Here is a 57671-nt window from a genome sequence, read left to right as displayed (position 1 = left end):
GCGGCTCGGGCGGCGGCGCGACGGCGTCGGCGTGCAGGCGTTCGAGCTGCCGCTTGGCGATCTTGATGCGGCTCCCGGCGCCGTGGTCGCGGTTGCGGGCCCGGAAGGCCCCGGTGGACATGTTCGCCATCGGGAGCTTGCGCGGGATCGCGTCGGCGCGGCCCGCGTTGTGCTCGACGATGCCCTCCTGGCGGGCGACCTCGGCGGTCCACTGCTCGTAGGCGGCCTGCGCCTGCTGGCGCTCGACGGCTTTCGCGGTCAGGTAGCCCGCGTAGCCGTTGCCGTAGCGGCGGGCCTTGCGGGCCTCGACCTCGATCATCGTGGTGGTGACGGCCTCCAGGAACGCGCGGTCGTGGGTGACGGCCACGACCGTGCCGGGCCAGTCCCGCAGCTGGGCTTCGAGCCAGGCCACCGCCGCGTCGTCGAGGTCGTTCGAGGGCTCGTCGAGCAGGAGCAGCGCGGGCCGGGACGCGAGGGTCGCGGCGAGCATGAGCCTTGAGCGCTCCCCGCCGGAGAGGGTCCCGAGCGGGCGGTCCCGGTCGAGCCCGGGCAGGCCGAGCGCGGCCAGGGCCAGGTCGACGCGCAGGTCGGCGTCCCAGCCTTCGCGGGCCTCGAAGCGCGCGAGGAGGTCGGCGTAGGCGTCGGCGGCGGTCTCGTCTCCGTCGGCGAGGGCCTGCTCGGTGTCGCGCATCGCGGCCTCGATCTCGCGGAGGTCGGCCAGCGCGAGGTCGATCGCGTCGGCGGCGGTGCGGTGCTCGGGCAGGTCCAGCTGCTGCGGCAGGTAGCCGACGCCTCCCGGGGAGGTGACGGTGAGTTCGCCGTTGTCGGGCTCCTCGACTTTGGCGAGGAGCCGGAGCAGGGTGGACTTGCCGGAGCCGTTGTCGCCGACGACGCCGAGGCGCTCGCCGGGCTTGACGGCGAAGCCGACGCGGTCGAGGACGAGGTGGTCGGCATAGCGCTTGGTGACGTCTACAAGGGACAGATGTACGTGGCGGAGCACGGGCGCCTCCAGAAAGCAGTGGAAGGTGAAGGGAGCGGAGGCACGCGGAATCGAGCGGAGAACGCTTCGGGATTCGGTGATGCGTGCCGTGGCGGCCGTCGCGGAGCGGTGCTCGACGCGGGCGACCGGGCTGCTTCTAGAGGAAGTAAATCAACATCGCCGTGAAGTCTAGGCCGCTTCGGGAGCGGCTGTAAAGGGGCGCGCGGAAACCGGCGCGGTGAGCGTGCTCACCGCGCCGGTTCCTTCGCGCGTCTTAGGACTTGGAGACGAAGCGGTCCATCGCGTCGACGCCGAACTGGAGGCCCGAGAGCGGGACACGCTCGTCGATGCCGTGGAACAGCGCGGTGAAGTCGAGGTCGGCGGGGAGCTTCAGGGGCGCGAAGCCGAAGCAGCGGATGCCGAGGGTCGCGAAGGCCTTCGCGTCGGTGCCGCCGGAGAGCATGTACGGGACGGTGCGGGCGCCGGGGTCGGCGAGGCGGATCGCCTCGGCCATGGCGTCGACGAGCGCGCCGTCGAAGGAGGTCTCGTAGCCGGGCTGGCGGATCTCGTACTCGAAGTCGATGCCCGCGCCCGCGAGCTCCTTGAGGGTCGCTTCGAGCTCGTCGTTGCGGCCGGGCAGAGAGCGGCAGTCGATGACGGCCTCGGCGGTCGAGGGGATGACGTTGGTCTTGTACCCGGCGTTGAGGCGGGTCGGGTTCGCGGTGTTGCGGAGGGTCGCGCCGACGAGGCGGGCGATCGGGCCGAGCTTGGCGACGGCCTCGTCGGGGTTCGACGGGTCGAACTCGACGCCGGTGAGCTCGGAGACCGACTCCAGGAACTGGCGGACCGTGGGGGTCATCTCGACGGGGAAGTCGTGCTGGCCGATGTTGGCGACCGCGCGGGTGAGTCGGGTGACGGCGTTGTCGTCGTGGAGCATCGAGCCGTGGCCGGGGCGGCCGGTGGCGCGCAGGCGCAGCCAGTCGAGGCCCTTCTCGGCGGTCTGGACGACATAGACGCGCAGGTCGTTCGGGAGGGTCATGGAGAAGCCGCCGACCTCGCCGACCGCTTCGGTGACGCCTTCGAAGACCTCGGGGTGCCGCTCGACCATGAAGCGGGCGCCGTAGTCGGAGCCGGCCTCCTCGTCGGCGGTGAACAGGAGGACGAGGTCGCGCGGGGGGACCTTGCCGGTGCGCTTCCAGTCGCGGACGAGCGCGAGGAGCATCGCGTCGAAGTCCTTCATGTCGACCGCGCCGCGGCCGAACAGGTAGCCGTCCTTGATCTCGCCGCTGAAGGGGTGGACGCTCCACTCGCTGGCCTCGGCGGGGACGACGTCGAGGTGGCCGTGGAGGAGGAGGGCCCCGCGGGAGGGGTCGGCGCCGGGGAAGCGGCAGGCGACGGAGGCGCGGCCGGGGGCGGACTCGTAGATCTTCGGTTCGAGGCCGACTTCGGCGAGCTTCTCGGCCACGTACTCGGCCGCGGCGCGCTCCCCCTTCGCGGTCGCGTTGTCGCCGGTGTTCGTCGTGTCGATGCGGATCAGGTCGCGCGCGATGTCGACGACTTCGTCCTCGGGGCGGGGCGGGTTCGCGGTTTCAGCCATCTCTGAGTTCTATCAAGCCCGCGTAACGGTCCGCACTGTGCGGTGGCGGGAGTCGCAGTCGCCACTCCCGCCACCGGCGTGTCAGGCCGCGGCTTCGGCGAGGCGCCTGGCGCGGGCCTTCCTGCGGCGCTTGGCGACGATCGGGCCCGCGAGGCGCGGGGCGAGCGGGCCGATGGCGGCGAGGATGAGCACGTACGCGGCGGCGACCGAGCCCAGTTGGGAGTCGAGCCCGGCGGCGACGCCGAGCCCGGCGATGACGATCGAGAACTCGCCTCTCGGCAGCAGGACGAGCCCGGCTCTGAGCTTGCCCGTGAAGGCGGAGCCGCTTCGGCCCGCGGCCCACCACCCCGTGGCGAACTTCGTGGCGATGGTGACCACGGCGAGCAGGATCGCGACCGGCAGGACCGGCGGGAGCGCGGTCGGGTCGGTCTCCAGGCCGAAGTTGACGAAGAAGATCGCCGCGAACAGGTTCTTCAGCGGCTCCAGCGTCTCCTCGGCCTGGCGCGAGACCTCCCCGGAGAGGGCCATGCCGACGATGAACGCGCCGACTGCGGCCGACACGTGGACCTGCTCGGCGAGGCCCGCGATGACCAGGACGATGCCCATGACCTTGAGCAGCAGGATCTCGTCGTTCGGGGACTCCAGGAAGCGCGACAGCAGCCCGCCGAAGCGGGAGGCGACCACGAACGCCCCGGCGACCGCCAGCAGCGCGATCCCCAGGCCCGAGGCGGCCTGCGCGAACGCGAGGCCGGCCAGGAGGGTGGTGAGGATCGGCAGGTAGAGGGCCATGATCATGTCCTCGGCGACGAGCAGCGCGAGGATCGTGGGGGTCTCGCGGTTGCCGAGCCAGCCGAGGTCGGAGAGGACCTTCGCGATGATGCCCGAGGAGGACACGTACGTGACGCCGCCGAAGACGACGGCCGCGATCGGGCCCCAGCCGAGGATGAGCGCGCACGCGACGCCGGGGGCGGCGTTGAGCACGAGGTCGACCACGGCGCCGAGCCACGAGGTCTTCATCGTCCCGAGCAGTTCACGCGGGGTGTACTCCAGGCCCAGTGTGAACAGCAGGAGGACGACGCCGACCTCGGCGCCGACGTCGAGGAAGCCGGTGATCGCGTGCATCTCGTAGATGCCGCCGTGCCCGAAGGCGAGCCCGGCGATGAGGTAGAGCGGGATGGCGGAAATGCCGGCCTTGCCGGCGATGGCTCCGAGGAGTCCGAGGGCTCCTACGAGGAGGCCGAGTTCGAGGAGGAGCTCGACGGTTCCGTGCATTACTCGATCCCGCGCAGGATCTTGTCCACGCCTTCGACCGCCTCCTGCGTCCCGATGGTCACGAGCCGGTCCCCGACGTGGAGGACCGCCGAGGGCGGCGGGCCGGTCTCGACCCCGTCGGCGCGGACGATCGCGACGATCGAGGCGCCGGTGCGGGTGCGGGCGCGGGTGTCGCCGAGCGGGCGTTCGGCGTAGGGGCTGGTCGCGCCGACCTTCAGCTGCTGCGAGACGAGGTTGTCGATCTCGTGGTGCAGGCGGTTGAGCTTCTCGACGATGCGGGCGCCGCCGAGGAGCTCGCCGATCGCGGCCGACTCGTCGGCCGAGAACACGATGCAGTCGAGCATCGAGTCGGGGTCGTCGGGGTCGTAGATGATGAAGTCGCGGCGGCCTTCGCGATGGGCGACGATGCCGAGGCGGACATGCCGCTTCGTCTCGAATTCGAACCGCACTCCGATACCGGGCAGCTCGGTGCGCTCCACGTCCACTGTTGGTCACTCCTTTTGTGTCGGATACGCACCGAACCGTACATCACTCCTGCGCAGAAGGGTCCGGCCGTCCGAACGGGGCCCGGCGGCGGGCGCGGACCGGCTACAGACCGTCGAGGAGGCGTGCGGCGAGGTCGCGGCGGCCCTGGGCCGCGAGGAGGCCAGCGGGGGCCAGGCGGTAGTCGGCGTCCACGGTGAACCGGGCGTCCTTCGGCGGGCGCACGCCCCCGGAGGTGTCGCCGCCGACCGCCTCGCACAGCCACTCGGCCGCGCCGGGGTCGCGGCGCAGGATGCCGCCCGAGCCGACGACGAGGCCCACGGCCGCGAGGTCCTTGCCGCCGCGCAGCGGCTCGGTGGGGCCGCCGATCCGCTCGCCGCGGGCGTGGCGGCGGACCGCGACGCGCGCGGCGAGCGCGCTCAGCTCCCGGTCGAAGGCCCGCTCGCGGTCGGTCTCGGCGCGGAGCGCGGGGTCGGCGCCGCGCCTGCGGGCGGCGTCGGGGAGGTCCCAGTCGGTCGCCAGGTCCTCCTCGTCGGCGGCCTCGGCGATGCCGACGGCGGTGTGGCGGACCCCGAGGTCGCCTTCCACGGTCCTTGAGCGCCAGGCGGTCCCGGCGACCTCGGCGCGCGGGCCCTGGAGCTCGGCGTCGGGGGTGAGGACGGAGTACACGTCGGTGGTCGCGCCGCCGACGTCCACGACGAGGAGGTCGCCGGCGCGCTCGGCAAGGAGCTCCACACCGGTGAGCACCGCGTCGGGGGTGGCGGCCTTGACCATGTCGGTGAAGACGGCGCTGGCCGAGAGGTGCTTCCCGGCGATGACGTGGCGCAGGAACACCTCGCGGAGCGCGGTCCGGGCGGGCACCGGGTTGAGGGACCCGATGCGCGGCAGGACGTTCCCGACGGCCGTGACCGGGATGCCGGCGGCTTCAAGGAGCGCGGTCACGTCGGGGGCGGCGTTCGCGTTGCCCGCCAGGACGACCGGGACGGTGAGGCCGGAATAGGCGAGGTCGGCCGCATGGGCGCGGAGCGCGGTCTCGTCGCCGCCGTCGGTGCCGCCCGCGAGGAGGACCACGTCGGGGCGGGCGGCGCCGAGGGCCGCGAAGTCGGCCGCGGTGAGGTCCCCGGCGCGCACGTCGACCACGCGGGCGCCCGCGCTGAGACCGGCCCGGTAGGCCGCACGGGCGGTCACCAGGGGCTCGTTGCCGATGACGGCGAGGCGCAGGCCGCCGCCTGCCGAGGAGCACACGAGCGTGTCGATCACGTTGGCGCCCTTGGGGACCGCGGCGTCGACGGCGGCGCGCAGGCCGTCCATGACGTCGGTGCCGAGGGTCGTCGGGTGCGAGGCCGCGCCGAGGAGCGCGCCGGAGTCCGCGTCGACGGCGGCGGCCTTGGTGTAGGTCGAGCCGACGTCGGCGCAGACGATCACGGCGGTCACGGGCAGCACTCCTTAAGGGACAACGACCGTCCCCGTGGCGGTGGTGGCGACGATGGGTTCGGCCAGGGCCGTCGCGGCCGAGTCGCCGCGCTCGGGGTCGGCGCGGCAGACCACCTTGAGCGTGAACTCGACCGTGCGGCTGCGCCTCCCGGTGCGGACGACGACCGCGGTGGCCTCCACGACGTCCCCGGCCCGCACGGGCGCGAGGAACTGCACGTCGGCGTAGGACGCGAACAGGCCCTCGTCGCCGTCGGTGAGGATGCACAGCTCGGTGGCGACGTCGCCGAACATGCCGAGCCCGTACGCGCCGTCCACGAGGTTCCCGCCGTAGTGGGCGTGCGAGTAGGGGATGTAGCGGCGGTGGGTCACCTTGGTGCCGTTGTGGTCGGCGGTCATTCGGCTGGCTGCCTTTCGAAGACGAGTCGGTGGACGAGGTATGAGGCGACGTCGGAGGGCATGGTGCCCCGGGTGAAGATTCGGTCGACGCCGAGGTCGGCGGCGGCGGACTCGTCGAAGCGGGGGCCGCCGACGACCAGGAGGGGGCGCTTTCCCGGCGGGAGGGCCTCGCGGAACGCGGCCGACATCTCGCGGGTGTTGTGCAGGTGGGCGTCCTTCTGGGTGACGACCTGGCTGACCAGGACCGCGTCGGCGCCCTCGTCGACGGCGCGGTTCACCAGGTCGGGGACGGCGACCTGCGCGCCGAGGTTCACTACGCGCAGCTCGCGGTAGTACTCCAGGCCCTTCTCCCCCGCGACGCCCTTGATGTTCAGGATCGCGTCGATGCCCACGGTGTGCGCGTCGGTGCCGATGCAGGCGCCCACGACGGTGAGCTTGCGGCCGAGCTTCTCGCGGACGGCGTCGTTGACCTCCTTGGGGGTGAAGTGCGGGTAGTCGCGCTCGACGACCTTGACGTCGTCGAGGTTGACGAGGTGCGTGGTCGCGCCGTAGACGACGAAGAACGTGTAGTTCTCGCCGATGGGCTTGGCGTGCACGAGCATCGCGCCGTCGAGGCCCATCTTCGCGGCGAGCTGGAGCGCGGCGCCCTCGGCGCGCTTGTCGTGCGGGACGGGCAGGGTGAAGGACATCTGCACCATGCCGTCGCCGGTGGTGTCGCCGTAGGGGCGGACGATGCGGCTCATTCGGCGCCTCCGTCCAGGATCGATGCCGCGGGGTTCCAGTAGTCGTCGGCGCGCTTGGCGACGCCGTCGAGGCCGCGGCCGCCGTCGGCGGGGCGCTTCATGATGCCGAAGGTGCCGTCGGCGATGGCGTTGAGCAGGCCGTCGTCCACGATCTTCCCGAGGAGGTCCACAGCCTCGCCGAGGACGTGGTTCGCGCGGTTCGCGATGAATCCGTCGGCGGGCGGGTGGAAGTCCTCGGCGAGCCCGGCACAGGCGCTGAGGACGTAGCGCACGTTCTGGAGCGCGATGTCGCGGTCGGAGAGCCAGGGGGTGACCACGGCTTCGGTCATCATGCCCACCAGGAGGATCGACTGCCCGGTCATGACCCCCGCGAGGTTGAAGAACCCGTCGAGGAGGTTGCCGCGGAACACGTCGCCGGTCATGTGCTTCGTCGGCGGCATCCACTTCAGCGGCGCGTCTGGGAACAGCTGGCGGGCCAGGAGCGCGTGCGCGAGTTCGAGCCGGAACGACTCGGGCACTTCGGGGTTGATCTCGAAGGCGTGCCCGAGGCCGAGGAGCTCGTCGGGGAGCCCGGCCTCGTGCGCGAAGCGCTCGTTGAGGAGCTGCGAGACGGTGACGGTGTGCGCGGCCTCGACCGCGTCGGCCGTCGTCAGGTAGTTGTCCTCGCCGGTGTTGATGATGATCCCGGCGCGGGCGTGGACCTGGCGGCTGAAGCGCTGGTCCACGAAGGTGCGGATCGGGTTGATGTCGCGGAACAGGATGCCGTACATCGAGTCGTTCAGCATCATGTCGAGCCGGTGCATGCCCGCCAGCGCGGCGATCTCGGGCATGCAGAGCCCCGACGCGTAGTTGGTGAGGCGGATGTAGCGGCCGACCTCGCGGGAGGTCTCGTCGAGGGCGGCGCGCATGAGCCGGAAGTTCTCGCCGGTGGCGTAGGTCCCGGCGAAGCCCTCGCGGGTGGCGCCTTCGGGGACGTAGTCGAGGAGCGACTGGCCGGTGGAGCGGATGACGGCGATGACGTCGGCTCCGGCCTTGGCGGCGGCCTGGGCCTGCGGGATGTCCTCGTAGATGTCGCCGGTGGCGACGATGAGGTAGATCCAGGGGCGCTGGGGCGGGTCGCCGATCTCGCCGACGAGTCGGCTGCGGCGGGCGCGGGAGGCGTCGATGCGGTCGAAGCCCGTGCCGACGGCGGCGCTGGCGCGGTCGCGGGCGGCTCGGGCGGCTTGGTCTTGCGGGAGCTCGAAGCGGACGCCGTCGGCCGCGGCGGCGTGAGCGAGGCGTTCGAGGTCCGGGAAGTCCTTGAGGGCGTGGAAGACCGGGAGGGCGATGCCGTGCTCGATGCCCACTTGGTCCTGGACGGCGTCGGCGAGGCGGTTGACCCAGGGGATGCCGTCGGGGTCGGCGCCGGTGAGTCCGGCGAGGCGCAGGGTGGCGCGCTCGACGGAGACGGTGGTGTGGCTGCGGGCCAGGTCGACCACGGGCTGGGCGGCCTTGGCGGCCAGCGCGCGGGCGCGGGCGACGAGGCCGGCGTCGAGCGGCAGGAGCGGTCCGGTCATGTCAGTGCCGCCCGGCGACGCGGTCGTCGAAGAGCGCTCTGAGGCCCGGATGCTCGTCGAGGAGGTGGAGGGCGTAGTCGGCGTGGCCGGGGGTGTAGCCGTTGCCGATGAGCATCTCGACGTCGGCGGCGAGCCCTTCGGCTCCGAGGGCGGCCTGCGGGAAGGAGGTCGCCATGGAGAAGAAGACGACGGTGCCGCCGGTGGCGGTGGAGAGGATCGCGCCGTGCTCGCAGCCGGGCACGTCGACGCAGACGACGGTGACGTCGGCGCCGCGGCCGCGGAGGGCCTCGTTGACGGCGGCGGCGAGGCCGAGTGGGTCGGTGGCGTCGGCGACGGCGATCTGGTCGGCGATGCGGAGCTTCGCGACGCGGTCCGCTTCGTCCTCGTCGCGGACGACGGCGAGGACTTCGGCGGCGCGGGCGTCCTTGGCGGCGGCGAGGGAGAGGGACCCGGACTTCCCGGCGGCGCCGAGGACGGCGACCGTGGGCGCGGAGTGGTAGCGGCGGGAGACGACGCGGCGGACGAGGGCGGGGGCGCCGCAGACGTCGAAGACGGCGAGTGCGAGCTCCTCGGGGAGGTCGTCGGGGAGGGGGGCGGCGATGGAGCGGCCGAAGAGGATGGCGGTGCCGGCTGCGGGGACCTGCTCGGAGGTGCCGTCCCAGCGCTCCAAACCGTCGGTTATGCGCAGGGGCGTGAGGGTGAGGGAGACGAGGGTGGCGATCTTCTGGCCGGTCTTGAGGCCGAGCGGGGAGCGGGGGCCGACGGCGTCGACGGTGCCGATGAGCATGCCGCCGGAGCCGGTGACGGGGTTCTGCATCTTGCCGCGGGCCTCGATGATGGCGAGGACCTCGGCGCGGACGGCGTCGCCGTCGCCGCCGTGCTTGGTGCGGAGCTGCCGGTAGGAGGCGGCGTCGAGGTTGAGGCGCTCGACGCTGACGCGGACCTCGTCGTCGGCGATCTCGGGGTGGGGGTCGAGCCGGTCGGCCGCTTGTGGCAGTGCTCCGGCGGGGCTGACGACCCGGTGCGATCCGACCGGTGAGCCTGTCGACATCGTTGCCGCCCTTTCTCGTAACGGGAGTTGATCGAATCTCAATATGCGAGACCTAGCGAGCAACTGTAACGGAAGGTTATCCTCGTCACAAGGCGGTCTACCCCCGCCCGCGACGTTTCCCCGGGCCGAACATCCCGGGCATGGAGGTGAGAACGTGGCCGATCGACCATACGAGGCATCGAAGCCCGTCGTGATCGAACAGCCTTACCAGTACCGGCGCCGTGAGCTGGTCGAGCCCGACTGGACGCGGTTCCCCGGCTGGGCCGGGGTGACCGAGGCCGACTGGGCCTCGGCGCAGTGGCAGCGCGTCAACTGCGTGAAGAACGTGAAGCAGCTGCGGGCGGTCCTGGGCGACCGGCTGCACGACTCGTTCTACGAGGACCTGGAGTCGGACATCGCGCACTCGGCGACGATGTCGATGCTCCTGCCGCCGCAGATGCTCAACACGATGGTCCCGGCGGTCGAGGAGACCGCGCCGGGCTCGTGGACGGACGCGTTCTACGCCGACCCGGTGCGCCGGTACATGCTGCCGGTCGCCTCCGACCGGCGCTCGGACTGGCCCTCCCACCCATTCGCGGCGCGCGACTCGCTGCACGAGCACGACATGTGGGCCGTCGAGGGCCTCACGCACCGCTACCCCACCAAGGTCCTCGCCGAGCTCCTGTCGACGTGCCCGCAGTACTGCGGGCACTGCACCCGCATGGACCTGGTCGGCAACTCGACGCCGACGGTGGACAAGCGGCGGCTGTCGCTCAAGCCGGTGGACCGGCAGACGGCGATCCTCGACTACCTCCAGGCGCACCCGGGCGTGCGCGACGTGGTGGTCTCCGGCGGCGACGTGGCGAACCTGCCGTGGAAGCAGCTGGAGCGGTTCCTCGACCGGCTCCTCGACGTCGAGACGATCCGCGACATCCGCCTGGCGACGAAGGCGCTCATGGGCCTGCCGCAGCACTGGCTCCAGGACGAGGTCGTCGAGGGCATGGCCCGCGTCGCCAAGCGCGCGGCCGGGCAGGGCGTGAACCTGGCGATCCACACGCACGTCAACCACGTCAACTCGGTGACCCCGGCGGTGGCGCGCGCGGCGGCCGCGATGCTCGACGCGGGCGTGCGCGACGTGCGCAACCAGGGCGTGCTCATGCGCGGCGTCAACGACACCCAGGCGGACCTGCTCGACCTGTGCTTCGCGCTCCAGGGCGAGGCGAACATCCTGCCGTACTACTTCTACATGTGCGACATGATCCCGAACGCCGAGCACTGGCGGACCTCGGTCGCGCAGGCGCAGGACCTCCAGACCGCGATCATGGGGTACCTGCCGGGGTACGCGACGCCGCGGATCATCTGCGACGTGCCGATGGTCGGCAAGCGCTGGGTCCACCAGCTCTCCGAGTACGACCGGGAGCTGGGGATCTCGTACTGGACGAAGAACTACCGGACCTCGCTGGAGGCGAACGACCCCGACGCGCTCACGCGGCGGTACCCGTTCTACGACCCGATCGACACGCTCCCGAAGGCCGGGCAGCAGTGGTGGGCGAACATGCACGCCCCGCGCGAGGTGAAAGAGGCCGGGAACGCGGCCGCGGTGCGCTCGCGCCAGGCCGCGGCGCGCCAGGACGAGGCGGCGGAGGTCGGATGACCGGGACGCTCATCACGGTGGCGCCCACCGGGGCCGAGGTCGACAAGGCCGAGGTCCCGGTCCTGCCGGTCACGATCGACGAGCTCGTCGACACGGCCGTCAAGTGCGAGGCGGCGGGCGCGTCGATCGTCCACGTGCACTTGAGGGACGACGACGCGAAGCCGACGCTCGACCCGGTGCGCCTGCGCGATGCCGTTGCGGCCCTGCGGGACTCGACGGACCTCATCGTGCAGCTCTCGACGGGCGGGTCGGTGCGGGACGGCGAGGAGGCCCGCCTCGCGGTCCTCGACGCCGAACCGGACATGGCCTCGTGCACGATGGGCACCGTGAACTTCGGCGACGACGTGTTCACCAACCGCTGGGAGTTCGTGGTGCGCCTCCACGAGCGGATGCGGGAGCTGGCCGTCGTCCCCGAGTACGAGCTGTTCGACCTCGGGCACCTCGCGTCCCTGGAGCGGCTGCTCGACAAGCACGGCCTGCCGTTCGGCGACCACGTCCACGTGGACTTCGTCCTCGGCGTCCCCGGCGGCGCCGCGGGCGACGCCGCCACCGTGACCGCCTTCGCCGAGGGCGTGCGCCGGTATCTGCCGGAGGGGACCACGTTCTCCGCCACGGGGATCGGACGCACCACACTCCCGGTCATGTTCGCGTCCCTCGCCCACGGCGGGCACCTGCGCGTCGGCATGGAGGACACCACCTCGTTCACGCGGCGCCAGCCGGTGACCGGCAACGACCAGCTCGTCATGCGCGCCGCCGAGGCCGCCGCCCTGGCGCAGCGGCCCGCGATCACCACCGTGGAGGCCCGGAAGCTCCTGCGGATGCGCGACGCCGACTAACCGCGGATATCAAGGGCCCGAGCGGAAACCGCTCGGGCCCTTCACTGCGCCGGGCGGTCGCGGTAGAGGTCGCGGAGGAGGCAGATCTCGGCGCCGTGGGCCATCGTCTCGCGGTTGAGGTGGAGGACGAGGGCGCCGACCGGGTCGTCGGCGTAGCCGCCCGCTTTGGGGCCCAGGGGCGCGTCGAACTGGGCGGGCGTGAGGGCCGCGACGGCGTCGTGCCAGTGGGTGTAGGAGCGTTCGAGCACGGCTATGGCGTCGGCGGCCGTCGCGGGCAGCGGGTCGGGCCACAGGCGCTGGTCGAACATGTGGGCGTCCTCCAGGCCCTCGTGGGGGCCGAAGAAGGCGCGGGCGCGGATGCCGAGGACGTCGCGGCTGACATGGGTCATGCGCCAGGCGATCGTGGTGAACGGCGGCGGCTCGGGCGCCGGGAACGACTGCTCCATGCGCAGGACGCCGTCGGCGTCGGGGCGCAGGGACCAGCAGCCGTCGACCGGCTCCCAGAAGTACTCGTCGTCGGTGAGCCCCTCAAGGCGGGGCCGCAGGTGGAAGTCCCAGTAGAACTCCAGCTGCCCCAGGATCGCCGCATGCCAGTTCTCGCTCATGGGTCGACCCTAGGGCACGGGTCCGACGGTCGCGGCGGTTCAGTCGTGGGCCCAGCGGCGGCCGGCTCCGGCGATCGCGCCGCCGATGAGCAGGTAGACCAGGGCGGCGAGGCCGTAGTTGACGACGGCGCGCACCTTCGGGTCGTCGACAGTGAACATGTCGCGGAACAGCCAGGAGAACCAGTTCGCGAGGTCGGCGAAGAACGCGACCAGCGGGTTCCCGGCGTTCGCCTCCAGGAGCACGAACGCCAAGTGCAGCAGGATGATCAAGGCGATCAGGCCGAACACGATCGTGACGACGTGTGCGATGAGCGAGTTGTGGCGCGAGGCTACGTAAGGCATGACCTGTCCTTCCACAAAGTCACATCGGGGGTCGATGGTGGACCGTGGGTTCCCAGCGGCCTGCGCTTCCAAACTGGGCGGTACCGGGACGGTCCCGGCGTGCGGAATTGGACGAGCCGTGACAGCCGGTCGGCAGGTAAGCTTCGGTCCCATGCCCCCAGCACCGCCGCCGCAGACACCCCTGCGGCTCCTCCTCGCGCAGGCGCGGCCGAACCGGGCGCGCCTGCTCCTCGGGTTCCTGTTCTACGCGGGCGCGTCGTGCACGTCGATGCCGCAGCTGTGGATCGTCGGGAAGATCGTCGACGAGGGCCTCATCGCCCGCTCGGCGTCCGACTTCGCGATGTGGCTGGGGGCCGCCGCGGTCCTGGTCGTCGCCCAGCCCATCCTGTGGGCCAACGGGTTCCGGCAGTTCTCCGCCGTCGAGGCGCGGAACCAGCGGTCCCTGGTGCGGGCCCTGACCGACCGGCTGAACACCTCGGGGACGGCCGTGCGCGACCGCGTCTCGGCCGGGGAGCTGCTCAACCTGCCGAGCGAGGACGCGCGGCGCGCCGCCCGCGCGGTCAGCGACGCCGGGTTCTTCTTCAACACGCTCGTGATGTTCATCGTCGGGGCGGCGCTGGTGTGGTCGATCCACCCGCTCCTCGGCACCGTCCTCATCAGCGGCAGCGTCGTCACCGCGCTCATCGCCGGGCCGCTCCTCGGGCGGCTCCAGTCGCGCCAGTCGGACTACCGGGCCCGCATCGGCGACCTCTCCGCGCACGCCGCCGACATCGTCGGGGGCCTGCGGGTCCTGCGCGGCATCGGCGGCGACGTGCTGTTCGCGGCCCGGTACCGCGAGCGCTCGGACGACCTGCGCCGCAACGGGTACGAGGTCGCCGGGCCCAGCTCGTGGATCCACGCGCTGCGCCACTCCATGCCGATCGTGTTCGTCGCGGTCATCACCTGGGTCGGTGCGACCCTCGCCGCCGACGGCGCGATCAGCATCGGCGGCCTGGCCTCGGCGTTCAGCTTCGCGACAATCTTCATCGCCGTCTCCGGGAACTTCGTCGGCACCTCCCAGTACCTCGTCGCGGCCTGGGTCGCGGCCAAGCGGATCGTCCGCGTCCTGAACATCGAACCCGACCTCGCCGACACCGGGACCGCCCGGGACGGCGGCGGCGAGCTGCGCGACCCCGACTCCGGCCTGGCCGTGCCGGTCTCGGGCCTGACGGTGGTCGTCACCGCCGAGACCGCGCACGCCGCGGAGGCGTGCGAGCGGCTCGCCCGCTACCGCGACTCCGAGGCGACCTGGGGCGACGAGCCCGTCGAGTCGTACGCGCTCGCCGAGGTCCGCGCCCGGATCATGCTCCTCACCGACGAGGACCACCTGTTCACCGGGACGCTCGCGTCCACGATGCGCGTCCCCGAACCTCAAGCGCGGCAGGCGATCACGGCCGCGTGCGCCGACGACGTGGCCTCGCTCGGCATGGACCGCGCCGTCGAGGAGGGCGGCCGGAACCTCTCCGGCGGCCAGCGCCAGCGGCTGCGCCTCGCCAGAGCCCTTGCGGCCGAACCGGAGACGCTCCTGGCCGTCGAGCCGACGTCGGCGGTGGACGCCCACACCGAGTCGCTCATCGCCGCGCGCGTCGCCGCCGCCCGCGCCGGGCGGGCCACGCTCGTGGTCACCGCGTCGCCGCTGTGGCTCGCGCACGCCGACCTCGCGGTGTGGATGGTCGACGGCAAGGTCCACGCGACCGGCACGCACGCCGAGCTCCTCGCCGAGTCCGACTACCGCCGCCTCGCCTCCCACAGCGTCGACTGACGCGGCCCGATGGAGAACACATGAGCACCATGGCAACAGCCCCGGCGCAGGACCGCCTGCCGGTCGCCGGGCCCGCGGAGGTCCGCCGGGCCGTCGGGCGGCTCCTGGCCGCCGACAAGGGCCGGGCCTCGGCCGTCCTGCTGCTGTACCTGTTCGCGGCTGCGTTCAGCGTGTCCGTGCCGATCCTCCTCGGGAAGGTCGTCGACGGCATCGGCGCGGGCTGGAGCGGCGCGCAGGTGAACCTCGTGTGCGCGGTGATCCTCGCGTGCGTGTGCGTCCAGTTCGTGCTCAGCCGCCTCGGGCGCCTCTCGGGGTACCGGTTCGGCGAGCGGGCCGCCGCGCGGCTGCGCGAGTCGGTCGTGGAGCGGGTCCTCGGGCTGCCGCTCGTGCAGGTCGAGCGGGCCGGGCGCGGCGACCTGGGGACGCGGACCGCCTCCGACGTGAACGTCGTCGCGGACATGCTGCGCGACAACGGGCCGACCGTGGCGACTCTCGTCATCGAGGTGGTCGTGCTGTACGTCGCCACGTTCGTCGCCAGCCCGGTCCTGGGCCTGGTGGCGCTGGTGACGGTGCCGCCGCTGTACCTGGCCGCGCGGCGCTACCTGCGCCGGGCCGCGCCCGCGTTCCTGGAGCAGCGGGCCGCGATGAGTGAGGCCGCGGAGACGGTGAGCGCGTCGGGGGCGGGGGCCCGGACGGTGGAGTCCCTTGCGCTGCAAGAGGAGCGGCGGGCCCTCGGGTACGGCCGCGGGCAGGCGATGATGGACCGGATGCTGCGGGTCGTCAAGCTCCAGACGAGCTTCTTCACGCTCCTGCTCATGATCAACCGCGGCCAGCTGGTGCTGGTGACCCTCGCGGCCGGGATCTGGTACTTCCAGGGCGGGCTGACGCTCGGCACCGCGATCGCCGCGATCACGGTGACGGTGCGGATCGCCAACCCCACCAACGGGGTCATGACCCAGCTCGGCGAGTTCCAGCAGGGCGCGGCGGCGCTCGCGCGCATCGAGGGCGTCAACCTCGTGCCCGCCGAGCCGCGCGAGGCCCGGCCCTCGGGCGCGGACCTGCGGATGGACGACGTGACCTTCGGGTACGGCGACGGCCCCGACGTACTGCACGGCCTGAGCCTGCACCCCGCGCCGGGCGAGCGGCTCGTGGTCGTCGGGCCCTCGGGGGCCGGGAAGTCCACGATCGCGCGGCTCCTCGCGGGGATCGACAGGCCGCGAACCGGGACGGCGACGCTCGGCGGCGTCCCCGTGTACGACATCGGCGTGGAGGAGCTGCGGCGGCACGTGGTGCTCGTGACCCAGGAGCACTACGTGTTCACGGCCTCCTTGCGGGACAACCTGATCCTCGCCGCGCCGGAGGCGACGGACGACCGCCTGGAGGAGGCCCTGCGGCGCGTGGACGCCCGCTGGGCCCTCGACGAGGGCCTGGACACGATGCTCGGCCCCGAGCACCGCAAGCTCACTACGGCTGAGGCGCAGCAGATCGCGCTCGCGCGCGTCGTCATCGCCGACCCCGACATCGTGATCCTCGACGAGGCGACCGCCGGGATCGACCCCGCCAGCGCGGGCCGGGTCGAGGCGTCGCTGGCGGCGGCGCTCGCGGGCCGCACGGTCATCGCCATCGCGCACCAGCTCCAGGCCGCGCGCTCGGCCGACCGGATCGCGGTCGTCGAGGACGGCCGTATCGCCGAGGCCGGGACGCACGACGAGCTGCTGGCCGCGGGCGGGGTCTACGCGGGCCTCTGGCATGCGTGGCAGGGGGATTGAGCACAGGCCTTCACGCGAGGGCGGGCTCGGCGACCCAGCCGGCGACGAGGACGAGCCCGGTGGGCCGGTGCACGGCCATGTAGGCGAAGGGCCGGTCGAAGACCACATCGGCGCGGACGCGGCGGTGCTCGAAGACCGGCGCGAACCCGTAGCCCGCCATGGCCATGACGGTGACGGCCGCGGCTTCGAAGCCGGTGGGGCCGAAGCGGGCCGTGCACGACTGCCGGGCCTGGGAGACGAAGAGCCTCCGGGCGGCGAGCCGCTCGAAGCGGGCGCGTTCGCGGTCGGCGGCGAGCGTCAGGCCGAGGGCCTCGGCGTCGCCGGTCAAGTCGAGGTCGGCGGTGACGTCGAAGGCGACCGCGGTCGCACCGATCTCCGGGCCGGTCTGCGGGGAGGCCGCCATGTACTCGCTGACGCGGACGCCGATCGCCTGCTCCCCCACCGCGAGTGAAGTGGCCGAGCGGCCCCATGAGGGGTCGGCGGCGTCGAGGAGGGCGCTCATGACCTCGTGCGGGGCGAGGTCGTCGCGGCCGAGGCCCAGGAGCACGTCGATGTCGCCGTCGCCGCGGACGGTGAGCACCGTGGCGTCCTCGGCGACGCGCAGGACGTCCTCGCCGTAGGTGGCGCGGAGGATCCGGGGCCGCTCCAGGCCGGACCAGGGTCCGGTCGCGAAGGGCGCGTAGGAGGTCTCCTCGAACTCGACGGCCCATCCGGTGCGCACGAGGAGGGCGCTGGCGAGGAGCAGCTCGATCGGGTCGTCGGCGTCGAGGTCGACGGGCATGGCCTCGATGAGGCCGTCGGTGTTCGCGGCGGCCCAGGCGTCGAGGGCGGCCTTGTCGGCTGCGGCGTCGCCGGTGAGGGAGCCGATCGCCTCGACCGGGAGCTCTGCGGTCCAGTCGGGGTCGAGGACGACCTCCGGCCCGGCCCACACGCCGAGGGCGAGGTTGAGGCCGTCGGCGGCGCGGGCGCCGTCGAGGAGGCGCCGCGGCAGGGCCGCGGCGCGGGTCGCGTCGAGGCCGAGGGCGGCGAGGAGTTCGCTGTGCGTCTCGCCGACCGCGCCGTTCGCGAGCATCGCCAGGAGCGGCCAGATGCCGAGTCCTGAAGCGGCCGCGGGGATCTCGTCGCGGGAGGCGAGCCAGCGCCTGGTGAGGGCGTTCGCGGCGGCGACGTCGGCGGGGGTGAGGGCTTCGTGCAGTGCGGTGGTCATGCGGTCTCCGGTTCGGCGACCCATCCGGTGAAGAGGACGAGTCCGGTGGGGCGGTGGCGGACGAGGAAGGCGAAGGGCCGGTTGAAGTCGAGGCCGATGCGGACGTGGCGGTGGTCGCGGCGGGGCAGGCCCGCGGCGCGGGTCATCGCCATGGCGGTGACGGCGGCGGCTTCGAAGCCGGTGGCGCTGAAGACGGCCCGGCAGGTCTGGCGGGCCTGGCTGACGAAGGTGGGTTCGGCGGCGAGGCGGTCGAACTGCGCGCGGGCCTCGTCGGAGGCCAGGGTGAGGCCGAGCGGGCGGGCGGCGTCGAGGAGGTCGAGGTCGGAGGAGAGGTCGAAGCGGACGGTCCGGACGTCGACTTCGGGGCGGGTCTGCGGATAGGCGGCGCGGTGCTCGGTGACCTCGACGCCGATGGCGCGGTCGCCGACGGCGAGGGCGCTGGCGGGCCGGGTGTGCGAGGGGTCCTCGGCGGTGGCGAGCAGCGAGGCGACGACGAGGCCGGGGTCGCGTCCTTCGGGTCCGAGGCCGAGGATCACGTCGATATCGTCGTCGCCGGGGACGGTGAGCATCGAGAGGTGGTCGCCGACGCGCAGCAGGTCGGCGTCGAGGGTCGCGGAGAGGCCGCGGCACTGGCCGAGGCGGGCCCACGGTCCGGCCTTGAAGGAGCGGCGGGAGTCGGTGAAGGGCGTGGTCCAGGTGGTGCGTACTGAGAGCGCGCTCGCCAGGATGAGGTCGATGGGCTGCGAGAAGTCGAGCGGCATCCGGTCGATGAGGCCGCCGGTGCTGCGGGCGGCCCAGTCGTCCAGGGCGGCCTTGTCGGCGGCGGCGTCGCCGGTGAGGGAGCCGACGGCGTCCACGGGGAGGCCCGCGGTCCAGTCGGGGTCGAGGGTGACGCGGGCGCCGGCCCAGACGGCGAGGGCGAGGCGGATCGAGCCGGTGGAGCGCAATGCGTCAACGAGGGCCGCCGGGATCGCGGCGGCCCGTTCGGGGGTGAGTCCGGCGGCGGTGAGGAGTTCGCTGCGGGTGTCGCCGACGGCGCCGGTCGCGAGGACCGCGAGCAGCGGCCACACTCCGAACCCTGACATGACCGGGAGCGGCGCGCGGGCGTCGAGCCAGGCCCGGGTGAGCCGGTTGGCGGCTTCGACGTCGGCGTCGGTCAGTGCGCGCTGGATGGTGTCCTCGCTCGTGCCCATGGTGCGGAGCCTAACCCGGGACCGCCCGTCCGGAAAACCGGTTGCGGCATCGCAGGAGGGCGTTTAGCGTCGCCGGTGACAGATCCGTATCGATGCAGAGAGGGGTCCGACATGCGCCGGACTTCGGAGTTCACCCAGCGAATCCAGCCGAACTCTGCTCTGAGGACTGTCATTGTCATTTCTGAATCTGGGGATTCTCGCCCACGTCGACGCCGGTAAGACCAGCCTGACCGAGCGGCTGCTGTTCGACGCGGGGATCATCGACCGCGTCGGGAGCGTCGACTCCGGGAGCACGCAGACCGACTCGATGGAGCTGGAGCGCCGCCGCGGGATCACGATCCAGTCGGCCGTCGTCGCGTTCCGCTTGGGCGGCACCACCGTCAACCTCATCGACACGCCGGGGCACACGGACTTCATCGCCGAGGTGGAGCGCGCGCTGCGCGTGCTCGACGGCGCGGTCCTGGTGGTCTCCGCGGTCGAGGGCGTGCAGGCCCAGACGCGGGTCCTGTTCCGCACCTTGGAGCGGCTCGGCGTGCCGACGCTCCTGTTCGTCAACAAGGTCGACCGGCGCGGCGCCCGCGAGGCGGGTCTGCTCGACGACCTCGCCTCGATGCTCAGCCCGAACCTGCTGCCGATGGGCACGGTGGAGGCGATCGGCACCGGCGACGCGCGGGCCGTCCCGTTCGCGTTCACCGACCGCGCCTTCGCGGACCGGGCCGCGGACCTGCTGTCGGCGGGCTCCGACGAGTTCCTCGCCGCGTACCTCGACGACCCCGGGACGCTCGACTACGACGCGGAACTGGCCGCGCAGGTCCGCACGGGGCAGGTGCACCCGGTGTACTTCGGGTCGGCGGTGACCGGGACCGGGGCGGCCGCGCTGACCGAGGGCATCCGCCGCTACCTGCCCGTCCCGCAAGGGGATCCGGAGGCCGAGGCGGTCGGCACGGTGTTCAAGGTGGAGCACGTCGGCCAGAAGATCGCCTATGTGCGGATGCGCGCGGGCCGGATCGCGCCGCGCGACGCGCTGACGGCGTACCGGCGCGGCGAGTACGGGGCGGTCGAGGAGCACGAGGGCAAGGTGACCGCGGTCGAGGTCTTCGACCACGGCACGGCCACCGTCCCGGGCGAGGCCGGGCCCGGTTCGATCGCGAAGGTCAAGGGCCTGAGCGACATCCGCATCGGCGACGCGATCGGGTCGCCGGACGGCCTGGCGGGCGGGGGCCTGTTCACGCCGCCGACGCTGGAGACCGTGGTGCGCCCCGCCGACCCGAACGACCGCGTCCCGCTCAACCGGGCGCTGCTCAGCCTCGCCGAGCGCGACCCGCTCGTGGACCCGCACCTGGACGAGCTGTCCGAGGAGATGGCGGTGCGCCTGTACGGGGAGGTGCAGAAGGAGGTCGTGGCCTCGCTCCTCGACGAGGAGTTCGGCATCGGCGTCGAGTTCGAGGAGACCCGCGCGATCCACGTCGAGCGGCCCGTCAAGCCCGCGTCGGCCCTGCACGAGATGGGCCAGTGGGCGCAGACGACGAACGTCGCCACCGTGGGGCTGCGCCTGGAGCCGGGCGAGCCCGGCTCGGGCCTGCACTACGGGCTCGAAGTGGAGCGGGGCTCGCTGACGCGGGCGCTGCGCAACGCTGTGGAGGAGGGCGTGTTCGCGTACCTGCGGCGCGGCCTGTACGGCTGGGCGGTCACCGACTGCAAGGTGTGGCTGACCGCGACCGGCTACATCGGGCGCACGAGCACGGCCGCGCACTTCAGGGACACGACGATGTACCTGCTCGACGTGATGCTCCGCGAGTCGGGCACCGTCGTGTGCGAGCCGGTCAACCGCTTCCACGTGGAGTTCCCGGCGGGCACCGGCAACGCGGTCCTGAAGACGCTCGGGGAGGCCCGCGCGGACATCAAGGGCCAGTTCTCGACCGAGACGACCGGGTACGTGTCGGGGTTCCTGCCGACCGAGGCGGTCCACGGCGTGGAGCGGCGCCTCCCGGGCCTGACCGAGGGACTGGCGCTGTTCACCACCGAGTTCGAGGAGTACCGGCCGGTGTTCGGGCCGCCGCCGCGGCGCGGACAGCGGGCGTAGCGGGACGGGCGGCCCGGGGTTTCGACCCTGGGCCGCTTGTTCGATTTTCGGCGGATTTCGGGCTTTCGCCGTGGATGTCTTGACATGAAACAACAGTGTGACGTACGTTGCATGACAACGTAGTCAGCGCTGGTCAGGAGGTCGCCCCCATGCCCCTCACGACTCCCCCCGGCGGGACTCCGGCACGGCGCCGCCCGCCCGGCATGACCGACGTGGCGCGCCTGGCCGGGGTCTCGCAGAAGACCGTCTCCCGGGTGGTCAACAACGAGCGGTACGTCTCCGCCGAAGTCCGCGAGAAGGTCCGCAGCGCCGCGCGCGAACTGGGGTTCCGCCCGAACACGGCCGCTCGGGCGCTCATCACCGGCCGCTTCGGCCGCATCGGCGTCGTCGCCCTCGGCACCGCGCTGTGGGGCCCCGCGTCGCTGCAAGTCGCACTGGAGCGCGCCACCCGCGCGGCCGGGATCGCCGTCGTCGTCGCCCACACCGTCGAGGGCGAGCCGGACTCGGTCGGCGAGGCCGTCGAATGGCTCCTCGACCAGGGTGTGGACGCGATCATCATCGCCGACCCCGTCGACGAGGGCGTCGCGGTGCGCTCCGACCCGGCCGTGCCGCTCTACAGCCTCGGCCGCAGCGTGCCCGAGGCCGAGAACCTGCTCGCCGGGGCGTCGAACGCCGAGTCGATGCGCGAGGCCGTGGAGCACCTCCTCGACCTCGGGCACGAGCGCGTCTGGCACGTCGCCGGGCCCGCCACCTGGTACCCCGCGTGCGACCGCGTCGAAGGCTGGCGCGCCGCGCACGAGGCCCGCGGCATCGAGCCGCCGCCGCCAGTGGAGGGCGACTGGACGCCCGCGTCCGGGTACGCGGCGGGGCAGCGGATCCTCCGGGACCCGGCCGTGACGGCCGTGGCCTGCGCGAACGACGACATGGCGCTGGGGTTCATCCGCGCCTGCACCGAAGCGGGCCTCGCCGTCCCGGACCGCGTCAGCGTCACCGGGTTCGACGACATCCCCGCCGCCGCCTACTTCACTCCCCCGCTGACGACGGTCTGCCAGCGGTTCGAGGCCGACGTGATCCGCGGCCTCGGCATCCTCCTCCGGCGGCTCGGCGGCGCGCCCACCGGCGCGCCCGAGCCGCCTCCGCACACGGACACGCCCCGGCTCGTGGTCCGCCGATCCACCGCACCGCCCGCGAACCGGCGCAACGAAGCGCCAGGAAAGGACGCCCGATGACTCCCCGCTTCAGACGAAGGACGGGGCTCGCCGCCGCGGCCGCGAGCCCGTTCGCCTTCGCCGCCTGCGCCCGACAGCCCGTCGAGCCTCCCGAGCACGTCAGCCAGGCCCAGATCGACGACGCCATGCGCACCCCCACCGAACTGAACTTCTGGACGTGGGTGCCCGGCATCGAGAAGCAGGTCGCCCTCTTCGAGGAGGCCTACCCGGACATCAAGGTGAAGGTCACGAACGCGGCCCAGGGCGCGGGCCACTACGCGAAGATCCGCACCGCGCTGCGCGCCGGGCGCGGCGCCCCCGACGTCGCGCAGATCGAGTACGAGATGGTCCCGGCGTTCACCATCACGGACCACCTCCTGGACCTGCGGCCCTACGGCGCGGGGGAACTGGAGGACCAGTTCGTCGAGTGGGTGTGGGCGCAGGTCAGCGGCGCGAACGGCGAAGTCTGGGCGATCCCGCAGGACACCGGTCCCATGGGGATGCTCTACCGGGCCGACATCTTCGACGCGCACGGCATCGAGGTGCCTGCGACGTGGGAGGCGTTCGCCGACGCCGCCCGGACCCTCCACGAAGCCGACCCCGAGGTGTACCTGACGAACTTCCCGCCCAGCCAGGGCGCGTTCTTCTCCGGGGCCCTGTGGCAGGGCGGGGCCGACCCGTTCGCCGGGTCCGAGGGACCGGTCCTCAAAGTCGACGTCGTCTCCGAAGCGGCGCAGCGGGTCGCGGACTACTGGTCCACGCTCGCCGCCGACGGCGTCGTCTCCACCGACCCCGACTTCTCCGACCAGTGGTACCAGGCCGCGAACCGCGGCAAGTACGCCACATGGCTCACGGCCGCATGGGGACCGGTGTTCCTCCAGTCCACCGCCGCGTCCACCAGCGGCAAGTGGCGGGCCGCCCCGCTGCCCCAGTGGGAGTCCGGCGACGAGGTCGCCGGGAACTGGGGCGGGTCCACCAACGGGGTCTTCAACATCACCGAGCACCCGATCCAGGCCGCGGTGTTCGCGCAGTTCATCAACACCGACCCCGAGTGCACCAAGGCCATGGCGACCGAGCAGTTCCTGTTCCCGCCCACCAAGGCGCTCCTGGAGGACCCCGAGTTCACCGGCCTGGAACTGGAGTTCTACGGCGGCCAGAAGGTCAACGAGGTGTTCGCGCAGATCAGCGCCACGGTCTCCCCCGACTTCCAGTGGCCCCCGTTCAACGACCAGGTCCGCGCCGACTACGGCCCCACCGTCGGCTCGACCATCGCGGCGGGCGGCGACGCCGCCGCCGCGCTCGGCGACTGGCAGGACCGCATCGCCGAGTACGCCGAGTTCCAGGGCTTCACCGTCGAGGAGGGGTCATGAGCACCGACACCGCCGACAGCGCCCCAGCGGCGCCGATCACGCCCCGCAGCGGACGGACCGCCAAGCGCGGCAAGGGAGGCAAGGGCCCCCGCTACGCGAGGACCGGGTACCTGTTCGTCGCGCCGTTCATGATCGCGTTCACCGCGATGTTCCTCGTCCCGCTCGCCTACGCCGCCTGGTTCAGCTTCTTCAGGGAGCAGATGATCGGCGGCAACGTCTTCGTCGGCTTCGACAACTACACGCGGGCGTTCAGCGACCCGCAGCTCATGGCCGGGCTCGGCCGGGTCGCCCTGTTCTTCCTCATCCAGGTGCCGCTCATGATGGCCCTGGCGCTGTTCTTCGCGCTGGCCCTGGACTCGGCGCTGCTGCGCCTGGCGCGGACCGTGCGCCTGGCGATCTTCATGCCGTACGCGGTGCCGAGCGTCGTCGCCGCCCTCATGTGGGGCTTCCTGTACGGGCCGGACTTCGGGCCGATCGCGCAGCTCGCCGACAAGATCGGCGCGACCGCGCCGGACTTCCTCGGGAACCTCATGCTCGGCTCGATCGCGAACATCGTGACGTGGGAGTTCACCGGCTACAACATGATCCTGCTGTACGCGGCGCTGCGGGCGATCCCCACGGAGCTGTACGAGGCGGCCGCGGTCGACGGGGCCGGACCCTGGCGCACCGCGTGGTCGATCAAGATCCCGCTGCTGCGGCCCGCGCTCGTGCTGTGCATGGTCTTCTCGGTGATCGGCAGCTTCCAGCTGTTCAACGAGCCGAGCATCATGCGCACGCTGGCGCCGAACGTCATCGTCGCCGACTACACGCCCAACCTCTACGCGTACAACCTCGCGTTCGTCGGCCAGGAGTACAACTACGCGGCCGCCGTGTCCTTCGTGCTCGGCTTCGTCATCATGGCCGGCTCGTACCTCTTCATGCTCGCCACCAATCGCAGGAGCCGGTCATGAGCGCCACCCCCGTGAAGGCGCGCAAGGCGCGCCCGAAGCGCAGCACGATCCTCACGATCGGGATGCTCGCGGCCGCGGCCTACTTCCTGCTGCCGCTGTTCTGGCTGGTCGTCGCCTCCACGAAGACCACCGGGGACCTGTTCTCCACGTTCGGGCTCTGGTTCGCCGGGGAGAACAACCTGTTCACCAACATCGGCAACACGTTCACCGCCGACGACGGCGCGTTCGGGCAGTGGCTCGGCAACTCGCTGCTGTACGCGGTGGCCTCCGCGCTCGGCGGCACGTTCCTCGCCGCCCTCGGCGGCTACGGGTTCGCGAAGTACAGGTTCAAGGGCAACCGGGCCATGTTCATGGGCGTCCTCGGCGCCATGGCGGTGCCCTCGACGGCACTCGCGATCCCGACGTACCTGCTGTTCAGCCAGGCCGGCCTGACGGACACGCCGTGGGCGATCATCCTGCCGTCAATGGCGAGCCACCCGTTCGGGCTGTACTTCATGCGGATCTACGCCGACAGCGCCGTCCCCGACGAGCTCATCGAATCGGGCCGCATCGACGGCGCCGGCGACTTCCGGATCTTCTTCCAGGTCACCGGCCGCCTCCTGACGCCCGCCATCGCCACCATCATGCTGTTCATGCTGGTGCAGACCTGGAACAACTACTTCCTGCCGCTGATCATGCTCAACGATCCGGCGCTCTACCCCGTCACCGTGGGCCTCGCCAACTGGCAGGGCCAGGCCGCGTCCTCGGGCGGGGCCAGCGGCGACTACATACCGCTCGTGGTCACCGGGTCGCTCATCTCGATCTTCCCGCTGATCGTCGCCTTCCTGTTCCTCCAGCGCTACTGGACGACCGGCCTGGTCTCCGGCAGCGTCAAGCAGTGAGGCCGCGGGCCGGGCGCCGTCGCCGGACGGGCCCGGCCCGCTCCCACCCACCTGAGAAGGGAACCGAATGTCCAACTGGCCCAACCCGATCCTCTTCGGCGCGGCGTACTACTACGAGTACCAGCCCGCGGCCGCCGACGGCCTCGACTCCAAGACCGGCCTCGACCGGCTCGCCGCCGACCTCGACCTCATGGCCGAGGCCGGGTTCTCGGTGATCCGCGTCGGCGAGTCGGTGTGGAGCACTTGGGAACCCGAGAACGGGCGCTTCGACCTCGACTGGCTCGCACCGGTCCTCGACGGCGCGCTGGAGCACGGCATCGCCGTGGTCCTCGGTACGCCGACGTACGCGGTGCCGCCGTGGCTGGCGCGCCAGTACCCCGAGATCGCGGGCGAACACCGCACGGGCGAGCGGATCGGTTGGGGCGGCAGGCAGGAGGTGGACTACACGCACCCGGCGTTCCGGTTCCACGCCGAGCGCGTGATCCGCAAGATCCTGGCCCGCTACGCCGACCACCCGGCGGTCATCGGCTTCCAAGTCGACAACGAGCCCGGTCTCCAGCTGTTCCACAACCACGGGGTGTTCCAGCGGTTCACGGACTACCTGCGGTACAAGTACGGCGACGTGGAGACGCTCAACCGCGAATGGGGCCTCGTCTACTGGTCCCATCGGCTCTCGACCTGGGCCGACCTGTGGACGCCCGACGGGAACGCGCAGCCGCAGTACGAGCAGGCGTGGCGGCGGTTCCAAGCCGAGCAGACCACCGAGTTCATCGGCTGGCAGGCCGATATCGCACGCGAGTACGCGCGCGAGGACCAGTTCACGACCACGTGCATCTCGTACCCGCGCCCGGCGCTCGACGACCGCGCGCTGGCCGCGCGGCTCTCGATCACGGCGGGGAACCCTTACTACCGCATGCAGGACGCGTTCGCGCTGCCGCACGAGAGCAGCGGCGACGCCGCGAACTGGAACACGCGGGGCACGTGGGCGCTGTACCACTCGGCGGACCGGATGTACTCCTCGCGCCAGGAGCCGTTCCTGGTGACGGAGACGAACGCGCAGGCCATCGGCGGGCCCTGGGAGAACCTGCCCGCGTACGACGGGCAGTGGCGCCAGGCCGCGTGGGCGCTCGTCTCGCGAGGCGCGCGCATGATCGAGTACTGGCACTGGCACACCCTCCACTTCGGCACCGAGACCTACTGGGGCGGCATCCTCCCCCACAGCCAGGAGCCGGGCCGCACGTACCGCGAGCTCGCGCGCCTGGGCGCCGAGTTCCGCAAGGCGGGCGCGGCCCTCGACGGGCTCGTGCCGCACGCCGACGTGGCGGTGCTCTACTCCAAGGAGAGCGAATGGGCGCTGACGGCCCAGCCGCCGCTCCAGACCGCGGACGGCGGGCCGGACCGGCGGTCGTTCGAGTCGATCACGGGCCCGTTCTACAAGGGGGCGTTCGACGCCGGGCTCCAGGCGCGCATCGTCCACACCGAGCAGCTCGGCGAGCCGGGCGAGGCGGTCGCGCAGTTCCCGGTGCTCGTGGCGGCGGGGATCTACGCGGCCGACGACGACCTGCTGGACTGGCTGGACCGCTATGCGGCGGCGGGCGGGCACCTGGTGCTCGGCCCGCGCACCGGGTACGCCGACGAGGAGGCGCGGGCCCGCCTGGAAGTGAAGCCCGCGCGGCTCCACGAGGCGGCCGGGGTCTGGTACGAGGAGTTCGCGAACCTCCTCGGTGACGTCGAAGTCCGCGCGGCCGAGGGCTCGGGCCTGGAGCTGGGCGAGGGTGCGGCGGCACTGAAGTGGGCCGACGGCGCGTACCTGCGCGGCGCCGAGCCCCTCGCCGAGTACGTGCACCCGCACTTCGGCAAGTTCGCCGCGGCCACCACGCAGGACCACGGCCTCGGCCGGGTGACCTTCGTGGGGACGATCCCCAACGACGCCTTCGCGAAGTCCCTCTTCGAATGGCTCGCCCCGGCGGACCGCTGGCGCCCGTCCCACCCGAGCGTGACCGCGACCAGCGGCACGGCCGCCGACGGCCGCACGGTCCGCTTCCTCCACAACTGGTCCTGGAACGAAGTCGACATCGAACTCCCGGCGGCCGCGGCCGACGCCCTCGACGACACCGAGTACCAGGAGGGCGCCTCGATCCGCCTGGGCCCCTGGGACGTGAAGGTCCTCCGCGAAGCACGCTAAAGACCTGAAGCCCGTATAGCCATCCCTAGCCCCCACCCTCCCAGAGGGGACCGTAGCGCCCAGCATTGCCCGCGGGTCCGACAAGAATCGGGCCCGCGGGCGGGGTTGTCACTCGAAAGAGGGCGGTTCGCGAGGGACGGTCGCGAGCTGCGATCGCGCGCGCTGGCCGGGTCAGAGGTCGGCGAGGTCGAGGGCGGCGATCGTGGTCGGGTCGTTCATGATGGCGATCTCCGTGATGCGGCCGCCTTCGACCGTGCAGGCGAGGACCGCTCGGGGGGTGCCGCCGGGGGCCCACATCGCGCCGACGTAGCCGTCGACGAGGACGGGGATCGCGGCGCGGGCGTTGCCGTTGAAGATCTCGGCCACCTGCTTGGCGCCGATGACTTCGCGGGCGGCGAAGCCGGTGGCGACCGCGGCGGGGTCGGCGACGACTTTGATGCCGGGGTCGAGGACTTCGAGGAGGTCGTCGAAGCGGCCCTCGCGGGCTGCGGCGAGGAACGCTTCCACGACTGCGCGTTGGAGGGGCACGTCGGCAACGGGTGCGCCCCCGCGACCTTGCTTTTGAACGACGCGGCGGCGGGCACGGCTGGCGAGTTGGCGGGTGGCCTCCGGGGTGCGGTCGAGGACCGGGGCGATGCGGTCGAAGGGCACGTCGAAGAGGTCGTGAAGGACGAAGGCCACCCGCTCGGCCGGATTCAGGGAGTCGAGGACCACTTGGAGGGCGAGGCCGATCGAGTCGGCCATGACCGCCTGGGCCTCCGGGTCGGGGGCGGGGGCCTCGCCGGGGAAGGCCGCGGTGTCGTGGTCGCGGTCGAGCTCGTCCTCGCGGCGGGAGCGGCGCGAGCGCAGGAGGTTGAGGCAGACGCGGGAGGCGACCGTGGTGAGCCAGCCGCGGAGGTTCTCGACCTCGGCGGTGTCGGTGCGCGCGAAGCGCATCCAGGTCTCCTGGACGGCGTCGTCGGCCTCGCTCGCGCTGCCGAGCATGCGGAACGCGACCGCGCGCAGGTGGCCGCGGTGCTCCTCGAAGCGCTGCACCAGGACGTCGTCGCTCATGGGTCCTCCGTGAAAGTCGGTCAACTGTACTGACCCGCGGAGCCCGCCGGACGTGACATCAGCGGCCGGTGAACTTCTCCAGCACGACCGCCAGGCGCTCCTCCTGGTGCTCGGGGCGCAGGCGCCCGTCGCGGGCCAGCACGGCCAGTCCGTGGATCGCGGCCCAGCCGGCCTCGGTGACCGCCTCGGGGTCGTGGTCGCCCGCGAGCGGGGCGAAGACCGCGAAGAGCGGGGCGAACCCGGCCTTGAGGACCTCGGGCGCGTCGGGGCCGAACGGGAGGCCCTCGGCGAGGGTGAACGCGGCCTCGAAGACGGCCGGGTGCCCGGTCGCGAAGTCGAGGTAGGCCTGTGCGACGGCCGCGAGTTCGGCGCCCGGCTCGGCGCCCGCGCGGGCCGCTTCGAGGGCTTCGGCGAGTTCGCCGATGCCCTGGAGGGCGACGGCGTCGACGATCGCGCCGCGGCCCGCGAAGTGGGAGTACAGGACCGGCTGGCTGTACTCGATGCGCTCGGCGAGCCTGCGGACGGTGACCGCGGGCCACCCGTCGGCTTCGGCCATCTCGCGGGCGGCGTTGACGATGAGCGTTTCGCGCTGGGCGCGTTCGCGTTCGCGGCGCTGACTGGTGACCATGCGCAAAATTCTAGCACCGCTAGACATCCGAGCACAGCTATGCTAGCGTCGTTCATGTTCCTAGCGATGCTAGATTTCCTAGCCCATGACAAATAAGGGAGAACCCCCGTGAAAGCCCTCCGCATCACGGCCGACACCCTCACCGTGCTCAGCGTCCTGTTCGTCTTCTCCTTCGGCCTCCAGTACCTCCTCACCCCCGCCGCGGTCGCCCCGAGCATGGGCTTCGCCCACTGGCCGACCGGCGAGGCCGCCGACTTCCTCAGCGTCAAGGGCGCCCGCGACCTCGGCTCGGCCATCGTGCTCCTGGTGCTGCTGATCATCCGCGAGCGCCGCGCGCTCGGCTGGGCCCTGCTCGCCACGGCGCTCATCCCGATCGGCGACGGCTCGCTGATCCTGGCGCACGGCGGCAGCGCCGCCATGGCGTTCGGCGTCCACTACGCGACGGCCGCGGGCGTCATCGTCATCGGCCTGCTCCAGCTGAAGGTCGCGAAGCACCAGGCCGCCGAGCGCACGACCCTCGCGCACGCCGAAAAGTGATCCGAATTTCGCACCCTTGCGCGAAAAATTGAATATCCGTAGCGTCGCACGGGACCGCGCCGATCGATCCCAGGAGGACCCGATGTTCCTGCCGTACACCGGTTCAAGCGACAACTGCTACGCCAGCTCACTGTCGATGGCGCTCGGCCCGGACTCCCCCGGGGCGGGCGCCGTCGACGTGCTCACCGGGTCGCCGTTCGGGATGCAGCTCCACGCCGGCGCGACCCCGTTCTTCGACCCGGCGGGATGGGACTGCGAGATCGGGCTCGACGCCGCCCTCGCGGCGCTCGGCTGGACCTGCGTCTTCGAGGCGGGCGGGAGCGAGGAGGAGGCCGCCGAGCGGCTGCGGGCGGCGACCCCCGCGGCGCCGCTGGTAACGGGCCCGGTGGAAATGGGGCTGCTGACGCACGTGCGGGGACGCGGAAGCGCTTGGGGCGCCGACCATTACGTGACGGTCTTCGGGGTGGAGGACGGCCTGGTCCGGTTCCACGACCCGAAGGGGTACCCGTTCGCGAGCCTGCCGGTGGACCGGTTCATCGCGGCCTGGCGCACGGACTCGCTCCAGTACGGGGAGTCGTTCACATCGCGGCGGCAGTTCGAGCGGACTGCCGAGGTGCCTGCGGCGCAGGCGGTCCGGTCGCAGATCGGGGTGTTCGCAGGGTGGCTGCGCGGGGCGCACGGGCGCCCCGTGGAGAACGGGAACGTCGCGAACGCCGAAGCGGCCGAAGGACTCGCCGCGATGTGGGAGGCGGGGCTGAGCGATCGGACCCGTCAGGACCTGGACTTCATGGTGCCCGCGGGCGCGCGGCGGCTCAGCGATGCGGGGGCCTGCCTGGCGGCGGCAGGCGCTGACGAGGCATCAGCTATCGCCGCCAGGCAGGCCCGGCTGGTGGGCGGGCTCCAGTACGACCTCGCGGCCGGGCGGGCCGCGGAGGCGGCCGCCGCGCTGCGGGCGCTGGGCCCGCTGTACCTGGAGCTCGCGGAAGCGCTGGAGCGGGCCTAGGCGGCCGCTCCCACGGGTTCGGTCTCGGGACTGGGCAGGGTCCGCATGTTCCGCAAGGGCGAGAAGAACACCGGCAGGAACGCGAGGCAGATCCCGGCGGCCGCGATCCACAGCGTAGTGCGGGCGCCGAGGAGCTGGCCGAGCCCGCCGCCCACGAGGCCGCCGATCGCGTAGGCGCCGAAGACGACGAACCGCACGGTGGCGTTCATGCGGCCGAGCATGTTGTCGGGGGTCAGGCGCTGGCGGAAGCTCACCTGGGTGACGTTGTAGACGACGCCGCCGACGCCGACGAACGCCATCGCGAAGGCCCCCATCCAGATCCGCCAACCAGGTTCGGCGGCGGGGATGAGCAGGATCCACGGGGAGGTGACCGCGACCGAGACCCACACGGTGCGGCCCTCCCCCAGCCAGCGCGTGGCGGTGCCGACGGCGAACGCGCCGAAGACCCCGCCGACGCCGAAGAGGCCGAAGAAGAGGCCGATCTCGCCGGGGCTCATGCCGAGGTCGCGGGGCAGGAAGACGACGACCATCGCCATGAAGGCGCCCATCCAGAAGTTCCAGGTGCCGGTGCAGGCGATGATCGAGGCGAGGATGCGGTGGCGGAGGACGAACCTGAGGCCGTCCTTGATCTCGGCGGTGATGCGGGAGCCGTGGGCGACTTGGGGTTTGGGTTCGCGGCGGCGAATGCGCAGGAGCAGCAGGGCGGAGGCGCCCATGGCGGCGGCGTCGAAGGCCATGGCGACGGGGGCGGTGAGCCACTGGATGAGCTGTCCGGCGAGGACGGGGCCGCCGAGCTGGGCGGTGGCGCGGACGGTTTCGAGTTTGGCGTTGCCTTCGACGAGGTGCTCGCGGCCGACGAGGTGGGGCAGGTAGCTCTGGTAGGAGACGTCGAAGAAGACGGTGAAGACGCCGATGACGAGGGCGACGGCGTAGAGCTGCCAGATGGTGAGGGCGTCGGCCCACCAGGCGAGGGGGACGGTGAAGAGGACGGCGGCGCGCACGATGTCGCTGACGATGAGGACGCGGCGGCGGCGCATGCGGTCGACCCACGCGCCCGCGGGGAGTCCGATGAGGACGAAGGCGATCATCGTCATGGAGGAGAGGACGCCGACTTCGAGTTCGCTGACGTCGAGCGCGATGACGGCGGCGAGCGGGAGGGCGAGGGAGGTGATCTGGTAGCCGACCTGGGCGACGGTGGTGGAGAGGAAGAGGTCGCGGAAGTCGTGGTCGCGCAGGAGGCCGAGCCGGTCGCGCTTGGCGGGAGCGACCGCGTCGGGGTCGCCGAGGGAGATCATGCGATTGAGTATTCCCAATCGGTTGGGAATTGTCAATCAGTGAGGCCCCGGGCCTGCCCTAGGATGGGGTCGTGGCAGAACAGCGCAGATCAGAGGGCTTCAAGGACGACCGGCCGCTGGCGACGGAGGCCGAGGCGAAGGCGGTGGCCTCGGCGGTGCGCCTGCGGATCCTGCGGCTGTGCCTGGACCACGCGCTGACGAACAAGGAGATTGCGCAGCGGCTCGGCGCGAACCCGGCGACGGTGCTGCACCACGTGCGCAAGCTGGTGGAGACGGGGTTCCTCACGCCGCAGGAGGAGCGGATCGGGGCGCGGGGCGCGCGGGAGATCCCGTACCTGGCGACGCGCAAGTCGTGGGCGCTCCAGCTGGGCGAGGAGTTCAAGACCGACCTGTCGGTGGCGATGCTCGAAGCGTTCCGCACGGAGGTCGCGGAGCTCCCGGACCTGGGGCAGGTGAACGCGGGGCGGCTCGGGCTGCGGCTGAACGAGGCGCAGTATGCGGAGGTCAGCCGCCGGTTCAAGGTGCTGTTCGACGAGCTGGCGGTGCTGGAGCCGGGGCCGGGGGCGAAGCCGTATTCGGTGTTCATGGCGATCCACCCGGACTCGGGCCGGGAGTAACGCGAGGATCGTTCGATCCGCGGTCACCCCCGGTCTCAAGGGTGCCGCGGGGGTCCGACAGGTCCGGGGGGGCACTGAGGCGAGGAGTCCGGCGGGCGCCGGGCGAAAAGAGGCGGGACGGGGACCCCTCAGACCCCGCCCCGCCCTCCGAGGCGGTTGTGCCTGCCTCGTGTGTGTGGAAGAAAGCTTCTACTTCTGGTCGAGCAGCCGCTGGACCTTCGCGCGGACCTCGGGCGTGTCGAGCCCGCGGATGGTGAGGGTGGTGCGGCGGCGGAGCACGTCGTCGGGGGTCTCGGCCCACTCCATGTCGCGCGCGTAGACGACCTGCGCCCAGATCTCGGGGGCGTCCGGGTGGACGCGCTCGGCGAGCTCCGGGTGCTCCCCCGCGAGGCGGGCGATGTCGAAGGCTATGGAGCCGTAGTGGGTCGCGAGGTGCTTCGCGGTGTCCTCGCCGAGGTTCGGCAGCGGCGCGCCGCCGTCGGACAGGAGCCGGTGCTGCACGGCGTGCGGGTTGGAGATGCCCGGCAGCGGGAGGCGCCGCGGCAGGTTCTTCATGGGCTCCATCTCGGCGCCGAGCGTGTACCCGGGCATGTCGGCGAGCTTCTTCATCACGGTGCGTCCGATGTGGCGGAACGTGGTCCACTTGCCGCCCGCGACGGAGAGCATCCCGCCGCGGCCCTCGGTCACGACGGTCTCGCGCTTGGCCTTGGCGGTGCTGCCGGGGCCGCCGGGGAGGACCCGGAGCCCGGCGAACGTGTACGTGATGAGGTCGCGGTTCAGCTGGTTCGAGCGGACCGAGTGCCCGGCCTCGTCGAGGATCTGCCTGACGTCCTTCTCGTTGACGGCGACGTCGCCGGGGTCGCCCTCGTACTCCTCGTCGGTGGTGCCGAGCAGGAGCATGTCCTCCCACGGGAGCGCGAAGGTGATGCGGTACTTGTCGATCGGCGTCGCGAGCGCGGCCTTCCAGTGGGCGGTGCGCTTGAGGACGAGGTGGGCGCCCTTGGAGAGGCGGATCGACGGGTCGGACCCGGCGTCCTCCATGCGGCGCAGGTGGTCGACCCAGGGGCCGGTGGCGTTGAGGACGACGTGGGCGTTGACGCCGAACTCGGTGCCGTCCATGCGGTCGCGCAGGTCGGCGCCGGAGACGCGCCTGCGCTGGCCCTGCTTGCCGGTGAAGCGCAGGCCGGTCACCTCGGCGTGGTTGAGGACGACGGCCCCGGCGTCGGCGGCGGCGCGGACGGTCATGAGGGCCATGCGGGCGTCGTTCATCTGGCTGTCGCCGTAGACGGCGACGGCCTTGAGGTCGTCGGTGCGCAGCTCGGGCACGGCCATGCGGGCCTTGACCGGGTTGAGCAGGTGGCCGACGCCGTCGCCGAACGCGGAGAGCGCGGAGTACGCGAACACGCCCGCGCCCATCTTGGCGGCGCCGTGCGGGCCGCCCTTGTAGATCGGCAGGTAGAACGTGAGCGGCCGGGAGAGGTGCGGCGCCACCTGGCGGGTGACGGCGCGGCGCTCGAAGTGGTTCTCCGCGACGAGCTTGACCGCGCCGGTCTGGAGGTAGCGCAGTCCGCCGTGGAGGAGCTTGGAGGAGGCCGACGAGGTCGCCCCGGCGAAGTCGCCGGAGTCGACCAGGGCCACCCGCAGCCCCGACTGGGCGGCGTGCCAGGCGGTGGAGATGCCCAGGATGCCGCCGCCGATGACGAGCAGGTCGAACGTCTGGTTCGACAGGTTGTCGCGCTGCTCGGCCCGGTCCGCGCGCTCCGTGAAGCGTGCGACGGTCGGGTCCTCCCAGTTCGCGGGGAGGTGCTGCAAGGTGGTCATGGCCGCGCTCCTAATTGCACTGTTCTCAGTCTTCCAGCCAGCCCATGGTCCGCTCGACGGCCTTGAGCCAGTTCTTGTATTCGCGGTCCCGCACGTCCGGGTCCATGTCCGGGGTCCATTCGGCGGCGCGGCGCCAGTTGGCGCGGAGGTCGTCGGTGGTGTCCCAGAAGCCGACCGCGAGGCCGGCCGCGTAGGCGGCGCCGAGGCAGGTCGTCTCGGCGACCATGGGGCGCACGACGGGGGCGTCGAGCACGTCGGCGAGGAACTGCATGAGGAGGTTGTTGGAGGTCATGCCGCCGTCGACTTTGAGGGCCGAGAGCTCGACGCCGGAGTCCTTGGTCATGGCGTCGGTGATCTCGCGGGTCTGCCAGGCGGTGGCTTCGAGGACGGCGCGCGCGATGTGCGCCTTCGTGACGTACCTGGTGAGGCCCGCGATGACGCCGCGCGCGTCGGAGCGCCAGTAGGGCGCGAACAGGCCGGAGAAGGCGGGCACGAAGTACGCGCCGCCGTTGTCCTCGACCGAGGCGGCGAGCGTCTCGATCTCGGCGGCGGTCTTGATGAGGCCCATCTGGTCGCGCATCCACTGGACGAGCGAGCCGGTGACGGCGATGGAGCCTTCGAGGGCGTACACGGGGTCCTGGTCGCCGATGCGGTAGCCGACGGTGGTGAGCAGGCCCGACTCGGAGTGGATGAGCTTCTCGCCGGTGTTCATGAGCATGAACGTGCCGGTGCCGTACGTGGACTTGGCCTCGCCGACGGAGTAGCAGGTCTGCCCGAACAGGGCGGCCTGCTGGTCGCCGAGCGCGGAGGCGACGGGGACGCCGCCGAGGAGCTGCCCGAGGGTGCCGCCGGTGACCGTCCCGTAGGTCTCGGAGGAGGAGCGGATCTCGGGGAGCACCTGGAGGGGGACCCCCATCTCCGCCGCGATCTCCTCGTTCCAGCTGAGGTCCTCAAGGTTCATGAGGAGGGTGCGCGAGGCGTTGGTGACGTCGGTGACGTGCACGCCGCCGTCGACGCCGCCCGTGAGGTTCCAGATGACCCACGAGTCCATGGTGCCGAACAGGAGGTCGCCCGCTTCGGCCTTCTCGCGCAGGCCGGGGACGTTGTCGAGGAGCCACGCGATCTTGGGGCCCGCGAAGTACGCGGCGAGCGGCAGGCCGGTCTCGCGGCGCCAGCGGTCCTGGCCGACGTCGCCGCCGAGCTGCTTGCAGAGCTGGTCGGTGCGGGTGTCCTGCCAGACGATCGCATTGTGGACCGGCTGCCCGGTGTGCTTGTCCCACAGCATGGTCGTCTCGCGCTGGTTGGTGATGCCGATGGCGAGGATGTCGTCGCGGCGGGCGCCGGCCTTGACCATGGCCCCGGCGACCACTTCCTGGACGTTGCGCCAGATCTCGGCCGCGTCGTGCTCGACCCAGCCCGGCTTGGGGAGGATCTGCTCGTGCTCCTTCTGGTCGACGGCGACGATGCGCCCGTCGCGGTCGAAGACGATGCACCGGCTGGACGTGGTGCCCTGGTCGATGGCCGCGATGAACGGTCCGGTGTGCGAGTCGGTCATGGTGCGCTCCAAAACATCGTTGTCGAGGCGGAATAGGTCGATTGTGTCCCCATGGCTACGCGAAGGCAACGTTGTAGAGGAGGGCCGCGAGCGAGCCGCCGACGAGCGGGCCGATCACCGGGATCCACGAGTAGCCCCAGTCGGAGGAGCCCTTGCCCTTGAGCGGCAGGAGCGCGTGGACGATGCGGGGGCCGAGGTCGCGGGCCGGGTTGATGGCGTAGCCGGTGGGGCCACCGAGGGAGAGGCCGATGGAGACGACGACGAGGGCGGTGATGAGCACGCCGAGCGCGCCGAGGCCCTTGCCGGAGTCGTTGAGGCCCTGGGTGAGGATCGCGATGAGGAGCACGAAGGTGCCGATGATCTCGGTGAGGAGGTTGAGGACCGGGTTGCGGACCTCCGGGCCGGTGGAGAAGATGCCGAGGACCGGGCCGGCCTTGGCGTCGCCCGCGGTCTCGGGCGGCTCGGGCTGGCTCGCGAGGTCGGCCATGTGGGCCTGGAACTGACCGTAGTAGGCGACCCAGGCGAGGGCCGCGCCGAGCATGGCGCCGACCATCTGGGAGACGATGTAGAGGGGGACCTGGCTCCACTCGGTGCCGCCGGTGATCGCGAGGCCGATGGTGACCGCGGGGTTCAGGTGGGCGCCCGAGACCCCGGCGGAGACGTACGCGCCGGTGAGCACGGCGAAACCCCAGCCGAAGGCGATGGCGAGCCACCCGGCGTTCTGGGCCTTGGACTTCTTCAGGGTGACGGCGGCGCACACGCCGGCGCCGAGCAGGATCAGCAGGGCCGTGCCGACGACCTCGCCGGTGATGATGTCTGTGTTGGACACTTGGAACTCCTTTGTCCGTGCCCGAGTGCGGAGCCGGGGGCGCCGTCCTCGTTGGAAGGGCTTTGTTCACGTCAGTGGCGCGAGTGACCGCTGAAGCCGTTTAGCGTTCGACAATGCCGACCGACGTACGCAAAGTGTTCTCCTTGGTTACCCGCGCGTCAATAGGTATGTGACCACGACCACACTCCCTCCTGAGAACCATGGAAAACTCCTGCAAGACAGGCATACCAGGACCACAAAGGGACCGCAGGAAAGTGGAGAAAAAGGGCAGAGCGCTAGAAGGGCTTGGCGCCGAGGTCGCGCGAGACCGAGCGCGCGGTGTCGCGGACGGCCGCGACGAGCTCCGGACGCAGCTCCCCGTCCCTGCACACGCGCTCGACGGCGCCGGTAATGCCGACCGCGCCCACCGGGAGCCGGTGCCGGTCGAGGATCGGCGCGGCCACCGAGGCCACGCCCTCCCAGGTCTCCTCCAGGTCGGTGGCGTACCCCTGGGCGCGGGTCGCTTCGAGGACCTTCTCGATGTCGGGCAGCTCGGTCACCGTCGCGGCCGTGAACGGCTCGCGCTTGGCGTCGACGAGCTCGGCGTGCGCCACCGGGTCGAGGGCCGTGAGCACCTTGCCGAGGGCCGTGGAGTGCATCGGCTGCATCGCGCCGACCTCCAGGACCTGGCGGCTGTCGTCGGGCCGGAACACGTGGTGGACGATGAGCACGCCGTGCTGGTGGACCACCCCGAGGTACACCGCCTCGCCGCCCGAGCGGGCCAGGTCGTCGGTCCACACCAGGGCGCGGGCGCGCAGCTCGTGGACGTCGAGGTACGTGGTGCCCAGGCGCAGGAGCTCGGCGCCCAGCTGGTAGCGGCCCGAGTCGGGGTCCTGCTCCACGAAGCCCTCGTGCTGGAGGGTGCGCAGGATGCCGTGCGCGGTGGCCTTCGCCAGGCCCAGCGCCGAGGCGATGTCGGACAGGCCGAGGCGGCGCTCGCCGCCCGCGAGCAGGCGCAGCATCGCCGCCGCGCGCTCCAGCGACTGGATGTGCTTGGCCATCCCCCGCCTCCGTTCCGGTCCCGTCCGCCCGCGGCTCCGAGAAACGGCCGCGTTCGACAATGCTAAACACTATCGGCCCTTGCCGACCAGATCGGGACCGACACCGCCCGCAGAGTGAACGCAAAGGGACGGCGGCGGGCCTTCCGGACCCGCCGCCGCCTGAGGAGGAACGCTAGGGGGCGCTAATAGCCGTACCTGCTCTTCAGGTGGCGCCACCAGTCGCGGAGCATCCACTCGTCGAACTGGGTGATCGTGGTCGAGGAGCCCGCCTTCATGATGAAGCAGCACTGGCCCGTCGGCGTCCAGTCGTAGAAGTCGTCGAGGCCGAACGTATGGCCGAGCTCGTGCAGGTAGATGTGGATCTGCGCCGAGTTCAGCGCGCCCACGAAGTACTCCTGGCCCATGCGCTGGCCCCAGTCGCCGCCCGCGCCGCCGCCCATGCCTTGCGTGAGCCACAGGCTCTGGTCGTAGTGGCGCGCCGCGCCGCCCGGGCACTGGGAGTAGTTGCCGTCCTGGTGGAAGAAACGGCCGCACTCCTCGGCGCACTGCGGGGCGTCCTCGCGGATGTCCCCGATGTAGACGTCGACCGAGTTGTCGCTCCACTGGAGGAGGCTGCGGTCCCTTGCGGCCCAGCCGACCACGTTGACGTCGATCTCGTCGAAGGGCCATTCGTTCCAGCCGGCCATCTGGTCGAACCAGCGGTTGTACTGGTCCTGGAGCTTCGCGGCGATCTGGTCGCGGGTCTGGGCCGTCACCGGGTTCTGCGAGTCCCAGCGGACGCAGTAGTTGATGGTGCCGCCGGTCGCCATGACCTGGTCCCAGCCGAAGTTGCGGAAGTTCAGGTCGTACGTGTCCTCGACGTGGGCCCAGACCTCGTTCAAAGGCTGGACCAGGTTCGCGGGCGGGTTCCACTCGTCCTGGCCGGTGCCGCCGGTCGGCCCCTCAGTCGGCGCGGTGGTCGTCGGCGGGGCCGAGGTCGGCACCGCGTCGCCGGTGCACTGGACCCCGTTGAGCGTGAACGAGGTCGGCGTCGCGTTGCTGCTGCCCGAGGTGGTGCCGGAGAAGCCGAAGCTCACCGACGCGCTCGGGGCGAGCCGCTTGTTGTAGTCGACGGCGACGGCCGTGACGTGCGCCCCGGACTGGGTCGCGGTGGTGTTCCAGGCGTTGGTGACCTTCTGGCCGTTCGCGAAGTCCCATTCGAGCTTCCACGGCTCGACCGCGGCGGCGCCGAGGTTCGCGACCTCGACGTCGGCGTTGAAGCCGCCCGGCCACTGGGCCGTGACCTGGTATTCCACGGCGCAGCCGTTCGTCTGCGCCGACGCGGGGTGCATCGCGAAGGTGGCGAGGCTGGCGGCGGTCGCCACGGCGGCGACGCCGGCCAGGACCATGCCCAGTCTTCGCCTGCGGTGCTCGGGGAGTGCCGGTCCCATGTTCAGTTCCCGTCTGTGAGGGCGGCCGGGCCGTTCCCGGCGCGGTGCACTCAGGGTAGAGCGGTAACACGGAGGACACAATGCACCGGAGGCCGATAAATCGAAAACTTTCGATACCGTAGGTTCGGGGTCGAGACGACTGCGACCCCAGGAGGTTCCCGTTGAGCAAGACACCAGTGAGCTTCGCGGTGCACGACGCCCGGTTCAACGTCGGCGGCGACGACTACCTGGAGTGCCTGTTCTCGGGCGGCCGGTGGACCGAGGGCCCCGTCTACGTCCCCTCCGGCAAGTACCTGCTGTTCAGCGACATCCCGAACGACCGGCTCATGCGCTGGGACGAGACCGACGGCTCGGTGAGCGTCTTCCGCTCCCCCGCGGGCTACACCAACGGGCACACCCTCGACCGGCAGGGCCGCCTCGTCTCCTGCGAGCAGGGCGAGCGCCGCATCACGCGGACGGAGTTCGACGGCTCGGTCACGGTCCTCGCCGACCGCTGGGAGGGCCGGAGGTTCAACAGCCCCAACGATGTGGTAGTGGATTCGGCCGGGGCCGTGTGGTTCACGGACCCGCCGTACGGGATCACCAGCGACTACGAGGGCCACCGGTCCGACCCGGAGATCGACGGGTGCCACGTGTACCGCCTCGACCCGGGCACGGGCGCGGTGCGCCGCGTAGCGGACGACTTCCAGCGGCCCAACGGGCTCGCGTTCTCTCCCGACGAGCGGACCCTCTACATCGCCGACACCGCGGGCGGGCACATCAGGTCCTTCGCGGTCGAGGACGGGAAGTTGGTCGGCGGCGCGGTGTTCGCCGAGTCCCCCGGCGGGCGCTTCGACGGCCTCCGCGTCGACGTCGAGGGCCGCGTGTGGGCCGCCGCCGCGGGCGTCCACTGCTTCGACCCCGACGGGAGCCACCTGGCGACCCTCCAGGTGCCCCAGCCCGCCGTGTCCAACCTGGTCTTCGGCGGGCCGAAGCGCAACCGGCTCTTCATCACCGCCACCGACTCGGTGTACTCGATCATGCTGAACACGAACGGGGCCTGGCGGCTCTAGCCGATGGCATGGGCCATCGCCACGACGATGGGCCCCAGGAGCGGCAGGACGACGTTCGAGAAGGCGTAGACGATCGTGTAGGCCATGAGCGGCGTCGCGTTGCCCGCGGCGCCCTGCACGGCGGTGACGCCGGGCGTGGAGCACTGCTGGCCGGTGACGGCGCCGAGCGTCAGCGGCGCCGGGAGCTTCATGACCTTCCAGGCCACGAACAGCGAGATGAACGCCGGGATGGCGGTCATCGCGACGCCCGCGATCGGCAGGCCGACCCCGAACTCCTCGACCAGCTCCACGGCCTGCGGGCCCGAGGACAGGCCGACCGCGCAGATGAACGTGGCGAGGCCGAGCGTCTTGATGACGTCGGCCGCGCCCGAGTCGTACTGCCCGAACGTGGGCCGCTTCGAGCGGATCCAGCCGAACAGGAGGCCCGCGAGGAGGCAGCCGCCGCCGGTGCCGAGCGTCAGCGGGATCGTCCCCACCGTCCACACGAGCATGCCGATGAGGAAGCCCAGGACCACGCCGATCGCGATGAACACCATGTCGAAGGTGACCTTCGGGTCGATCCGGAAGCCGATCATCGGGACCGCCCGCTGCATGTCCCGCGCGGCGCCCGCCAGGCGCAGCGTGTCGCCGCGCTGGATGAGCGTCTTGGGCTGGACGGGCAGCTCGTGGTCCCCGCGGATGATCTTCTGGAGGAACACGCCCTGGCGCTCGGTCTCGAAGTCCCTGCGGATCTCGCCGAGCGTGGACGCCTTGTAGCCCTTGCGGGTCACGACGACGTCGGCGAGGTCGAGGCTCATGCCCATCGACTCGTCGAGGTTCACTTCGGTGCCGACGTGGGCGGCGGCGCCCACGAGCGCTTCGCGGCGGCCCACCAGGAGGACCTTGTCGCCCTCGGCGAGCCGGGTGCCCGGCTCGACCTTGACGGCGGCCCCCTGCCGGAAGACCTCCTCGACGGTGGCCTCGCCGAGGTCCGATTGGAGCTCGGCCACGGTGCGCCCGGCGGCCGCGGTCACCCGGTACTCGCGGCCGACGATCGGCGGGGCCGCGGGTGTCGCGGTCGCGTCGTCCTCGGCGCCGCCGAGCCTGGCCCACAGCTTCGCGGCCTCCTCGCGCAGGTTCACGCGCATGATGAGCGGGAAGAACTGGCTCGACAGGAGCACGATCGTGATGAGGCCGCAGATGTAGGAGATCGAGTAGGCGGTGCCGACGTTCGCCTGGAGCGTCGCGATCTCCGTGTCGGACAGGTCGAGGCGACCGATCGCGTCGGTCGCCGTGCCGACCGCGGCCGACTCGGTGGCGCCGCCCGCGAGCAGGCCCGCGGCGGTGCCGACGTCGAGGTTCATGATGAGCACCGCGGCGGCCGTGATCGCCAGGACCGAGACCACCTCGATGCCGGTGAACGTGGCGTACCGCAGGCTCTTGCGGTTGAGGCTGGCGAAGAACGTCGGCCCCGAGATGTAGCCGAGCGTGAAGATGAACAGCGCGAACGCGATCTGCTTCACCTGGTCGTTCAGCTCGATGTCGGCGACCATCCCGAGGAAGATCGCCACGATCAGCGTGCCCGCGACGCCGCCGAGCGAGATCTTCCAGATCTTCACCCGGCCGACCGCGAACCCGATCGCGAGGCACGCGAACAGCGCGATCTCGGGGGTCGACTCCAGTGTCGACTTGATCCAGTCCATCGCCCCTCCCCCTTACCTGCGGCTGTTCTGGAACGCCTCGTGGTACTCGTCGCCGATGCGGCGCAGGGCCGCGCCGATGCGCTGGTACGCGTCCATGCGGAGGTTCGCCATCGAGACGCGGACCGACCACTCGGGGCCGTCGAAGCCGCCGCCGTTGAGCAGGACGACCGATTCCTCCTGCGCGAGGCGGAATATCGGGTCCACCGGCTCGTAGTTGGCCTGCATCCAGTCGGCGAACTCCGGGCCCCAGTTCCGCTCGGCCCAGCTGAGGAGGTCGAGCTCCACGTAGTAGTGCGCGGCCTCCGGGTCGTCCGGGTAGGGCACGTCGAGGCCCTCCACGAGCTGCTTCAGGCGCCGGGCGATGACGGCCTGGCAGTCCTTCTTGTACTGGTTCTCGGCGTCGGTGAGGCAGTGGAGCGAGAACAGGGCCATCTGGACCTGCTGCGGGGTCGAGAGCCCTGCGGTGTGGTTGAGCGCCACGTCGCGGGAGTCGGCCACGATGCGGTCGATGAACTTGAGCTTCTCCGGTTCGAGCGTGATCGACGCGTACCGCTCGCGCAGCGCCGCGGTGCGGGTCTCTTCGAGCGCGGCGATGCGCTGGTCGAAGACGTTGTCCTTCGCGATGGCGATGACGCCGAGGCGCCAGCCGGTGCAGCCGAAGTACTTCGAGAACGAGTAGACGCCGATGGTGTTGGCCGCCTGGCTCGACATGAGCGAGGTGAACCCGTCGGTGAACGTGCCGTAGACGTCGTCGGTGATGATCGTCAGGCCCGGGTTGTGGTTCGCGACGATGTCGCGGATGCGCTCCAGCGTGGCCTCGGCGAGCTTCACCGACGGCGGATTCGACGGGTTGACCAGGAACAGCGCCTTGATCGACGGGTCCTTGAGCTTGTCGATCTCGGCGTCCGGGTACTGCCAGGTGTGGATGCCCTCCTCGCTGGTGGTCGACGCCTCCAGCGAGACGATGTCGAACGCGTACCGGTCGAGCAGCGGGATCTCCAGGTACGGCGTGAAGATCGGGACCATGAGCGCGATCCGGTCGCCGCGGTGGAGCAGGCCGTTGACCTGCGCCGAGTCGAACAGGTAGCACATCGCGGCGGTGCCGCCCTCCACGGCGTACAGGTCCCAGCCGCCCTTGGGGGCGCCGCCCATCTCGGCGTCGAGGTAGGCGTGGACCACTTTCTCTGCGTGGACGAGCATCCGGTCGGGGACCGGGTAGTGGTCGCCGATGATCGCGTCGGCGAGCTCGCCGACCCAGTCGTCGGCGTCGAAGCCGAGCGCGTCGGTGCCGTACGCGACGTAGCGGCCGAGGGCCTCGGCGCCGGGCGCGGAGGCGTTGGCCTTGAGGTAGTCGCCGAGGCGCGCGGCGATGCCGTCGGACTGCGGCATGCCGCCGAAGGACGCGAACTCGTCCCAGTCGCGGCGGGTCTCGGTGACCGCGAACTGCCCCAGCAGGAAGAACGCGTCGCGGGGCGCCGTCGCCGTCCAGTTGGGGTTGCCGCGGCCGGCGTTGACCATCGCGAGGGCGTTGGCCTTCTCGTTCTCCCCGGCCAGCTCGATGAGCCGGTTCTTCAGCTCGAAGGGGCTGAGCCCTTCGAGGCGGCGTTCTTCGTCGCGGTCGACCGTGGTCATGGCGTTCCCTTTCGAGTGTGCGGTCAGGCGAGGACGGCCACGATGACCGCGCCCCAGATCGTCAGCAGGACGTTGCCGATGGCGTAGGGGATCGTGTAGCCGAGGACGGGGACCTGGCTCTTCGCGGTGTCGGTGATCGCGCCGATCGAGGCGGTCGTGGTGTTCGCGCCCGCGGTGATGCCGAGGTTGACCGGGACGGGGATCTTGAACAGCCACTTGCCGAGGAACATGGTCACGAGCATCGGCAGGAGCGTGACGACGAGCCCGGCGAACACGAGGCTGAGGCCCTCCGATTTGACGCCGGAGACGAAGTCGGGGCCGGCCATGATGCCGACGATGCCCACGAACATGCACAGGCCGCCGGTCGAGAGCATCCAGTTCGCGGCGGGCGGGAACTGCCCGAACGTGGGCGACTTGGCGCGCAGCCAGCCGAACACGAGGCCCATGATGAGCGCGCCGCCGGAGGTCGTCAGGCCGATGTCGGCGCCCGCCACCGCGATCGTGGGGACGCCGATGAGCGCGCCGAGGACGATGCCGATGCCCACGTAGGACATGTCCGTGGCGTCCGAGGCCCGGTTGGGGTAGCCGAGGTCGCCGACGACGGCCTCGACCTCCTCCTTGCCGCCCTGGACGGTGATCTCGTCGCCGCCGTGGATGACCGTGTCGTCGCTCCAGGGGATCTCCTGGCCGCCGCGGACCACCTTGGTGACGAACAGGCGCGGGGCGTGCTCGGCGAAGGCCGGGCCGATCTTCTGCCCCGCGAGCTTCTTGCTGGTGATGACGATCGCGAGCGTCTCCACCTGGTAGTCGAGCAGCTCCTCGTCGTCGACCTCCTCGCCCCACTGGTCGACGCTGAGCGCGACGAGGTCGGGGCGGCGGGCCGCGAGCGTCACCACGTCCCCGGCTTCGATGACGGTGGCGGGCCTGACCTTCTGGACGGTGGTGCCGCGGCGCAGGTCGTGGAACATGATGCGGTGGCCCAGGTCCTCGGCGCGGCGTTCGAGGTCGCCGACGGTGCGGCCCACGACCGAGCCGCCAGTGACGCGGTAGGAGCGGCGGACCACCGAGTAGTAGGCCGGGCCGATGCCCGGTTCCTTCGCGACGCCGAGCCGCTTCTCCATCTCGTGGGCGTCGGCGGCGAGGTCCTTGGAGCCGAGCATGCGCGGGGCGAGCGTCGAGAGGAAGAACGCCGCCGCGGCGGTGCCGAACAGGTAGCAGACCGCGTAGCCGACGGCGACCTGCGACTCCATCTCCTTGACGTCGTCGGCGCTGAGGCCCGGGAGCGCGCTGATCGCGGAGTCGGCGACGCCGATGACCGCGGACTGGGTGAGGCCGCCCGCGAGGAGCCCGGCGCCCCAGCCGGGGCCGTAGCCGAGGGCCTTGGCGAGGACGATGACGATGCCCAGGCCCACGACGCAGTTGATCACCGCGAGGAGCACCTGCTTGAGGCCGTCGCCTTTGAGGCCCGCGAAGAACTGGGGGCCGACGTTGTAGCCGAGGGCGAACAGGAAGGCCACGAACGCGACGGTCTTGACGAGGTCGGGGATGTCGATGCCGGAGAAGACGATGCCGACGAGGACGCCCGCGAGGAGCGTCCCGGTGACCGGCCCGAGGGCGATGCCCTTGATCTTCAGCTTGCCGACGAAGAACCCGAGGCCCAGCGCGAGGAAGATCGAGATCTCGGGGTGCGCGACGATCGAGTCCTCAAGCCAGTTCCACACCGTGACCCCCGCAACACCGACAGTAGTCAGCCGAATGTACTGGAAACGCGCCGTCCACTCGGGTGGTTCGCGGGAGTTCGCGTTCGCCCCATGTTGCAGCAATGAAAACTTTCTTCACATCGTTGACAAGTCAAGAAGAGTTCCGTCATGCTGTCCGATACCCTGAGGGCCCGCAGGGCACCGCGTCCGCGGGAGAGCCCCAGGCGCCCGGAACCGAATGCGAGGACCTGCACCCCATGAATCCCCATGCCCTGACGCGGCGGCTCCTGGCCGCCGCGGCCGCGCTCCTGATGTCGGCCGGAGCGCTGGCCGTCGCCGCGCCCGGCGCGGCGGCCCAAGAGGAGGACAAGGACACCCTGCTCATCGCCACGAACCAGGAGGTCGACACCTTCAACCCGTTCAAGCGGCGGTTCGTCATCACGTACGAGACGAGCATGATGACGTACGAGACGCTCGTGCGCATCGGCGCGGACTACGAGCCCGAGCCGGGCCTGGCGACCGAGTGGGAGGAGTCCGAGGACGGTCTCACCTGGACGTTCACGATCCGCGACGGCGCGACCTGGTCGGACGGCGAGCCGCTGACGGCCGAGGACGTGGCGTACACGTACGGCCTGCTCATCGAGAACCAGGCGATCCACGACTGGAACATCGACTTCGCGGGGAACCTCGTCTCCGCGGAGGCCACCGACGAGACGACGTTCGTGCTCACCCTCGCCGAGCCGTCCCCGTGGGACGTGCTCACGCGCGAGGTCTACATCGTCCCCGAGCACGTCTGGTCGACGTACGCCGACCCGTCGGCCGACGACGCGAACCAGCTCCCGCTGGTGGGCTCGGGCCCGTTCCAGGTGACCGAGTACCAGACCGACGAGTTCATCCGCCTGGAGGCCAACGAGTCCTACTGGGAGGGCGCGCCCGGCTTCGACGAGGTCGTCTACGACTACTACACCGAGACCGACGCGGCCGTGGCCGCGCTGGAGGCCGGCGAGGTCGACATCGTGGGCAACGGGATGGGCGGCCTGAACCCGGCCCAGACCGAGGCGCTCGCGTCGCAGGACCACGTCACCGTCAACGACGTGGAGGGCCGCCGGTACGTCTCGCTGACCCTGAACTACAACTCGGTGACCCAGGACGGCACCGAGTTCGGCGACGGGCATCCCGCGCTCAAGGACCCGGTCGTGCGGCAGGCGCTGCACATGGCGCTCGACAAGCAGGCGCTCGTGGACACCGTGCTCGACGGCTCGGGGACCCCGGCGGTCGGGATCATCCCGGCGATCTTCGAGCAGTACCACTGGGACGGCGGCGACCAGCTCGTCGAGTTCGACATCGAGGGCGCGAACGCCCTGCTCGACGAGGCGGGCTACGTGCGCGGCGACGACGGGATCCGGACCATGCCGGAGACCGGGCAGCCGCTGAGCTTCCGGTTCTACCAGCACGCCGACAACACCGCGTACGCCACGATCGCGCAGTTCGCGACCGAGTGGTGGGCCGAGATCGGCATCGAGGTCGTGCCCGAGGCGATCGAGCAGTCCGCGCTGAACGACCTGGCCTACCTGGGCGAGTTCGACATCGCGTTCTCCGGCTGGGGCGTGGGCCCCAACCCGACCGAGCAGCTGGGCATGCACACGTGCGCGGTCCTGCCGACGCTCACCGACGGCACCGAGCGCTCCAGCGAGAACAACTACTGCAACCCGGAGTTCGACGCGCTCCACGAGCAGCAGAAGGTCGAGTCCGACCCGGACGCGCGCGCCGAGCTCGTCAAGCAGCAGCAGGCGCTCATGTACGCGGACACGCCCGTGATCTACCTGTACTACCAGAACGTCATGGAGGCGTACAACCACGACCGGATCACCGGCATGACGACGCAGCCCTCGGAGGGCGGCATGGTCACCGGCCAGCAGGGCTTCACGTGGTCGTACTACACGGCGCAGCCGGCGGGGGCGACCGAGGAGTCGGGCGTCCCGGTGTGGGTGTGGATCACCGTCGGCGCGGCGGTGGTCGTGGTCGTGGCGGGCGGCATCTGGTTCGCGATGCGGCGCAAGAGCACCGCGGACGAGCGCGAATGACCGAAGTGCCACCTCCCGCGGGCGGGGCTGCGGCCCCGCCCGCGGGGCGGCGCGCGCGGCGCACGTCCTCGGGCTTCGGGCGCTACCTGCTCAAGCACGTCGGCGGCGCGGCCGTGTCGCTCCTGCTCGTGCTGTTCTCGTCGTTCTTCATCTTCCGGCTCATCGGCGGCGACCCGATCGACCAGCTCACCCGCGAGCGGCCGGTCTCCCCCGAGCAGCGGGCCGCGATGCGCGCCGAGATGGGCCTCGACCAGCCCATGGTGAAGCAGTTCTGGGACTACATCACCGGGACGCTCACGATGGACCTGGGCGACTCGTTCCAGTACCGGCGCCCGATCTTCGACCTCATCGTCGAGCGGCTCCCGGCCACGCTCCTGCTCTCGGGCACCGGCATGGTGCTCGCGGTGGTCCTGGGGCTGTGGATCGGGACGCGCTCGGGCTGGCGGCAGGGCAGCCGGTACGACCGCGCCCACGTCGGGACCGGGCTGCTGCTGTACTCGGCGCCCACGTTCTGGCTCGGCATGATCGTGATCCTGGTCTTCGCCAGGTACATGGGGCTGTTCCCGGTCAACGGGATGCGCTCGCCGAGCACGCCGCCGGACTTCTGGTCGCAGGCGCTCGACATCGGGCACCACCTGGTGCTGCCGGTCCTCACGTACACGGCCGTGGTCTACGCCGGGTACCTCATGATCATGCGCTCCTCCATCTTGGACGAGATCGGCTCGGACTACCTCACCACCGCGCGGGCCAAGGGCCTGCGCGACGACGAGGTGCGCGACAGGCACGCCGTGCCGAACGCGCTGCTGCCGACGGTGACGCTCGTGTTCCTCGCGATCGGCGGGGTCGTCAACGGCTCCATCGTCACCGAGGCGGTCTTCTCCTGGCCGGGGCTCGGAAGCCTGTTCGTGCAGGCGATCTTCTACCCCGACCGGCCCGTGCTGCAAGCGCTGTTCGTGCTGTTCTCGGCCTCGACCATCCTCGCGGTGCTCGCCGCCGAGATCCTCTACTGGTTCATCGACCCACGGATTCGGAAGTCATGACGGCATCCACCACCACCTCCCCGCGGGCCCTCGCATGGGCCCGGCGGCGGCAGTCCTTCGCGCGGTCGTGGGCCGCGTACCGGGCCCAGCGGACCGGCATGGTCGGCCTGGTCCTCCTGGGCGCCATCGTGGTCCTCGCGCTCGCCGCACCGGTCCTCATCGACGAGTCCGCGCTCAGCGTCACGCAGGCCACCGGCGGGCGCATGGAGCCCCCGAGCGCGGAGTTCCCGCTCGGCACCGACGAAGTGGGCCGCTCGGTCCTCGCGCTCACGCTGTGGGGCTCGCGGCTGTCGCTCCTCATCGGACTCACCGCGACGGTGGTCGCGATCCTCATCGGCACCGCCGTCGGCGTCACCAGCGGCCACATCGGCGGCGCCTACGGCTGGTTCGCGCTGCGGATCTCCGACTGGTTCATGGTGCTCCCCAGCCTCGTCGTCGCCATCGCGCTCCTCGCGGTCCTGGGCCGCAGCATGGGGACCACGATCCTCGTCATCGCGCTCGTCTCCTGGTCCGGTACGACGAGGCTCGTGCGGGCCCAGACGCTCACCGTCCAGGCCCGGCCGTACCTGGAGCGCGCCAGGGCGCTCGGCGCCGGGCACTGGCACCAGATGACGAAACACATCTTGCCGAATGTGCTGCCGCTCGTGCTCGCCAGCGCGACGCTGCTGGTGCCCTCGGCGATCCTCATGGAGTCCTCGCTCGCGTGGCTCGGCCTGGGCGACCCGAACGTGGTGTCGTGGGGCTCGATCCTCAACCGCGCCAGCGACAACGGGGCGGTGTCGGCGCACGCGTGGTGGTACCTGCTGCCGCCGGGCCTGGCGATCCTGCTGGTGGTGCTCGCGTTCATGATGTGCGGGCGGGCCCTTGAGGCTGTGTTCAACCCGAGGCTGCGAGGGGAGCAGGGATGACGCTCTTGGAGTTCCGGGACGTGCACGTCACGTACACCGGGTCGCGCGGCCGGGTCCCGGCCGTGCGCGGCGTGGACTTGGCGCTGGAGGCCGGGCAGGTGCTCGGGGTCGCGGGCGAGTCGGGGTGCGGGAAGTCGACGCTGGCGATGGCGGTGCTGCGGCTGCTGCCGAAGTCCGCGGAGGTGTCCGGGGAGATCCTGCTCGACGGGGAGGACCTGCTCACGATGGGGTGGGGCCGGCTGCGGGCGGTGCGGTGGACGGGCGCGTCGATCGTGTTCCAGGGGGCGATGCACTCGCTGAACGCGGTGCAGCGGATCGGGCGGCAGGTGGCCGAGCCGATGCTGGTGCACGACAAGGACTTGAGCGCGGCGAAGGCCGCGAAGCGGACGGAGGCGCTGCTGGAGCGCGTCGGCCTGCCGCCGTCGCGGGCGCGGAGCTTCCCGCACGAGCTGTCGGGCGGCCAGCGGCAGCGGGTGATGATCGCGATGGCGCTGGCGTGCGACCCGGATCTGATCATCGCCGACGAGGCGACGACGGCGCTCGACGTGATGGTGCAGGCGCAGGTGCTGCAATTGATCTCGGGCCTGGTGAAGGAGCGCGGGGTGGGGCTGGTGATGATCTCCCACGACCTGTCGGTGCTCTCCGCGACGTGCGACACGGCCGCGGTGATGTACGCGGGCAAGGTGGTCGAGCAGGGTCCGGCGCACGAGGTGTTCGCGCGGGCGCGGCATCCGTACTCGGCGGCGCTGGGCGCGGCGTTCCCGGTGATCGGGGACCCGGCGTCGCGGCGCAATCCGGGCGGGCTGGCGGGCGATCCGCCGGACCCGGGGCGGCTGCCGGAGGGCTGCTCGTTCCGGCCGCGGTGCGCGGTGGCGGTGGAGCGGTGCGGCGAGGCGTCGCCGGAGCTGCTGGAAGTGGAGGGCGCGCGGTGGTCCGCGTGCTTCGTGGCGCAGGAGGGGGAGCCCGTTGTCCTCGGATAAGGTGCTGACGGCGCGGGGCCTGCGGGTCGAGTTCGGGCTGCCGGGCGGGCGGGTCGCGCGCGCGGTGGACGGCGTGGACCTTGATGTGGCGCCGGGTGAGATCGTGGCGCTGGCGGGCGAGTCCGGCTGCGGGAAGACCACATTGGCGCGCACGCTCCTGGGTCTGGAGCGTGCCACGGGGGGTGAAGTCGCCTTCGGCAATGTGCCGCTGGGGCGGTCGACGAAGGCGCTGAAGGCGTACCGGCGGCAGGTGCAGCTGGTGCTCCAGGACCCGTCGGGGGCGCTGAACCCGCGGCACACGGTGTACGACGCCGTGGCGGAGGGCCTGCGCATCCACGGGATCACCGATGACGAGCCGGGCCGGGTGGCCGAGGCGCTGTCGCGGGCGGGCCTGCGGCCGCCGGAGCGGTTCTTCCTGGCGTACCCGCACGAGCTGTCGGGCGGGCAGCGCCAGCGCGTGGTGATCGCGGGGGCGCTGGTGCTGGAGCCGAGCATCCTGGTGGCGGACGAGCCGGTGGCGTCGCTGGACGCGTCGGTGCGCGGGGAGATCCTGTCGCTCCTGCTGCGACTCAAGGAGGACGCGGGGCTCGGGGCGCTGGTGATCACGCACGACCTGGGTCTGGCGTGGAGCATCGCGGACCGGATCGCGATCATGTACCTGGGGCGGATCGTGGAGCAGGGGCCGGTGGAGCAGGTGCTCACCGAGCCGCGGCACCCGTACACGCGGGCATTGGTGTCGGTGCTGCCGGACTCCCCTGTGGCGGAGCCGGTGGTGCTGGCGGGCGAGCTGCCGGACGCGTCGCGGATTCCGGGCGGGTGCCGGTTCCGGCCGCGGTGCCAGGAGGTGGCGGCGGGGAACGCGCTGAAGGTCCTGGATCAGTGCGAGGGCGTGGACCCGGCGGTGCTGGGGCCGGACGCGGAGCCGCATCTCGTTGCGTGCCACCTCGACCGGGCGCTGCGCGACCCTGCGAGGATGTCGGTGTGAAGATCCTCATCAGCGCCGACATGGAGGGCGCCACGGGCGTGACGTGCCCGGAGGACGTGCTGCCGGGCGGGCCGGGCTGGGAGCGGATGCGGCCGGTGTTCACCGGGGACGTGAACGCGGCGGTGCGGGGCCTGTTCATGAGCGGCGCGGACGCCGTGGTGGTGAACGAGGCGCACTGGTCGATGCGGAACCTGCTGCTGGAGCGCCTCGATGCGCGGGCGACGATGATCACGGGGCGGCACAAGGACCTCTCGATGATGGAGGGCGTGCAGCACGGGGACGTGGACGGCGTGGTGTTCCTCGGGTACCACGCAGGCGCGGGCGCCGAAGGGGTGCTCGCGCACACGTACCTGGCGAACACGGTGACGGGCGTGTGGCTCGACGGGGTGCGCGCGAGCGAGGGGCGTCTGAACGCGGCCGTTGCGGCCGAGTTCGGGGTGCCGGTGATCATGGTGATCGGCGACGACAAGGCCGTGGAGGACGCGGAGGGCTATGCGCCCGAGGCGGTCGGCGTGGCGGTGAAGGAGTGCGTGTCGCGGTACGCGGCGCGGTGCGACCCGCCTGAGGTGACCGCCGAGGCGATCAGTGCCGGGGCGGCCGCGGCGGCGGCGCTGGCGGTCCGGCACGAGCCCGTGGTGGGTCCGCACCGGGTGGAGGTCGAGTTCGACGCCGACCACCTGGCGCGGGCGGCGACCGTGATCCCGGGCGTGGCAGTGTGCGGGGAGCGGCGGATCGGGTACGAGTCGGCGACGATGTACGAGGCGATCCGCTGCTTCAAGGCGGTCACGACCCTGGCGAGCGCGGCGATGGAGGAGCAGTATGGCTGATGCGCAGGCGCTGGAGGAGGTCGTCGCGTTCACGCGGGACCTGATCCGGTTCGACACGACGAACCTGGGCGGCGGGGACGGGAACGAGCGGGCGGCGGCGGAGTTCGCGGCCGAGCGGCTCGCCGAAGCGGGCCTAGAGCCGGTGATCCTGGAGAAGGCCCCGAACCGGTCCAATGTGGTTGCGCGCCTGGAGGGGACGGATCCGCAAGCCCCGGCGCTGCTCGTGCACGGCCACCTGGACGTGGTGCCCGCGGCGGCCGCGGACTGGTCGGTGGACCCGTTCGGCGGGGAGATCGATGCGGACGGGATGCTCTGGGGCCGCGGGGCGATCGACATGAAAAGTATGGATGCGATGATGCTCGCGGCCGTGCGGTCGTGGGCGCGCGAAGGCCTGCGGCCGCGGCGGTCGATCGTGTTCGCGTTCGTCGCCGACGAGGAGGCCGAGGCGGACTACGGGTCCCGGTACCTCGCCGAGGAGCACGCTGAGAAGTTCGAGGGCTGCACCGAGGGGATCTCGGAGTCCGGCGGGTTCACGTTCCACAGCAATGGAATGCGGATCTACCCGATCGCGGCGGGCGAGCGCGGCACGGCCTGGCTGGAACTGACGGCCCGCGGCCGGGCCGGGCACGGATCGAAGCGCAACCCCGACAACGCGGTGAGCAAGCTGGCGGCGGCGGTCGCGCGGATCGGCGCGCACGAATGGCCGCTGCGGGTCACGCCCGTGGTGGAGGCCGCGGTCGCCGAGCTCGCGGCGCTGCACGGCGTCGCGCCTGACTACGAGGACCTGAGCGGGCTCGGCCCGGCCGCGCAGCTCGTGGAGTCGACGCTGCGCAACAGCGCGAACCCGACGGTCCTCGAAGCGGGCTACAAGGTCAACGTGATCCCCGAGCACGCGCGCGCCGAAGTGGACGGCCGGGTGGTGCCTGGCGGCGAGGCCGAGTTCGAGGCGACGATGGACGGGCTGTGCGGCCCGGACGTGCAGTGGCGGTACGCGCACCGGTCCCGGTCGCTCGCCGCGCCCGTGGACTCGCCGGTCTTCGCGGCGATGCGGGCCGCGATCCTCAAGCACGACCCCGAGGGCCACCCGGTGCCGTTCTGCATGTCGGGCGGGACGGACGCGAAGGAGTTCTCGCGGCTGGGGATCACCGGCTACGGGTTCTCGCCGCTGGCGCTGCCGCCCGAGTTCGGGTACGGGACACTGGCGCACGGCGTGGACGAGCGCGTCCCCGTGGAGGGGCTGCGGTTCGGCCTGCGGGTCCTGGACGACTTCCTGCTGAACGCTTAGGAGACGGATGTGAAGCGAGCCCCTTACGGCGCTTGGGAGTCCCCGATCGGCACCGCGCTGGTCGCCGAGTCCGACGGGCGACCGGGCTTCCTCGGCGCGGTCGGGGACGAGCTGTGGTGGACCGAGCCGCGGCCCGACGAGGGCGGCAGGCGCGCGCTCATGCGCCGCACCGCCGACGGGGCCGTGGAGTCGGTCCTGCCCGCGCCGTGGAACGCGCGCAACCGGGTCCACGAGTACGGGGGCCGCCCGTGGGCGGGCGCGATCGGCGAGGACGGCAGCCCCGTCATCGTGTTCACCAACTACGAGGACCAGCGGCTGTACGTATTCGAACCGGACCGGTGGCGCGACCCGCTGCCGGTCAGCCCGGCCCCGGCGTTCCCCGGCGCGCTGCGCTGGTCGGAGCCCGTGGTGGACCTGGAGCGGTACGAGGCGTGGGCGGTCCTGGAGGAGCACACCGGGCCCGGCCCCACGGACGTGCGCCGCGTCATCGCCAGCGTGGACCTGACGAGGTACGGGGACGACGCGCGGGTGCGGGAGCTGACCGACGACTCGTACCGGTTCCTCGCCGGCCCGCGGGTGAGCCCCTCGGGGTCGGCGCTCGCGTGGATCGCCTGGAACCACCCGCACATGCCCTGGGACGAGACCGAACTGCGCGTCGCCGAGATCGTCGGCGAGGACGACCCGGTGCTGTCCGGGGTGCGCACCGTGGCCGGGGGCGACGGGGAGTCGATCGCACAGGTCGAGTGGTCCCGGGACGAGACGCTCGTGTTCGCCGGGGACAGGACGGGCTGGTGGAACCTCCACTGGGTCGACCCGCACACCGGGGAGCGCGGCCCGGTCCACGAGGCCGAGTCCGAGTTCGCCGGGCCCCTGTGGACGCCCGGGTCGACGTGGTTCCAGATCCTCGCCAGCGGCGACATCGCCGCGATCCACGGCAGGGGCGAGAGCCGCCTCGGGGTCTTCGACGCGTGGGAGCGGCGGCTGAGCCCCGTCGAGGGGCCCTGGACCGACTGGGCGCCGGGCCTCGCCGCCGCGGACGACCACGTGTACGGCCTGGCCGCGGGCCCGCACTCGGGCTACGAGGTCGTGGAAGTCGACACGCGCAGCGGCGCCGCCAAAGTCGTGGCCGCCGCGCACGAGGCCAAAGTGGACCCCGCGTATCTGCCGGTCCCCGAGCACCGCACGTTCACCGGCCCGGACGGGCGCGACGTGCACGCCCACGTGTACCCGCCGCGCAACCCCGAATTCGAAGGGCCCGAAGGCGAAGCGCCGCCGTACGCGGTGTGGGTCCACGGCGGGCCCACCAGCCACGTGCGGGCCGTGCTCGACATGGAGCTGGCGTACTTCACCTCCCGCGGCATCGGCGTCGTCGAGGTCAACTACGGCGGGTCCACCGGCTACGGCCGCGCCTACCGCGAGCGGCTGCGCGAGCGCTGGGGCGAAGTGGACGTGGAGGACTGCGCGGCGGTCGCCCGCGCGCTCGCCGCCGAGGGCCTGGCCGACCCGGCGCGGATCGCGATCCGCGGCGGCAGCGCCGGGGGCTGGACCTCCGCGGCGTCGCTCACCTCGCCTGCGGCCGCAGGGGTCTACGCGTGCGCGGTCGTCAAGTACCCGATCCTGGACCTCTCGGGCTGGACCGGGGACGAGACGCACGACTTCGAGTCCCAGTACGTGTACTCGATGGTCGGCCCGCCCGAGGTCCTGGAGGAGCGCTCGCTGGAGCGGTCCCCCGTGCACCACGCCGACCGGATCGGCGTCCCGTTCCTGCTCCTCCAGGGCCTGGAGGACGAGATCTGCCCGCCCGCGCAGGCCGAGAAGCTCCTGGAGCGCGTGCAGGGCAAAGGGATTCCGCACGCCTACCGGACCTACGAGGGCGAGCAGCACGGGTTCCGCCGCGCCGGGACCATCGAGGACGCGGTGCTCGCCGAGCACGCCCTGTACGCCGAGGTGTTCGGCTTCGCCGGGCCGGACTTCGAGCTGGGGCTGAAGCCTTGAGCCTCACGCCGTTGCGCCGCCCGCGGCGCCTCGTCCCCGGCGACCGGGTCGCCGTCGTCTCCCCCGCGAGCCCCTCCCCCGGCGAGCGGATCGACGCTGGGCTGGCGGTCCTGCGCTCGTGGGGCCTGGAGCCGGTAATCATGCCGCACGCGGCGGCCCGGACCGGCCTGTTCGCCGGGCTCGACCTCGACCGGGCCGGGGACTTCCAGGACGCGTGGCTCGACCCGCGGATCGCGGCCGTGTTCGCCGCGCGCGGCGGGTACGGGTCGCAGCGGATGATCGACCTCGTCGACTGGGAGCGGCTGCGCGGCGCCGGGCCGAAGGCGTTCATCGGGTTCAGCGACATGACCGCGCTCCACGAGGCCATCGCCATCAACCTCGGCCAGGCCACGGTCCACGGGCCCATGCCGACGTGGACGGCCTTCACCGGCGACGCGGGGATGCAGGAGCACCTGCGACAGACCCTGTTCGAACCCGAGCGGGTCCAGAAGATCGCGTCGTCCACGGCGCGGACCATGAACGGCGGCACCGCCACCGGGATCACCGTCGGCGGGACGCTGACCCTCCTGGCCTCCGGGATCGGCACGCCCGACCACCGCGCCGACGTCGCGGGCGGCCTGCTGCTCCTCGAAGACATCGGCGAGGAGCCCTATCGGATCGACCGGGCCCTGACGCAGCTGCGCCGCGCCGGGTGGTTCGACGGCCTCGCCGGGATCGTCCTCGGCTCGTGGGCCGACTGCGGGCCGTACGAGGAGGTGCGCGAGGTGCTCGCGGACCAGCTCGCGGGCCTGTCCATCCCCGTGGTGGAGGAGTTCGGGTTCGGGCACTGCAACCCGTCGCTCACGATCCCGTTGGGCCTCAAGGCGACGCTGGACGCCGACGCCGGGACGCTCCACTTCGGAGTCCCGGCGCTGGCCTGACCGCGCCCGGCGCACTATTTTGAAAATTCTCTCCGTAGTCTTGCCTTTACATGAAGTTTTCTGCCAGGATGAGCGGATCGGGCCTACCCGTCGAAAAGGGACCGCCCGGACCCCGCACAGACTGGAGTCGCTCACATGCAGACGCATCCCCGCCGGACCGTGCTCGCCGCCGCCCTCGGCGCGGCCGCGGCGACCGCCGCCGCCGGAACCGCGCAAGCGCACGGCGGCAGCGCCGAGCGCCGGTTCGTCAAGCGCCGCCTCAAGGCCATGAGCCTGGAGCAGAAGGTCGGCCAGCTCTTCACCACCTACGCGTACGGGCAGACCGCCGACACCACCGCGGCCGCCGACGTCGCGAGCAATCAGACCGCGCACGGCGTCGACAACGCCGCCGCGCTCATCCGCAAGTACCACCTCGGCGGCATCATCTACTTCGCCTGGTCGAACAACGTCGCGAACCCCGACCAGATCACCGCGCTCTCCAACGGGCTCCAGGACGCGGCCCTCGCCGGATGCGGGACGCCCCTGTTCATCGCCACCGACCAGGAGCACGGCCTCGTCACCCGCATCGGTCCGCCCGCGACGCAGCTGCCCGGCGCGATGGCGCTCGGCGCCACGCACGACCCCGAGGCCGCCCGCGCCGCGGCCGTCATCGCCGGGACCGAGCTGCGCGCCATGGGGCTCAACCAGAACTTCGCGCCCGACGCCGACGTCAACGTCAACCCCGCGAACCCCGTGATCGGCGTGCGCTCCTTCGGGTCCGACGGCGAGCACGTCGCCGCGTTCGTCGCCGCGCAGGTCGAGGGCTACCAGGCCCGCGGCGACCTCGCCGCCACCGTCAAGCACTTCCCCGGGCACGGCGACACCGAGGACGACAGCCACTCCGAGCTGCCGCAGATCGACCACACCTACGAGGAGTGGCGCGAGATCGACGCCCCGCCGTTCCGCGCCGCGATCGAGTCCGGCGTGGACCTGATCATGACCGCGCACATCCAGTTCCCGGCGCTCGACGCGTCGCTGCGGCCCGCGACGCTCTCGGAGGAGATCCTCACCGGGCTGCTGCGCGACGAACTCGGCTACGACGGGGTCGTCATCACCGACTCGCTGCGCATGGAGGGCGTGCGCAACGGCTACGGCGACGACCGCATCCCCGTGCTCGCGCTCATCGCGGGCGCCGACATCCTGCTCATGCCGGAGCACAT

48 protein-coding genes (2 of these 48 cut by a window edge) are annotated in these 57671 nt (G+C 71.7%); 24 read left to right on the top strand and 24 right to left on the bottom strand.

Annotated elements, in window-relative coordinates:
- The 9 genes from abc-f to WA640_RS23295 all read right to left on the bottom strand — a co-directional run.
- A protein-coding gene (gene abc-f, locus WA640_RS23335) for a ribosomal protection-like ABC-F family protein (RefSeq protein ID WP_335990949.1) crosses the window boundary here: on the bottom strand, window positions 1–1000 show its 5' portion. 626 nt of this gene lie to the left of the window's left edge; only the first 1000 of its 1626 coding nucleotides appear in the window; the start codon lies at window positions 998–1000; the stop codon falls past the left edge of the window.
- A gap of 253 nt (window positions 1001–1253) precedes the next feature.
- Window positions 1254–2576, bottom strand: a complete 1323-nt coding sequence (locus WA640_RS23330; protein WP_335990948.1) for a M20/M25/M40 family metallo-hydrolase — start codon at window positions 2574–2576, stop codon at window positions 1254–1256.
- Window positions 2577–2657: 81 nt separating this feature from the next.
- The gene (locus tag WA640_RS23325) at window positions 2658–3848 is read right to left on the bottom strand and encodes a cation:proton antiporter (RefSeq protein ID WP_335990946.1); all 1191 of its coding nucleotides are present in this window, start codon (window positions 3846–3848) and stop codon (window positions 2658–2660) included.
- The gene (locus WA640_RS23320) at window positions 3848–4333 is read right to left on the bottom strand and encodes a cation:proton antiporter regulatory subunit (protein ID WP_106366701.1); all 486 of its coding nucleotides are present in this window, start codon (window positions 4331–4333) and stop codon (window positions 3848–3850) included. Before WA640_RS23320 ends, WA640_RS23325 begins: the two co-directional genes overlap by 1 nt.
- A 103-nt stretch (window positions 4334–4436) precedes the next feature.
- A complete protein-coding gene (locus WA640_RS23315) occupies window positions 4437–5771 on the bottom strand; it encodes a glutamate mutase L (RefSeq protein WP_442904806.1) in 1335 nt (444 codons plus the stop codon).
- Between the two features lie 6 nt (window positions 5772–5777).
- Entirely contained in the window at window positions 5778–6161 is a 384-nt protein-coding gene (locus WA640_RS23310; protein WP_335990944.1) for a hotdog domain-containing protein, read from the bottom strand.
- Window positions 6158–6904, bottom strand: coding sequence for an OAM dimerization domain-containing protein (locus WA640_RS23305; RefSeq protein ID WP_106366698.1), 747 nt, complete (start codon window positions 6902–6904; stop codon window positions 6158–6160). The genes WA640_RS23310 and WA640_RS23305 overlap by 4 nt, the downstream gene beginning before the upstream one ends.
- The gene (locus WA640_RS23300; protein ID WP_335990940.1) at window positions 6901–8460 is read right to left on the bottom strand and encodes a lysine 5,6-aminomutase subunit alpha; all 1560 of its coding nucleotides are present in this window, start codon (window positions 8458–8460) and stop codon (window positions 6901–6903) included. The genes WA640_RS23305 and WA640_RS23300 overlap by 4 nt, the downstream gene beginning before the upstream one ends.
- Window position 8461: 1 nt before the next feature.
- The gene (locus tag WA640_RS23295; RefSeq protein WP_335990939.1) at window positions 8462–9511 is read right to left on the bottom strand and encodes an L-erythro-3,5-diaminohexanoate dehydrogenase; all 1050 of its coding nucleotides are present in this window, start codon (window positions 9509–9511) and stop codon (window positions 8462–8464) included.
- A gap of 154 nt (window positions 9512–9665) precedes the next feature.
- Between WA640_RS23295 and WA640_RS23290 the strand changes: the two genes are divergently transcribed.
- Window positions 9666–11144, top strand: coding sequence for a KamA family radical SAM protein (locus WA640_RS23290; RefSeq protein WP_106366695.1), 1479 nt, complete (start codon window positions 9666–9668; stop codon window positions 11142–11144).
- A complete protein-coding gene (locus tag WA640_RS23285; RefSeq protein ID WP_335990938.1) occupies window positions 11141–11980 on the top strand; it encodes a 3-keto-5-aminohexanoate cleavage protein in 840 nt (279 codons plus the stop codon). The genes WA640_RS23290 and WA640_RS23285 overlap by 4 nt, the downstream gene beginning before the upstream one ends.
- 41 nt (window positions 11981–12021) lie before the next feature.
- Here the strand turns inward: WA640_RS23285 and WA640_RS23280 are convergent, their stop codons facing one another.
- The gene (locus tag WA640_RS23280; RefSeq protein ID WP_335990936.1) at window positions 12022–12585 is read right to left on the bottom strand and encodes a DinB family protein; all 564 of its coding nucleotides are present in this window, start codon (window positions 12583–12585) and stop codon (window positions 12022–12024) included.
- Window positions 12586–12624: 39 nt separating this feature from the next.
- Window positions 12625–12927, bottom strand: a complete 303-nt coding sequence (locus tag WA640_RS23275) for a hypothetical protein (protein WP_219926988.1) — start codon at window positions 12925–12927, stop codon at window positions 12625–12627.
- A 151-nt stretch (window positions 12928–13078) separates the two neighbouring features.
- Here WA640_RS23275 and WA640_RS23270 point away from each other — a divergent pair, with 151 nt between their 5' ends.
- Together WA640_RS23270 and WA640_RS23265 are read left to right on the top strand one after the other, a co-directional pair.
- Window positions 13079–14728, top strand: a complete 1650-nt coding sequence (locus WA640_RS23270) for an ABC transporter ATP-binding protein (RefSeq protein ID WP_335990933.1) — start codon at window positions 13079–13081, stop codon at window positions 14726–14728.
- A gap of 20 nt (window positions 14729–14748) precedes the next feature.
- Complete coding sequence (locus WA640_RS23265) at window positions 14749–16497, top strand: ABC transporter ATP-binding protein (RefSeq protein WP_335990931.1); 1749 nt, start codon at window positions 14749–14751, stop codon at window positions 16495–16497.
- Window positions 16498–16507: 10 nt separating this feature from the next.
- Here the strand turns inward: WA640_RS23265 and WA640_RS23260 are convergent, their stop codons facing one another.
- Window positions 16508–17704 (bottom strand): serpin family protein, encoded by a 1197-nt coding sequence (locus WA640_RS23260; RefSeq protein WP_335990929.1) that lies wholly within the window; start codon window positions 17702–17704, stop codon window positions 16508–16510.
- Window positions 17701–18897: a serpin family protein gene (locus tag WA640_RS23255; RefSeq protein ID WP_335990927.1), complete on the bottom strand. Its 1197-nt coding sequence runs from the start codon at window positions 18895–18897 to the stop codon at window positions 17701–17703. Before WA640_RS23255 ends, WA640_RS23260 begins: the two co-directional genes overlap by 4 nt.
- 172 nt (window positions 18898–19069) lie before the next feature.
- Here WA640_RS23255 and WA640_RS23250 point away from each other — a divergent pair, with 172 nt between their 5' ends.
- From WA640_RS23250 to WA640_RS23225, 6 genes are all read left to right on the top strand, one after another.
- Window positions 19070–20980, top strand: a complete 1911-nt coding sequence (locus WA640_RS23250) for a translation factor GTPase family protein (RefSeq protein WP_335990926.1) — start codon at window positions 19070–19072, stop codon at window positions 20978–20980.
- Window positions 20981–21129: 149 nt separating this feature from the next.
- Window positions 21130–22209, top strand: a complete 1080-nt coding sequence (locus tag WA640_RS23245) for a LacI family DNA-binding transcriptional regulator (RefSeq protein ID WP_335990924.1) — start codon at window positions 21130–21132, stop codon at window positions 22207–22209.
- Window positions 22206–23558, top strand: a complete 1353-nt coding sequence (locus tag WA640_RS23240; RefSeq protein WP_335990923.1) for an ABC transporter substrate-binding protein — start codon at window positions 22206–22208, stop codon at window positions 23556–23558. Before WA640_RS23245 ends, WA640_RS23240 begins: the two co-directional genes overlap by 4 nt.
- Complete coding sequence (locus WA640_RS23235; protein ID WP_335990921.1) at window positions 23555–24508, top strand: carbohydrate ABC transporter permease; 954 nt, start codon at window positions 23555–23557, stop codon at window positions 24506–24508. Before WA640_RS23240 ends, WA640_RS23235 begins: the two co-directional genes overlap by 4 nt.
- Window positions 24505–25389 (top strand): carbohydrate ABC transporter permease, encoded by an 885-nt coding sequence (locus tag WA640_RS23230; RefSeq protein WP_335990919.1) that lies wholly within the window; start codon window positions 24505–24507, stop codon window positions 25387–25389. The genes WA640_RS23235 and WA640_RS23230 overlap by 4 nt, the downstream gene beginning before the upstream one ends.
- 67 nt (window positions 25390–25456) lie before the next feature.
- Entirely contained in the window at window positions 25457–27574 is a 2118-nt protein-coding gene (locus WA640_RS23225; protein ID WP_335990917.1) for a beta-galactosidase, read from the top strand.
- A 171-nt stretch (window positions 27575–27745) separates the two neighbouring features.
- Here WA640_RS23225 and WA640_RS23220 read toward each other — a convergent pair whose 3' ends face one another.
- Window positions 27746–28627 carry a sigma-70 family RNA polymerase sigma factor gene (locus WA640_RS23220; protein WP_335990916.1) on the bottom strand — a complete coding sequence of 294 codons (882 nt, stop codon included), beginning with the start codon at window positions 28625–28627 and terminating at the stop codon, window positions 27746–27748.
- Between the two features lie 58 nt (window positions 28628–28685).
- The gene (locus WA640_RS23215) at window positions 28686–29255 is read right to left on the bottom strand and encodes a TetR/AcrR family transcriptional regulator (protein ID WP_106366681.1); all 570 of its coding nucleotides are present in this window, start codon (window positions 29253–29255) and stop codon (window positions 28686–28688) included.
- A gap of 108 nt (window positions 29256–29363) precedes the next feature.
- Here WA640_RS23215 and WA640_RS23210 point away from each other — a divergent pair, with 108 nt between their 5' ends.
- Window positions 29364–29792 carry a DUF4267 domain-containing protein gene (locus WA640_RS23210; RefSeq protein WP_335990914.1) on the top strand — a complete coding sequence of 143 codons (429 nt, stop codon included), beginning with the start codon at window positions 29364–29366 and terminating at the stop codon, window positions 29790–29792.
- Between the two features lie 82 nt (window positions 29793–29874).
- Window positions 29875–30795, top strand: coding sequence for a hypothetical protein (locus tag WA640_RS23205; RefSeq protein ID WP_335990912.1), 921 nt, complete (start codon window positions 29875–29877; stop codon window positions 30793–30795).
- On the opposite strand, the gene WA640_RS23200 is transcribed toward WA640_RS23205, so the two are convergent.
- The gene (locus tag WA640_RS23200) at window positions 30792–32090 is read right to left on the bottom strand and encodes an MFS transporter (protein WP_335990910.1); all 1299 of its coding nucleotides are present in this window, start codon (window positions 32088–32090) and stop codon (window positions 30792–30794) included. The genes WA640_RS23205 and WA640_RS23200 overlap by 4 nt on opposite strands.
- 71 nt (window positions 32091–32161) lie before the next feature.
- On the opposite strand from WA640_RS23200, the gene WA640_RS23195 reads away from it, so the two are divergent.
- Window positions 32162–32707, top strand: a complete 546-nt coding sequence (locus WA640_RS23195; protein WP_335990909.1) for an ArsR/SmtB family transcription factor — start codon at window positions 32162–32164, stop codon at window positions 32705–32707.
- Window positions 32708–32896: 189 nt separating this feature from the next.
- Here WA640_RS23195 and WA640_RS23190 read toward each other — a convergent pair whose 3' ends face one another.
- The 5 genes from WA640_RS23190 to WA640_RS23170 form a co-directional block, all read right to left on the bottom strand.
- The gene (locus tag WA640_RS23190) at window positions 32897–34528 is read right to left on the bottom strand and encodes a glycerol-3-phosphate dehydrogenase/oxidase (protein WP_335990907.1); all 1632 of its coding nucleotides are present in this window, start codon (window positions 34526–34528) and stop codon (window positions 32897–32899) included.
- A gap of 25 nt (window positions 34529–34553) precedes the next feature.
- Window positions 34554–36083, bottom strand: coding sequence for a glycerol kinase GlpK (glpK, locus tag WA640_RS23185; protein WP_106366712.1), 1530 nt, complete (start codon window positions 36081–36083; stop codon window positions 34554–34556).
- 55 nt (window positions 36084–36138) lie between these two features.
- On the bottom strand, window positions 36139–36912 hold the full coding sequence (locus WA640_RS23180; RefSeq protein ID WP_335990905.1) for an MIP/aquaporin family protein: 774 nt from the start codon (window positions 36910–36912) through the stop codon (window positions 36139–36141).
- A 275-nt stretch (window positions 36913–37187) separates the two neighbouring features.
- Window positions 37188–37952, bottom strand: coding sequence for an IclR family transcriptional regulator (locus WA640_RS23175; RefSeq protein ID WP_106366674.1), 765 nt, complete (start codon window positions 37950–37952; stop codon window positions 37188–37190).
- Window positions 37953–38134: 182 nt separating this feature from the next.
- Entirely contained in the window at window positions 38135–39283 is a 1149-nt protein-coding gene (locus tag WA640_RS23170; RefSeq protein WP_442904805.1) for a cellulose-binding domain-containing protein, read from the bottom strand.
- A 260-nt stretch (window positions 39284–39543) separates the two neighbouring features.
- On the opposite strand from WA640_RS23170, the gene WA640_RS23165 reads away from it, so the two are divergent.
- Entirely contained in the window at window positions 39544–40434 is an 891-nt protein-coding gene (locus WA640_RS23165; protein ID WP_335990903.1) for an SMP-30/gluconolactonase/LRE family protein, read from the top strand.
- Here the strand turns inward: WA640_RS23165 and aspT (WA640_RS23160) are convergent.
- The 3 genes from aspT (WA640_RS23160) to aspT (WA640_RS23150) are packed head-to-tail and all read right to left on the bottom strand — an operon-like array spanning window position 40431 to window position 45469.
- Entirely contained in the window at window positions 40431–42116 is a 1686-nt protein-coding gene (gene aspT, locus WA640_RS23160; protein ID WP_335990902.1) for an aspartate-alanine antiporter, read from the bottom strand. The two genes, WA640_RS23165 and aspT (WA640_RS23160), sit on opposite strands and share 4 nt — an antisense overlap.
- 12 nt (window positions 42117–42128) lie before the next feature.
- On the bottom strand, window positions 42129–43748 hold the full coding sequence (aspD, locus tag WA640_RS23155; protein WP_335990899.1) for an aspartate 4-decarboxylase: 1620 nt from the start codon (window positions 43746–43748) through the stop codon (window positions 42129–42131).
- Window positions 43749–43771: 23 nt separating this feature from the next.
- Entirely contained in the window at window positions 43772–45469 is a 1698-nt protein-coding gene (gene aspT, locus WA640_RS23150) for an aspartate-alanine antiporter (protein ID WP_335990897.1), read from the bottom strand.
- Between the two features lie 236 nt (window positions 45470–45705).
- On the opposite strand from aspT (WA640_RS23150), the gene WA640_RS23145 reads away from it, so the two are divergent.
- The 10 genes from WA640_RS23145 to WA640_RS23100 all read left to right on the top strand — a co-directional run.
- Window positions 45706–47532 carry an ABC transporter substrate-binding protein gene (locus tag WA640_RS23145; RefSeq protein WP_335990896.1) on the top strand — a complete coding sequence of 609 codons (1827 nt, stop codon included), beginning with the start codon at window positions 45706–45708 and terminating at the stop codon, window positions 47530–47532.
- Window positions 47529–48572, top strand: coding sequence for an ABC transporter permease (locus tag WA640_RS23140; RefSeq protein WP_106366668.1), 1044 nt, complete (start codon window positions 47529–47531; stop codon window positions 48570–48572). Before WA640_RS23145 ends, WA640_RS23140 begins: the two co-directional genes overlap by 4 nt.
- Entirely contained in the window at window positions 48569–49480 is a 912-nt protein-coding gene (locus WA640_RS23135) for an ABC transporter permease (RefSeq protein WP_335990895.1), read from the top strand. Before WA640_RS23140 ends, WA640_RS23135 begins: the two co-directional genes overlap by 4 nt.
- A complete protein-coding gene (locus tag WA640_RS23130) occupies window positions 49477–50460 on the top strand; it encodes an ABC transporter ATP-binding protein (RefSeq protein ID WP_335990894.1) in 984 nt (327 codons plus the stop codon). Before WA640_RS23135 ends, WA640_RS23130 begins: the two co-directional genes overlap by 4 nt.
- Window positions 50447–51445 carry an ABC transporter ATP-binding protein gene (locus WA640_RS23125; RefSeq protein ID WP_335990893.1) on the top strand — a complete coding sequence of 333 codons (999 nt, stop codon included), beginning with the start codon at window positions 50447–50449 and terminating at the stop codon, window positions 51443–51445. The genes WA640_RS23130 and WA640_RS23125 overlap by 14 nt, the downstream gene beginning before the upstream one ends.
- Window positions 51442–52272 (top strand): M55 family metallopeptidase, encoded by an 831-nt coding sequence (locus WA640_RS23120; RefSeq protein ID WP_335990892.1) that lies wholly within the window; start codon window positions 51442–51444, stop codon window positions 52270–52272. Before WA640_RS23125 ends, WA640_RS23120 begins: the two co-directional genes overlap by 4 nt.
- Window positions 52265–53557, top strand: coding sequence for a M20/M25/M40 family metallo-hydrolase (locus WA640_RS23115; RefSeq protein WP_335990891.1), 1293 nt, complete (start codon window positions 52265–52267; stop codon window positions 53555–53557). The genes WA640_RS23120 and WA640_RS23115 overlap by 8 nt, the downstream gene beginning before the upstream one ends.
- Window positions 53558–53566: 9 nt before the next feature.
- Window positions 53567–55552 (top strand): prolyl oligopeptidase family serine peptidase, encoded by a 1986-nt coding sequence (locus WA640_RS23110; protein ID WP_335990889.1) that lies wholly within the window; start codon window positions 53567–53569, stop codon window positions 55550–55552.
- Window positions 55553–55563: 11 nt separating this feature from the next.
- Window positions 55564–56472, top strand: a complete 909-nt coding sequence (locus WA640_RS23105; RefSeq protein ID WP_335990888.1) for a S66 peptidase family protein — start codon at window positions 55564–55566, stop codon at window positions 56470–56472.
- A 135-nt stretch (window positions 56473–56607) separates the two neighbouring features.
- Window positions 56608–57671: the 5' portion of a glycoside hydrolase family 3 protein gene (locus WA640_RS23100; protein ID WP_335990885.1), read on the top strand. It continues 712 nt past the right edge of the window; 1064 of the gene's 1776 nt are visible here — the first part of the coding sequence; the start codon lies at window positions 56608–56610; its stop codon lies beyond the right edge, outside the window.

The organism is Glycomyces sp. MUSA5-2 (assembly GCF_037034145.1).
GTDB lineage: Bacteria > Actinomycetota > Actinomycetes > Mycobacteriales > Micromonosporaceae > Glycomyces > Glycomyces artemisiae.
Note: the sequence above shows the minus strand (reverse complement) of the source record. Positions and strands in the feature narration are given on the sequence as shown.

Excerpts from the sequence above, each read along its gene's own strand:
- WA640_RS23330 (WP_335990948.1), bottom strand. The coding sequence starts at position 2,576 with ATGGCTGAAACCGCGAACCCGCCCCGCCCCGAGGACGAAGTCGTCGAC.
- WA640_RS23325 (WP_335990946.1), bottom strand. The coding sequence starts at position 3,848 with ATGCACGGAACCGTCGAGCTCCTCCTCGAACTCGGCCTCCTCGTAGGA.
- WA640_RS23310 (WP_335990944.1), bottom strand. The coding sequence starts at position 6,161 with ATGACCGCCGACCACAACGGCACCAAGGTGACCCACCGCCGCTACATC.
- WA640_RS23305 (WP_106366698.1), bottom strand. The coding sequence starts at position 6,904 with ATGAGCCGCATCGTCCGCCCCTACGGCGACACCACCGGCGACGGCATG.
- WA640_RS23300 (WP_335990940.1), bottom strand. The coding sequence starts at position 8,460 with ATGACCGGACCGCTCCTGCCGCTCGACGCCGGCCTCGTCGCCCGCGCC.
- WA640_RS23295 (WP_335990939.1), bottom strand. The coding sequence starts at position 9,511 with ATGTCGACAGGCTCACCGGTCGGATCGCACCGGGTCGTCAGCCCCGCC.
- WA640_RS23285 (WP_335990938.1), top strand. The coding sequence starts at position 11,141 with ATGACCGGGACGCTCATCACGGTGGCGCCCACCGGGGCCGAGGTCGAC.
- WA640_RS23280 (WP_335990936.1), bottom strand. The coding sequence starts at position 12,585 with ATGAGCGAGAACTGGCATGCGGCGATCCTGGGGCAGCTGGAGTTCTAC.
- WA640_RS23275 (WP_219926988.1), bottom strand. The coding sequence starts at position 12,927 with ATGCCTTACGTAGCCTCGCGCCACAACTCGCTCATCGCACACGTCGTC.
- WA640_RS23270 (WP_335990933.1), top strand. The coding sequence starts at position 13,079 with ATGCCCCCAGCACCGCCGCCGCAGACACCCCTGCGGCTCCTCCTCGCG.
- WA640_RS23265 (WP_335990931.1), top strand. The coding sequence starts at position 14,749 with ATGAGCACCATGGCAACAGCCCCGGCGCAGGACCGCCTGCCGGTCGCC.
- WA640_RS23260 (WP_335990929.1), bottom strand. The coding sequence starts at position 17,704 with ATGACCACCGCACTGCACGAAGCCCTCACCCCCGCCGACGTCGCCGCC.
- WA640_RS23255 (WP_335990927.1), bottom strand. The coding sequence starts at position 18,897 with ATGGGCACGAGCGAGGACACCATCCAGCGCGCACTGACCGACGCCGAC.
- WA640_RS23245 (WP_335990924.1), top strand. The coding sequence starts at position 21,130 with ATGCCCCTCACGACTCCCCCCGGCGGGACTCCGGCACGGCGCCGCCCG.
- WA640_RS23240 (WP_335990923.1), top strand. The coding sequence starts at position 22,206 with ATGACTCCCCGCTTCAGACGAAGGACGGGGCTCGCCGCCGCGGCCGCG.
- WA640_RS23235 (WP_335990921.1), top strand. The coding sequence starts at position 23,555 with ATGAGCACCGACACCGCCGACAGCGCCCCAGCGGCGCCGATCACGCCC.
- WA640_RS23230 (WP_335990919.1), top strand. The coding sequence starts at position 24,505 with ATGAGCGCCACCCCCGTGAAGGCGCGCAAGGCGCGCCCGAAGCGCAGC.
- WA640_RS23225 (WP_335990917.1), top strand. The coding sequence starts at position 25,457 with ATGTCCAACTGGCCCAACCCGATCCTCTTCGGCGCGGCGTACTACTAC.
- WA640_RS23220 (WP_335990916.1), bottom strand. The coding sequence starts at position 28,627 with ATGAGCGACGACGTCCTGGTGCAGCGCTTCGAGGAGCACCGCGGCCAC.
- WA640_RS23215 (WP_106366681.1), bottom strand. The coding sequence starts at position 29,255 with ATGGTCACCAGTCAGCGCCGCGAACGCGAACGCGCCCAGCGCGAAACG.
- WA640_RS23205 (WP_335990912.1), top strand. The coding sequence starts at position 29,875 with ATGTTCCTGCCGTACACCGGTTCAAGCGACAACTGCTACGCCAGCTCA.
- WA640_RS23200 (WP_335990910.1), bottom strand. The coding sequence starts at position 32,090 with ATGATCTCCCTCGGCGACCCCGACGCGGTCGCTCCCGCCAAGCGCGAC.
- WA640_RS23190 (WP_335990907.1), bottom strand. The coding sequence starts at position 34,528 with ATGACCACCTTGCAGCACCTCCCCGCGAACTGGGAGGACCCGACCGTC.
- glpK (WP_106366712.1), bottom strand. The coding sequence starts at position 36,083 with ATGACCGACTCGCACACCGGACCGTTCATCGCGGCCATCGACCAGGGC.
- WA640_RS23175 (WP_106366674.1), bottom strand. The coding sequence starts at position 37,952 with ATGGCCAAGCACATCCAGTCGCTGGAGCGCGCGGCGGCGATGCTGCGC.
- WA640_RS23170 (WP_442904805.1), bottom strand. The coding sequence starts at position 39,283 with ATGCACCCCGCGTCGGCGCAGACGAACGGCTGCGCCGTGGAATACCAG.
- aspT (WP_335990902.1), bottom strand. The coding sequence starts at position 42,116 with ATGGACTGGATCAAGTCGACACTGGAGTCGACCCCCGAGATCGCGCTG.
- aspD (WP_335990899.1), bottom strand. The coding sequence starts at position 43,748 with ATGACCACGGTCGACCGCGACGAAGAACGCCGCCTCGAAGGGCTCAGC.
- WA640_RS23145 (WP_335990896.1), top strand. The coding sequence starts at position 45,706 with ATGAATCCCCATGCCCTGACGCGGCGGCTCCTGGCCGCCGCGGCCGCG.
- WA640_RS23140 (WP_106366668.1), top strand. The coding sequence starts at position 47,529 with ATGACCGAAGTGCCACCTCCCGCGGGCGGGGCTGCGGCCCCGCCCGCG.
- WA640_RS23135 (WP_335990895.1), top strand. The coding sequence starts at position 48,569 with ATGACGGCATCCACCACCACCTCCCCGCGGGCCCTCGCATGGGCCCGG.
- WA640_RS23130 (WP_335990894.1), top strand. The coding sequence starts at position 49,477 with ATGACGCTCTTGGAGTTCCGGGACGTGCACGTCACGTACACCGGGTCG.
- WA640_RS23115 (WP_335990891.1), top strand. The coding sequence starts at position 52,265 with ATGGCTGATGCGCAGGCGCTGGAGGAGGTCGTCGCGTTCACGCGGGAC.